The sequence below is a fragment of the Variovorax sp. KK3 genome, assembly GCF_001984055.1.
GTDB lineage: Bacteria > Pseudomonadota > Gammaproteobacteria > Burkholderiales > Burkholderiaceae_C > Variovorax.
The window spans coordinates 1-54,328 of sequence record NZ_LYVO01000025.1 but is presented as its reverse complement, the minus strand read 5'-3'; the positions used below and the strand labels follow the sequence as shown (position 1 = coordinate 54,328).

55 protein-coding genes (1 of these 55 cut by a window edge) are annotated in these 54,328 nt (G+C 69.4%); 33 read left to right on the top strand and 22 right to left on the bottom strand.

The genetic code is table 11. From position 1 onward, the window contains the following. The 7 genes in view from B0W80_RS14350 to B0W80_RS14320 are tightly spaced (at most 52 nt apart) and all read left to right on the top strand, a layout consistent with a single transcriptional unit that may run on beyond the window. Window positions 1-293 carry the final stretch of an ABC transporter ATP-binding protein gene (locus B0W80_RS14350; protein ID WP_076999826.1) on the top strand. 421 nt of this gene lie to the left of the window's left edge, so the window shows 293 of its 714 coding nt (coding positions 422-714); its start codon lies beyond the left edge, outside the window; its stop codon occupies window positions 291-293. Beyond that, a complete protein-coding gene (locus B0W80_RS14345; protein ID WP_076999825.1) occupies window positions 293-1,222 on the top strand; it encodes an SMP-30/gluconolactonase/LRE family protein in 930 nt (309 codons plus the stop codon). Before B0W80_RS14350 ends, B0W80_RS14345 begins: the two co-directional genes overlap by 1 nt. After that, entirely contained in the window at window positions 1,212-2,414 is a 1,203-nt protein-coding gene (locus tag B0W80_RS14340) for an acyl-CoA dehydrogenase family protein (protein WP_076999824.1), read from the top strand. The genes B0W80_RS14345 and B0W80_RS14340 overlap by 11 nt, the downstream gene beginning before the upstream one ends. An 11-nt stretch (window positions 2,415-2,425) precedes the next feature. Continuing rightward, a complete protein-coding gene (locus B0W80_RS14335) occupies window positions 2,426-3,472 on the top strand; it encodes a hypothetical protein (protein ID WP_076999823.1) in 1,047 nt (348 codons plus the stop codon). Window positions 3,473-3,524: 52 nt separating this feature from the next. Then, window positions 3,525-4,727: a CaiB/BaiF CoA-transferase family protein gene (locus B0W80_RS14330; RefSeq protein WP_076999822.1), complete on the top strand. Its 1,203-nt coding sequence runs from the start codon at window positions 3,525-3,527 to the stop codon at window positions 4,725-4,727. Then, window positions 4,724-5,497, top strand: a complete 774-nt coding sequence (locus B0W80_RS14325) for an enoyl-CoA hydratase-related protein (RefSeq protein ID WP_076999821.1) — start codon at window positions 4,724-4,726, stop codon at window positions 5,495-5,497. The genes B0W80_RS14330 and B0W80_RS14325 overlap by 4 nt, the downstream gene beginning before the upstream one ends. Before the next feature lie 13 nt (window positions 5,498-5,510). Then, window positions 5,511-6,485: an SMP-30/gluconolactonase/LRE family protein gene (locus B0W80_RS14320; protein WP_076999820.1), complete on the top strand. Its 975-nt coding sequence runs from the start codon at window positions 5,511-5,513 to the stop codon at window positions 6,483-6,485. Here B0W80_RS14320 and B0W80_RS14315 read toward each other — a convergent pair. The 9 genes from B0W80_RS14315 to B0W80_RS14275 are packed head-to-tail and all read right to left on the bottom strand — an operon-like array spanning window position 6,472 to window position 15,630. Further along, complete coding sequence (locus tag B0W80_RS14315) at window positions 6,472-7,455, bottom strand: tripartite tricarboxylate transporter substrate binding protein (protein WP_076999819.1); 984 nt, start codon at window positions 7,453-7,455, stop codon at window positions 6,472-6,474. The two genes, B0W80_RS14320 and B0W80_RS14315, sit on opposite strands and share 14 nt — an antisense overlap. A 34-nt stretch (window positions 7,456-7,489) precedes the next feature. After that, entirely contained in the window at window positions 7,490-7,855 is a 366-nt protein-coding gene (locus B0W80_RS14310; RefSeq protein WP_076999818.1) for a DUF6285 domain-containing protein, read from the bottom strand. 12 nt (window positions 7,856-7,867) lie between these two features. Further along, window positions 7,868-8,878 (bottom strand): phosphotransferase family protein, encoded by a 1,011-nt coding sequence (locus tag B0W80_RS14305; RefSeq protein ID WP_076999854.1) that lies wholly within the window; start codon window positions 8,876-8,878, stop codon window positions 7,868-7,870. Continuing rightward, window positions 8,875-9,849 carry a nitronate monooxygenase family protein gene (locus tag B0W80_RS14300; RefSeq protein ID WP_076999817.1) on the bottom strand — a complete coding sequence of 325 codons (975 nt, stop codon included), beginning with the start codon at window positions 9,847-9,849 and terminating at the stop codon, window positions 8,875-8,877. Before B0W80_RS14300 ends, B0W80_RS14305 begins: the two co-directional genes overlap by 4 nt. Before the next feature lie 15 nt (window positions 9,850-9,864). Next, window positions 9,865-10,848, bottom strand: coding sequence for a tripartite tricarboxylate transporter substrate binding protein (locus B0W80_RS14295; protein ID WP_083745392.1), 984 nt, complete (start codon window positions 10,846-10,848; stop codon window positions 9,865-9,867). Between the two features lie 41 nt (window positions 10,849-10,889). After that, entirely contained in the window at window positions 10,890-11,768 is an 879-nt protein-coding gene (locus B0W80_RS14290; RefSeq protein ID WP_076999816.1) for a crotonase/enoyl-CoA hydratase family protein, read from the bottom strand. A 10-nt stretch (window positions 11,769-11,778) separates the two neighbouring features. After that, the gene (locus B0W80_RS14285; protein ID WP_076999815.1) at window positions 11,779-13,311 is read right to left on the bottom strand and encodes an acyl-CoA synthetase; all 1,533 of its coding nucleotides are present in this window, start codon (window positions 13,309-13,311) and stop codon (window positions 11,779-11,781) included. 10 nt (window positions 13,312-13,321) lie between these two features. Next, window positions 13,322-14,461, bottom strand: coding sequence for an acyl-CoA dehydrogenase family protein (locus B0W80_RS14280; RefSeq protein WP_076999814.1), 1,140 nt, complete (start codon window positions 14,459-14,461; stop codon window positions 13,322-13,324). Between the two features lie 8 nt (window positions 14,462-14,469). Next, window positions 14,470-15,630, bottom strand: coding sequence for an acyl-CoA dehydrogenase family protein (locus B0W80_RS14275; protein WP_076999852.1), 1,161 nt, complete (start codon window positions 15,628-15,630; stop codon window positions 14,470-14,472). A 66-nt stretch (window positions 15,631-15,696) separates the two neighbouring features. Here B0W80_RS14275 and B0W80_RS14270 point away from each other — a divergent pair, with 66 nt between their 5' ends. Continuing rightward, window positions 15,697-16,446 (top strand): FadR/GntR family transcriptional regulator, encoded by a 750-nt coding sequence (locus B0W80_RS14270; RefSeq protein WP_076999813.1) that lies wholly within the window; start codon window positions 15,697-15,699, stop codon window positions 16,444-16,446. 4 nt (window positions 16,447-16,450) lie between these two features. Here the strand turns inward: B0W80_RS14270 and B0W80_RS14265 are convergent, their stop codons facing one another. Beyond that, a complete protein-coding gene (locus B0W80_RS14265; RefSeq protein ID WP_076999812.1) occupies window positions 16,451-17,434 on the bottom strand; it encodes an NADPH:quinone oxidoreductase family protein in 984 nt (327 codons plus the stop codon). Between the two features lie 83 nt (window positions 17,435-17,517). Between B0W80_RS14265 and B0W80_RS14260 the strand changes: the two genes are divergently transcribed. Together B0W80_RS14260 and B0W80_RS14255 are read left to right on the top strand one after the other, a co-directional pair. Continuing rightward, entirely contained in the window at window positions 17,518-18,198 is a 681-nt protein-coding gene (locus B0W80_RS14260) for an EthD domain-containing protein (RefSeq protein ID WP_179106919.1), read from the top strand. After that, window positions 18,195-19,964 carry an FAD-dependent oxidoreductase gene (locus tag B0W80_RS14255; RefSeq protein WP_076999810.1) on the top strand — a complete coding sequence of 590 codons (1,770 nt, stop codon included), beginning with the start codon at window positions 18,195-18,197 and terminating at the stop codon, window positions 19,962-19,964. Before B0W80_RS14260 ends, B0W80_RS14255 begins: the two co-directional genes overlap by 4 nt. Here the strand turns inward: B0W80_RS14255 and B0W80_RS14250 are convergent. Further along, on the bottom strand, window positions 19,951-20,922 hold the full coding sequence (locus B0W80_RS14250; RefSeq protein ID WP_076999809.1) for a tripartite tricarboxylate transporter substrate binding protein: 972 nt from the start codon (window positions 20,920-20,922) through the stop codon (window positions 19,951-19,953). The two genes, B0W80_RS14255 and B0W80_RS14250, sit on opposite strands and share 14 nt — an antisense overlap. Before the next feature lie 94 nt (window positions 20,923-21,016). Here B0W80_RS14250 and B0W80_RS14245 point away from each other — a divergent pair, with 94 nt between their 5' ends. Both B0W80_RS14245 and B0W80_RS14240 read left to right on the top strand, forming a co-directional pair. Beyond that, the gene (locus B0W80_RS14245; protein WP_076999808.1) at window positions 21,017-21,319 is read left to right on the top strand and encodes a hypothetical protein; all 303 of its coding nucleotides are present in this window, start codon (window positions 21,017-21,019) and stop codon (window positions 21,317-21,319) included. Next, entirely contained in the window at window positions 21,319-22,470 is a 1,152-nt protein-coding gene (locus tag B0W80_RS14240; RefSeq protein WP_076999807.1) for a CaiB/BaiF CoA-transferase family protein, read from the top strand. Before B0W80_RS14245 ends, B0W80_RS14240 begins: the two co-directional genes overlap by 1 nt. Before the next feature lie 7 nt (window positions 22,471-22,477). Here B0W80_RS14240 and B0W80_RS14235 read toward each other — a convergent pair whose 3' ends face one another. Further along, window positions 22,478-22,999 carry a nuclear transport factor 2 family protein gene (locus tag B0W80_RS14235; protein WP_076999806.1) on the bottom strand — a complete coding sequence of 174 codons (522 nt, stop codon included), beginning with the start codon at window positions 22,997-22,999 and terminating at the stop codon, window positions 22,478-22,480. 108 nt (window positions 23,000-23,107) lie between these two features. Between B0W80_RS14235 and B0W80_RS14230 the strand changes: the two genes are divergently transcribed. Both B0W80_RS14230 and B0W80_RS14225 read left to right on the top strand, forming a co-directional pair. Further along, a complete protein-coding gene (locus B0W80_RS14230) occupies window positions 23,108-24,418 on the top strand; it encodes a CaiB/BaiF CoA-transferase family protein (protein ID WP_076999805.1) in 1,311 nt (436 codons plus the stop codon). Next, window positions 24,415-24,978: a DUF2889 domain-containing protein gene (locus B0W80_RS14225; RefSeq protein WP_076999804.1), complete on the top strand. Its 564-nt coding sequence runs from the start codon at window positions 24,415-24,417 to the stop codon at window positions 24,976-24,978. The genes B0W80_RS14230 and B0W80_RS14225 overlap by 4 nt, the downstream gene beginning before the upstream one ends. Before the next feature lie 123 nt (window positions 24,979-25,101). Here B0W80_RS14225 and B0W80_RS14220 read toward each other — a convergent pair whose 3' ends face one another. Then, window positions 25,102-26,082: a tripartite tricarboxylate transporter substrate binding protein gene (locus B0W80_RS14220; RefSeq protein WP_076999803.1), complete on the bottom strand. Its 981-nt coding sequence runs from the start codon at window positions 26,080-26,082 to the stop codon at window positions 25,102-25,104. 132 nt (window positions 26,083-26,214) lie between these two features. Between B0W80_RS14220 and B0W80_RS14215 the strand changes: the two genes are divergently transcribed. Genes B0W80_RS14215 through B0W80_RS14190 form a run of 6 tightly spaced genes read left to right on the top strand, consistent with a single transcriptional unit; the run spans window position 26,215 to window position 31,054 of the window. Beyond that, window positions 26,215-26,898, top strand: a complete 684-nt coding sequence (locus tag B0W80_RS14215) for a nitroreductase (protein ID WP_076999802.1) — start codon at window positions 26,215-26,217, stop codon at window positions 26,896-26,898. A gap of 13 nt (window positions 26,899-26,911) precedes the next feature. Then, on the top strand, window positions 26,912-28,093 hold the full coding sequence (locus B0W80_RS14210; RefSeq protein WP_076999801.1) for a thiolase family protein: 1,182 nt from the start codon (window positions 26,912-26,914) through the stop codon (window positions 28,091-28,093). Then, complete coding sequence (locus tag B0W80_RS14205) at window positions 28,090-28,476, top strand: Zn-ribbon domain-containing OB-fold protein (protein ID WP_076999800.1); 387 nt, start codon at window positions 28,090-28,092, stop codon at window positions 28,474-28,476. The genes B0W80_RS14210 and B0W80_RS14205 overlap by 4 nt, the downstream gene beginning before the upstream one ends. 48 nt (window positions 28,477-28,524) lie before the next feature. Beyond that, on the top strand, window positions 28,525-29,499 hold the full coding sequence (locus B0W80_RS14200; protein ID WP_076999799.1) for a tripartite tricarboxylate transporter substrate binding protein: 975 nt from the start codon (window positions 28,525-28,527) through the stop codon (window positions 29,497-29,499). Window positions 29,500-29,501: 2 nt separating this feature from the next. Continuing rightward, window positions 29,502-30,086 (top strand): nuclear transport factor 2 family protein, encoded by a 585-nt coding sequence (locus B0W80_RS14195; RefSeq protein ID WP_076999798.1) that lies wholly within the window; start codon window positions 29,502-29,504, stop codon window positions 30,084-30,086. Further along, window positions 30,083-31,054: a tripartite tricarboxylate transporter substrate binding protein gene (locus tag B0W80_RS14190; RefSeq protein ID WP_076999797.1), complete on the top strand. Its 972-nt coding sequence runs from the start codon at window positions 30,083-30,085 to the stop codon at window positions 31,052-31,054. Before B0W80_RS14195 ends, B0W80_RS14190 begins: the two co-directional genes overlap by 4 nt. A gap of 87 nt (window positions 31,055-31,141) precedes the next feature. Here the strand turns inward: B0W80_RS14190 and B0W80_RS14185 are convergent, their stop codons facing one another. Then, window positions 31,142-33,685 carry a CoA transferase gene (locus B0W80_RS14185; protein ID WP_179106918.1) on the bottom strand — a complete coding sequence of 848 codons (2,544 nt, stop codon included), beginning with the start codon at window positions 33,683-33,685 and terminating at the stop codon, window positions 31,142-31,144. A gap of 54 nt (window positions 33,686-33,739) precedes the next feature. Between B0W80_RS14185 and B0W80_RS14180 the strand changes: the two genes are divergently transcribed. Together B0W80_RS14180 and B0W80_RS14175 are read left to right on the top strand one after the other, a co-directional pair. After that, entirely contained in the window at window positions 33,740-34,714 is a 975-nt protein-coding gene (locus tag B0W80_RS14180; protein ID WP_076999796.1) for a tripartite tricarboxylate transporter substrate binding protein, read from the top strand. Then, complete coding sequence (locus tag B0W80_RS14175) at window positions 34,711-36,393, top strand: AMP-binding protein (protein WP_076999795.1); 1,683 nt, start codon at window positions 34,711-34,713, stop codon at window positions 36,391-36,393. Before B0W80_RS14180 ends, B0W80_RS14175 begins: the two co-directional genes overlap by 4 nt. Here B0W80_RS14175 and B0W80_RS14170 read toward each other — a convergent pair. Then, window positions 36,314-37,141, bottom strand: a complete 828-nt coding sequence (locus B0W80_RS14170) for a FadR/GntR family transcriptional regulator (RefSeq protein ID WP_076999794.1) — start codon at window positions 37,139-37,141, stop codon at window positions 36,314-36,316. The two genes, B0W80_RS14175 and B0W80_RS14170, sit on opposite strands and share 80 nt — an antisense overlap. Window positions 37,142-37,258: 117 nt before the next feature. Here B0W80_RS14170 and B0W80_RS14165 point away from each other — a divergent pair, with 117 nt between their 5' ends. Continuing rightward, entirely contained in the window at window positions 37,259-38,071 is an 813-nt protein-coding gene (locus B0W80_RS14165) for an SDR family NAD(P)-dependent oxidoreductase (RefSeq protein WP_076999793.1), read from the top strand. A 5-nt stretch (window positions 38,072-38,076) separates the two neighbouring features. Here the strand turns inward: B0W80_RS14165 and B0W80_RS14160 are convergent, their stop codons facing one another. Then, entirely contained in the window at window positions 38,077-38,832 is a 756-nt protein-coding gene (locus B0W80_RS14160; RefSeq protein ID WP_076999792.1) for an SDR family NAD(P)-dependent oxidoreductase, read from the bottom strand. Window positions 38,833-38,932: 100 nt separating this feature from the next. Here B0W80_RS14160 and B0W80_RS14155 point away from each other — a divergent pair, with 100 nt between their 5' ends. Genes B0W80_RS14155 through B0W80_RS14145 form a run of 3 tightly spaced genes read left to right on the top strand, consistent with a single transcriptional unit; the run spans window position 38,933 to window position 41,708 of the window. Further along, the gene (locus tag B0W80_RS14155) at window positions 38,933-40,114 is read left to right on the top strand and encodes an acetyl-CoA acetyltransferase (RefSeq protein WP_076999791.1); all 1,182 of its coding nucleotides are present in this window, start codon (window positions 38,933-38,935) and stop codon (window positions 40,112-40,114) included. Then, window positions 40,111-40,560 carry a Zn-ribbon domain-containing OB-fold protein gene (locus tag B0W80_RS14150; RefSeq protein WP_083745387.1) on the top strand — a complete coding sequence of 150 codons (450 nt, stop codon included), beginning with the start codon at window positions 40,111-40,113 and terminating at the stop codon, window positions 40,558-40,560. Before B0W80_RS14155 ends, B0W80_RS14150 begins: the two co-directional genes overlap by 4 nt. Beyond that, window positions 40,539-41,708 (top strand): MFS transporter, encoded by a 1,170-nt coding sequence (locus B0W80_RS14145; RefSeq protein ID WP_076999790.1) that lies wholly within the window; start codon window positions 40,539-40,541, stop codon window positions 41,706-41,708. The genes B0W80_RS14150 and B0W80_RS14145 overlap by 22 nt, the downstream gene beginning before the upstream one ends. 14 nt (window positions 41,709-41,722) lie before the next feature. Here the strand turns inward: B0W80_RS14145 and B0W80_RS14140 are convergent, their stop codons facing one another. Together B0W80_RS14140 and B0W80_RS14135 are read right to left on the bottom strand one after the other, a co-directional pair. Further along, window positions 41,723-42,889: an MFS transporter gene (locus B0W80_RS14140; protein ID WP_076999789.1), complete on the bottom strand. Its 1,167-nt coding sequence runs from the start codon at window positions 42,887-42,889 to the stop codon at window positions 41,723-41,725. After that, entirely contained in the window at window positions 42,886-44,001 is a 1,116-nt protein-coding gene (locus tag B0W80_RS14135) for a CaiB/BaiF CoA-transferase family protein (RefSeq protein ID WP_076999788.1), read from the bottom strand. The genes B0W80_RS14140 and B0W80_RS14135 overlap by 4 nt, the downstream gene beginning before the upstream one ends. Before the next feature lie 159 nt (window positions 44,002-44,160). On the opposite strand from B0W80_RS14135, the gene B0W80_RS14130 reads away from it, so the two are divergent. The 3 genes from B0W80_RS14130 (at window position 44,161) to B0W80_RS14120 (ending at window position 47,804) form a co-directional block, all read left to right on the top strand. After that, window positions 44,161-44,922: a FadR/GntR family transcriptional regulator gene (locus tag B0W80_RS14130; protein WP_179106917.1), complete on the top strand. Its 762-nt coding sequence runs from the start codon at window positions 44,161-44,163 to the stop codon at window positions 44,920-44,922. Between the two features lie 174 nt (window positions 44,923-45,096). Beyond that, window positions 45,097-46,329 (top strand): amidohydrolase family protein, encoded by a 1,233-nt coding sequence (locus B0W80_RS14125; RefSeq protein WP_076999786.1) that lies wholly within the window; start codon window positions 45,097-45,099, stop codon window positions 46,327-46,329. Window positions 46,330-46,340: 11 nt separating this feature from the next. Continuing rightward, window positions 46,341-47,804: an FAD-dependent oxidoreductase gene (locus tag B0W80_RS14120; protein ID WP_306171860.1), complete on the top strand. Its 1,464-nt coding sequence runs from the start codon at window positions 46,341-46,343 to the stop codon at window positions 47,802-47,804. Window positions 47,805-47,841: 37 nt separating this feature from the next. Here B0W80_RS14120 and B0W80_RS14115 read toward each other — a convergent pair whose 3' ends face one another. From B0W80_RS14115 to B0W80_RS14100, 4 genes are read right to left on the bottom strand one after another with little or no spacing between them, the layout of a single operon-like run. After that, complete coding sequence (locus B0W80_RS14115; RefSeq protein ID WP_076999785.1) at window positions 47,842-48,600, bottom strand: FadR/GntR family transcriptional regulator; 759 nt, start codon at window positions 48,598-48,600, stop codon at window positions 47,842-47,844. A gap of 42 nt (window positions 48,601-48,642) precedes the next feature. Further along, complete coding sequence (locus tag B0W80_RS14110; protein ID WP_076999784.1) at window positions 48,643-48,966, bottom strand: NIPSNAP family protein; 324 nt, start codon at window positions 48,964-48,966, stop codon at window positions 48,643-48,645. Between the two features lie 20 nt (window positions 48,967-48,986). Further along, window positions 48,987-49,409 (bottom strand): Zn-ribbon domain-containing OB-fold protein, encoded by a 423-nt coding sequence (locus B0W80_RS14105; RefSeq protein ID WP_076999783.1) that lies wholly within the window; start codon window positions 49,407-49,409, stop codon window positions 48,987-48,989. After that, on the bottom strand, window positions 49,406-50,599 hold the full coding sequence (locus tag B0W80_RS14100) for a thiolase family protein (protein ID WP_076999782.1): 1,194 nt from the start codon (window positions 50,597-50,599) through the stop codon (window positions 49,406-49,408). The genes B0W80_RS14105 and B0W80_RS14100 overlap by 4 nt, the downstream gene beginning before the upstream one ends. 84 nt (window positions 50,600-50,683) lie before the next feature. Here B0W80_RS14100 and B0W80_RS14095 point away from each other — a divergent pair, with 84 nt between their 5' ends. From B0W80_RS14095 to B0W80_RS14080, 4 genes are all read left to right on the top strand, one after another. Continuing rightward, window positions 50,684-51,670, top strand: coding sequence for a flavin reductase (locus B0W80_RS14095; RefSeq protein WP_083745386.1), 987 nt, complete (start codon window positions 50,684-50,686; stop codon window positions 51,668-51,670). Further along, complete coding sequence (locus B0W80_RS14090; protein WP_076999781.1) at window positions 51,667-53,436, top strand: FAD-dependent oxidoreductase; 1,770 nt, start codon at window positions 51,667-51,669, stop codon at window positions 53,434-53,436. Before B0W80_RS14095 ends, B0W80_RS14090 begins: the two co-directional genes overlap by 4 nt. Beyond that, complete coding sequence (locus B0W80_RS14085) at window positions 53,420-53,755, top strand: NIPSNAP family protein (protein ID WP_076999780.1); 336 nt, start codon at window positions 53,420-53,422, stop codon at window positions 53,753-53,755. Before B0W80_RS14090 ends, B0W80_RS14085 begins: the two co-directional genes overlap by 17 nt. Window positions 53,756-53,819: 64 nt before the next feature. After that, window positions 53,820-54,209, top strand: coding sequence for a nuclear transport factor 2 family protein (locus tag B0W80_RS14080; protein WP_076999779.1), 390 nt, complete (start codon window positions 53,820-53,822; stop codon window positions 54,207-54,209). Window positions 54,210-54,328 lie beyond the last annotated feature (119 nt).

Genomic DNA, 54,328 nt, shown 5'->3' with positions numbered 1-54,328 from the left:
GCGAGCAGCAGATGCTGGCGATCGGCCGCGCGCTCATGGCGCAGCCGCGCGTGCTGATGCTCGACGAACCCACGCTGGGCCTCGCGCCGCTGATCGTGCAGGAGATCGCCGCCTTCATCCGCCACATCCGCTCCACCGGCGTCTCGGTGCTGCTGGCCGAGCAGAACGCCGAGATGGCCTTGGCCGTCGCCGACCGCGCCTACGTGCTGCAGAACGGCGAAGTCGTGATGAGCGGCAGCGCCCGCGAGCTGGCCGCGCATCCCGACGTGCGCGCCGCGTACCTGGGGTTGTGATGAACATCGTCGCCGACGCGCTGGACTTTCCCGAAGGCCCCGTGGTGCTGGCCGACGGCTCGCTGCTGGTGGTGGAGATCGCGGCGGCACGCCTGACGCGCGTGCACCTCGATGGCCGCCGCGAAGTCGTCGCGCAGACCGGCGGCGGCCCGAACGGCGCCGCCATCGGCCCGGACGGCGCCTGCTACGTCTGCGACGGCGGCGGCTACGAATGGCACGCCCATGCCGACGGCACACGGACCCCTGGCCTGCAGCCCGCCGACTACGCCGGCGGCCGGATCCAGCGCGTGAACCTGCGCACGGGACAGGTCGACGTGCTCTACACCCGCAGCGACAAGGCTCCGCTCAAGGGCCCCAACGACATCGTGTTCGGCGCCGACGGCGGCTTCTGGTTCAGCGACCTGGGCAAACGCCGCCCGCGCGACATGGACCACGGCGCCATCTGCTGGGCGCGACCCGACGGCAGCGAATGCCGCGAGGTCGTGTTCCCGATGAACACGCCCAACGGCGTGGGCCTGTCGCCCGACGGCAAGCGCCTGTACGTGGCCGAAACCGCACCGGGCCGCCTGTGGGCGTTCGACGTGACGGGGCCGGGGCAGGTCGCGCGAGCGCCCGGCTCGCTGGCGCCGCACGGCGGCACGCTGGTCGCGGGCCTGCCCGGCTACCAGCTCTTCGATTCGCTGGCGGTGGAGGAGGACGGTCGCATCTGCGTGGCGACGCTCTTCAACGGCGGCATCACGGTCATCGCGCCCGACGGCGGCGCGGTCGAGCACGTGCCGTTGCCCGACCGCTTCACCACCAACCTGTGCTTCGGCGGGCCGGACATGGGGACGGCGTTCGTCACGCTGTCGTCCACCGGCCGGCTCGCCGCGCTCGACTGGCCGCGTCCCGGCCTCCGCCCCCACTTCTTCGCCAACGATGGACTTTGAACACAGCCCCCACACCCGCGCGCTGCGCGAGCAGCTCACCGCCTTCATGGACGCGCACGTCTACCCGGCCGAGCGCATCGTGCACGAGCAGGCCGCGGCCTCCGGCCACACCGCGGTCGCGCCCGTCATCGAGGAACTGAAGGCACGCGCGAAAGCCGAAGGCCTCTGGAATCTCTTCCTGCCCGACAGCGAGCACGGCGCCGGCCTGAACAACAGCGACTACGCGCCGCTGGCCGAACTGATGGGCCGCTCGCCCATCGGCCCCGAGGTGTTCAACTGCTCGGCGCCCGACAGCGGCAACATGGAGATCCTGGCGCGCTACGGCACTGTGGCGCAGCAGGACCGATGGCTCACGCCGCTGCTGGAAGGCCGCATCCGCTCCTGCTTCTCGATGACGGAGCCCGGCGTTGCGTCCTCCGACGCCACCAACATCGAGGCCGAGATCCGGCGCGACGGCGATCACTACGTGGTCAATGGCCGCAAGTGGTGGACCTCGGGCATCACCGACCCGCGTTGCGAACTCATCATCTTCATGGGCAAGACCAACGCGGCCACCGAGGACAAGTACCGGCAGCAGTCCATGCTGCTGATCCCGCGCGACGCACCGGGCGTGCGCATCGTGCGCAACCTGCAGGTTTTCGGATGGGACGATGCGCCGCACGGCCACAGCGAGGTCGTGTACGAGGATGTTCGCGTGCCCGTCGAGAACATCCTGCTCGGCGAAGACCGCGGCTTCGAGATCGCCCAGGGCCGGCTGGGGCCGGGACGCATCCACCACTGCATGCGCCTGGTGGGCCGTGCCGAGCGCTGCCTGGAGCTGATGTGCGCGCGCTCGAAGGAGCGCGTCGCGTTCGGCAAGCCGATCGCCAACCAGACCGTGACCATGGAGCGCATCGCGCAGGCCCGTGTGCTGATCGACCAGTGCCGGCTGCTCACGCTGCATGCGGCCTGGAAGATGGACACGGTCGGCATCAAGGGCGCGCGCAAGGAGATCGCCATGATCAAGGTCGCCGCGCCGAGCATGGCCTGCCAGGTGATCGACTGGGCGATCCAGGCCCACGGCGCCGCCGGGCTGTCGCAGGATTTCATCCTCGCGCGCTCCTATGCGCAGGCGAGGGGCCTGCGCATTGCCGACGGACCCGACGAAGTACACCGCAACCAGATCGCCCGCCTCGAGCTGGCGGATCACTGAAAGGACACCTCATGTACATGCCGCCCGACAGCCGGCTCAAGCTGGACCCGCGCGACGAATACACCCATCCGCCCGAGCCCGTGGGCCACTACAACGAGAGCATGTATTTCAATGCCTTCGATTCGGCGCGCCGCATCGGCGCCTGGGTCCGCATCGGCAACCGGCCCAACGAGGGGCATGCGGAGATGAGCTGCTGCGTCTACCTGCCCGACGGGCGCGTGGGCTTCATGTTCGGCCGCCCGGCGATCACCGGCAACGAGCGCATGGCCGCGGCCGGCATGTCCTTCGAGGTGGTCGAGCCCTTCAAGCGGCACCGCGTGCGCTACGAAGGCGAGCTGTTGATCATGGACGACCCGCTGGCCATGGCCGACCCGAGCGCGGCCTTCAAGCGCTATCCGAAGCGGCCGGCGACCATCGACCTCGACTTCGAAGGCGTGTCGCCGATGCATGGCGGCGAGATCGTCGACCTGCAGGGCCGGCCGATCGTGCTCGACCCCGAGCACGCGGTGTACCGCGGCCACACCGAGCAGAACATGGCGGTGAATGGCCACATCACGGTCGACGGCGAGCGGCACGCGTTCTCGAACGGCACGGGCTACCGCGACAAGTCGTGGGGGCCGCGGCACTGGCACAGCTTCTTTTGGTACAAGTGGCTGCCCGTCACCTTCTCGCGCGACTTCGGCATCCTGCTGTCGATCAAGGGCCGGCCCGAGGGCGGGCCGAACCGCATCAGCGGCAACGTGCTGCGCGACGGCGTGTACGAGCCCGTGATCGACGGGCGCATCGACACTGAGTACGACGATGCCTGGATTCCACGCTCGCTGACCGCGCATGTCACGACCGAACGGCAGACCTATGTGATGAAGGGGCGCATCCTGACGACCGTGCCGTTGCGGCACAAAAAAGTGGGGGCGAGCGACTTCAGCACCTACACGCGCATCACCGAGAGCATCAGCGAATACAGCTGCGAAGGGCACACGGTGCTGGGGATGACGGAGTACTGCGACGTGATGAACGACGGGGTGCCGATTTCCGAGCGCGCGGCGGCGACGGCATGATTTCGGTCTTGCTCCCTCTCCCAGAGGGAGAGGGAGAAAAGCAGGTGACCCCATGACCATCTTCCAAGGCCTCAAGGTCCTCGACGTGGCCAGCTACATCGCCGCCCCCGCGTCCGCGACCATCCTCGCCGACTTCGGCGCCGACGTGATCAAGGTCGAGGTGCCCGAAGGCGACGGCTTCCGCAAGACGGTGCTGAACCCCAACCTCGCCTACTCCGAGCACAACTACCTGTGGATGCAGGGCGCCCGCAGCCGCCGCGGCATCGCGCTCGACCTGAAGAAGCCGGAAGGGCAGGCCGTGCTGCACCGGCTGGCGCGCGATGCCGACGTGCTGATCACCAACTACCCGCTGCCGGTGCGGCCGCGCCTGGGCCTCGCCTGGGACACGATCCGCGCTCTGAACCCGCGGCTCGTCTATGCCTCGCTCACGGGCTACGGCGAAGAAGGCCCCGAAGCCGGCAAGCCCGGCTTCGACGCCACCACCTACTGGGCCCGCAGCGGCCTCGCGGACCTCACGCGTCCCGACGCCGACGGGCCGCCGGCCAATCCGGCCAACGGACTCGGCGACCAGCCGACGGCCGTCACGCTGTTCGCCGCCATCGTCACGGCGCTCTACCAGCGCGAGCGCACGGGACAGGGCGGCATGGTCAGCACTTCGCTGCTGGCCAACGGCGCCTGGGCCAACGCGATGGCGATCCAGGGCATGCTGGTCGGCGGCCACCTCGTGTACCGCCAGCCGCGCAGCCGGCCGCGCAATGCGCTGACGAACTTCTACCGTTGCCGCGACGGGCGCTGGTTCATCCTGAGCCTCGTCACCGAAGAGCGCGACTGGCAGGGCTTCCTGCGCGTCATCGACCAGCCCGCGCTGGCCGATGACCCGCGCTTTGCCGCACTGCCGGAGCGCCGCCGGAACGCGTTGACGCTCGCGGCGCTGCTCGACGAGGTTTTCCTGGAGCGCGACAGCGCAGAGTGGACCGCGCGCTTCGACGCGGACGGACTCACCGTCGGCGTGGTCGCACGCAGCGAAGATGCGCTGCACGACGAACAGATGCGCCTGTGCGGCGCGCTGGTGCCCGGCGAAGGCATCCCGGGCACCGGCCTCACGGTGAGCAGCCCGTTCCAGGTCGAGGGTGCGGCCAAGTCCCACCCGCGCCATGCACCTGCCATCGGCGAGCACAGCGACGAGGTGCTGCGCGAGGCCGGCTATGCGGACGACGAGATCGCGCACTTGCGCGCGCAAGGAGCGCTGCGATGAGCAAGGTGCGGCGTGAGGACCAGGCCGGCGTGGCCCTGATCACGCTCGACCGGCCCGAGGCGCGCAACGCGATCGACACCGAAGCCGCCCATGCACTGGCGGCGCTGGTCCACGAGGTCGAGCGCGACCCGGCCGTGCTGGCCGTGGTGCTGACCGGTGCCGGTGACAAGGCCTTCTGCGCCGGCGCCGACCTGAAGGAACTGGCCGGCGGCTCCGCGGCCGGTGGACGTTCCACGTCCGAGGGCGGCTTCGCCGGCGTCACCCACGCACCGCGCGACAAACTGTGGATCGCGGCGGTCAACGGCGCGGCGATGGCCGGCGGCTTCGAACTCGTGCTGGCCTGCGACTTCGCCATCGCGGCGCCGCACGCCGTCTTCGCCCTGCCTGAGGTGAAGCGCGGCCTGGCAGCGGTCGCGGGCGGCGTGTGGCGCCTGCCGCGCGCCGTAGCGCGCGGCGTGGCGCTGGAGATGATCGCGACCGGCGAGCCCATCGATGCCGCCGAGGCGCTGCGGCTAGGCCTGGTCAATCGCGTGGTGCCGGCGGATCGGCTTCTGCCCGAGGCCTTGGCTATCGCGGCGCGGGTGGCGGCCAATGCGCCGCTGGCGGTGCGCGCCAGCCTCGCGCTCGCGCGGCGCGCACACGACCTGGACGACGCCGCACTGCGCGTCGAGGCCGACGCCATCGGGCGCCGCGTCATGGCCAGCGCCGATGCCCGCGAGGGGCCGCGCGCCTTCGCCGAGCGGCGCGAGCCGCGTTGGACCGGTCGATGAAGGGAGACGCACGATGAGCGACGCCGACAAGCACACCAACGCAACCGACGCGAACGACGCGAACGACGCCGTCACGTTCCTCGCCACCGGCCTGCAATTCCCCGAAGGCCCGGTGGCGTTCGAAGACGGCTCTGTGCTGTTCGTGGAGATCGCCGCGGGCCGGTTGAGCCGCTGGCGACCCGACGGCCGGGTGGACACGGTCGCCACGCCGGGCGGCGGCCCCAACGGTGCGGCGATCGGGCCCGATGGGGCGTGCTATGTCTGCAACAACGGCGGCATGCAGTGGCACACCGACCCCAACGGCGGCCGGTACCCGCATGGCCGCGCAGCCGACTACGGCGGTGGCCGCATCGAACGCATCGACATCGCGAGCGGCCGCGTCGAGCGGCTGTACGACCGCACCGAACGCGGGCCGCTGCAAAGCCCCAACGACCTGGTGTTCGACGCGCACGGTGGCTTCTGGTTCACCGACCTCGGGTCGATGGGCGTCGACGCGCTCGAGCGCGGCCGCATCTGCTACGCACGGGCCGACGGATCGGCCATTCGCGAGGTGGTGTTCCCGATGCTCACGCCCAACGGCATCGGCCTGTCGCCCGGTGGGCGCTGGCTGTACGTGGCCGAGACCGTCACGGCGCGCGTGTGGCGCTTCGAAGTCAGCGCGCCGGGCGAACTGGCCTTGCACGGCTGGCCCGCGTTGACGCCGGGCGACATGCTGTTCGCATCGCCCGTGTACTGCATGTTCGATTCGCTGGCGGTGGAGGCCGACGGCAAGGTCTGCGTGGCGACCATCGGCGCGCCCGGCATCGCGGGCGTGACGGTCATCGACCCGGCCGGTGCGCTGGTCGAGCGCGTGCCGATGCCGGATCGCTCGGTCACCAACATCTGCTTCGGCGGCGCCGACCGGCGCGATGCGTTCGTCACGCTCTCGCGCTCGGGTCGGCTCGCGATGACGCGATGGAGCCGCCCCGGACTCCTCAGTCCATCGTGATGCCGGTGGCCTTGATGGCCGTGTTCCAGCGCGTCGTCTCGTCCTGCACGAAGCGGCGCGCCGCATCGGAGCTGCCGCCTTCCGGCTGAAACCCATAGGCGAAGATGCGCGCCGACACCTCGGGTGTCTGCACGATGCGCGTGATATCGGCCGACAGCCGGTCGACGATGGGCTTCGGCGTGGCCGAGGGCATGGCCATCACCGACCAGCCCGAGAGGCTGACGGCCGGGAAGCCCAGTTCGCTGAAAGTGGGTACGTCGGGGAAGTCCTTAAGCCGGTTGCCCAGCGCGACGGCCAGCAGCTTCATCTGGCCCGCCTGGGCCTGCGCGGCCAGCGTGCCGGCCGCGCCGATCACGCCGGCGATCTGCCCGCCCAATGCGGCCTGCACCGCAGGGGCTTCGCCCTTGAAGGGGACGTGGACGAAGTCGATGCCCGCCTGCTGCGCGAACATGCTGCCCAGGATGTTGGCCGAGCTGCCCGGGCCGCTGGTGCCGTAGTCCACGCCTTCCTTGCGCTGGCGCGCCCAGGCGATGAACTCCTGCAGCGTGTTGGCCGGCACGTGCCTGGCCACCGCGAAGCTGTTGGGCAGCATCGCGACCACCGAGATCGGCGTCAGCTCCTGCAGCGTGTAGCCCGGCGACTTGGCCATGAGGCTGGTGAGCACCAGGCTGCTGAGCGACAGCACCATCGTGTAGCCATCAGGCGGTGCCTTGGCGACCAGGCCGTAGGCGATGGCGCCGTTGGCACCGGCACGGTTGTCGACCACCACCGGCTGCCCCAGCGCGGCCGCCAGGCGTTCGGCGATCAGGCGCGCGGTGCCGTCGAGCGCGCCGCCCGGCGGCGTGGGGATCACGATTCGCAGCGGCTTGTCGGGCCAGCGGCCGGTGTCCTGCGCGAAGGCGCTGGCGGCCAGGGCGAAAGATGCGGCCGCGAGGGTGCGCAGGGCCTGGCGCCGGTTGGTGTTCTGCATGGGTTGTCTCCGTCGTTCGTTCTACAAAGAAGGTTCAGCCGTGCTCGCCGGTCCAGCCCGGGTGGTCGATCGCGAGCGCGTCGCGCAGGGTCTCGCGCAGGTGCTGCACCAGGGCATCGTCGGCCAGGTCGATCGCGCCGGACTCGAGGCGGTGCGCCAGTTCCGCGCGCAACGCGGGGAGGTCGTCCGCGTCGGCGTCGAGCAGTGCCTGCAGTCGTGCCCGCTCGGCCGCATCGGCGGCAGCGCCGAGTGCCAGTTCGCGGGTCAACAGGCGCAGCAAGTTGACGATGACCCGCGTGCGAAAGCGTGGGAAGCCGGCCAGTGCCGGCAGCACGTCGCGTTCGAGATCGGTGGCTGCGGCCTGCAGCAGCGTGGTGGCGGAAGGGACGAAGGCGGGCATCGGCGTATCTCCTCAGTCCTTGGCGGTGGCCAGGGTCATGAAGTCCCACAACGGTTCTTCGAGCCGCCTGCCGACGGCGGCGAGTTCGCTGCTCGCGGGCTGTCCGTCGGCGCCGCGGGCGAGGCCGCGGCGCACGCAGGAGATGGCCCATTTGAGGTTGGACATCGCTTCCCAGAAGCGCACGCGGTGCGGGTCGACGCGGATGCCGCTGGCGTGCTCGTAGGCCGCGTACAGGTCTTCGCGCGTGCCGAATCCGCCCGCCTCGCCGCGGCCGCCGAAGCGCCAGCTGCGCATGCAGAGCACGCCCAGGTCGTGCATGGGGTCGCCGATGCGCGCGATCTCCCAGTCGAGCACGCAGCGCACGCCTTCCTTCGGATCGACGATCAGGTTGCCGGTGCGAAAGTCGGAATGCACCACCGTCGATGGGGCGTCGGGCGGCAGGCGATCGCCGATCCAGCGCAGCGCATAGGACAAGGCCGGGTGGACGAAGGCGTGTTCCCTGAGCAGGCCTCCGTAGATGGCGAGTTCGTCCGCGGCATCGAGCCTGGCGAGGAAGGGCAGGCCCGTGGTGGGCATGCGATGGACGGCGGCAAGGATCTCGCCGCACTGGGCCGCGAGGCGTGGCCGCACGGTGTCGAAGGCGGCATCGGAGACGATGCGCTTGCCGAGCGTTTCGCCGTCGATGCGTTCGGTGATGTAGCCGCTGCCGAGCGCGTCCGACGGTTCGAGAACATGCACGACGCGCGGTGCGGGCACGTCCGCGGCACGGGCCTCGATCATCAGCGCCGCATCTTCTTCGGCCGTGAGCTTGGGCGGGCGACGTGCTGCGCCGCCGACGTCCTGCGCACGCGATGGCGTCTGCTGCAGGATCAGCGGATGCCGGCCTTCATCGTCGAGCCAGTCGAAGGACCACGTGGTCTTGGTGGCGCCGCCGGTCAGGCGGGCCAGGGATTGCACCGCGCCGCGTGCGCCGGCGCCGGCGAGCACGGTCGCCAGCGCCTCTCGCGTCGCGTCGATGGTCATGCGGCGGCCAGCGCCGCTGCCGCCGACAGCCGCTTGCGGCACTGCGCGACCATGCGCTCGATCAACTCGGCACACGTCGGAATGTCGTCGATCAGCCCGGCCACCATGCCGGCCCAGATCACGCCGTTGGTCACGTCGCCGCTCTCCAGCGCCGCACGCCCGCGCTGCCCATTGACCAGCGGCCGCAGCACCTCGAACGCCGCACCGCCGGGCCGGTGCTCGAGTTCGAGCACTTCCTCCGACACCGGATTGAGCAGAACACGCGAGCTGTTGCGCAGCGTGCGCATGATGAGCCGCGTGTCGTTCTCGCGTGCCTTCAACAGGGCGTGCTTGACGTTCGCATGCACCGGCGCCTCCTGCGTGGCGACGAAACGCGTGCCCATGTTCACGCCTTCCGCACCGAGCGCCAACGCCGCCGCCATGCCGCGCCCGTCCGCAATACCACCCGAGGCGATCACGGGAATGCTCAGCGCCGACACCGCAGCCGGGATCAGCACCAGGCCCGGCACGTCTTCCTCGCCCGGATGCCCCGCGCATTCGAAGCCGTCGATGCTCACCACGTGCACGCCGCGCTTCTCGGCGGCCAGCGCATGCCGCACCGACGTGCACTTGTGCAGGATCACGATGCCCGCATCACGCAGCCTCTGGAACACCTCGACAGGCACGTTCCCCGCCGTCTCCACGATGCGGATGCCGTGCTCCACGATCACGTCGAGGATGCGCTCGTAGGGCGGTGGGCTGACCGTCGGCAGCATGGTCACGTTCACGCCGAAGGGCTTGTCGGTCATCGCGCGGCAGCGCTCGATCTCGCGGCCCAGGTCGTCGGGTGTGGGCTGGGTCAGCGCGCCCAGCGTGCCCAGGCCGCCGGCGTTGGAGACGGCGGCGCACAGCTCGGCGCGGCCCACCCATTGCATGCCGCCCTGGACGATGGGGTAGCGGATGCCGAGCAACTCGGTGATGCGATTCTTCATGGCAGCGTTCAGCTTTCAGTCCAGGCGTATGTCGTTCTCGCGCGCGATCTTGGTCCAGCGCTTCAGGTCGTCCTGCAGGAACTGCGCGAACTCGGTGTTCGTGTTGGCCACCGGCTCGTATCCCAGCTGATGGATCTTGGCCGCCACGTCGGGCATGGCGGTGATGCGTCGAATCTCGGTGACGTATTTCTCGACGATCGGTGCCGGCGTGCCAGCGGGCAGGAACATCGCGCCCCAGCCCGGCAGGTTGATGTCGGCATAGCCGAGCTCGGCGAAGGTGGGCAGGTCCGGAAAGGTCTTGAGCCGATGCGGCGCGGCCACGGCGATCAGCTTGACCTTGCCGGTCGAGATCTGGTTGGCGTAGAAGCCGACCGAGCCGTAGGCCAGTGCGATGTCGCCGCTGGCCACGTCGGTGAACGATGCGGCTTCGCCCTTGTAGGCGGCATGCTTGATGCGAATGCTCGCGGCCTTGTTGAGGCCCTCGCCGATCAGGTGGGCGCCCGAGCCCACGCCGTAGCTGCCGAAGGTGTACTTCTCCGGGTCCTGCTTCGCGAGCCGCACCACGCCCGGCAGGTCGTTGGCCGGCAGCGCGGCATTGGCCGCGAGCGCGATCGGGAAGCTGGCCACTAGCGACACCGGCGCGAGGTCGCTCATCTTGTACTGCGGGCTCGATTGCAGCACGACGTTCTGTATGAAGCCGCTGATGGTGAAGAGCGCGGTGTAGCCGTCGGCCGGCGATTTGGCGACCGCGGTGGTCGCGAGGATGGTGTTGGCGCCCGGTTTCGATTCGACGATGACCTGCTGCCCCCAGGCCTCGGTGAGCTTGGCGGCATAGAGGCGCGCGAGCACGTCCATGTTGCCGCCGGGCGCGGTCGGGATCACGATGCGGATCGGCTTGGCGGGGAAGGGCGCGTTCTGCGCCGCGGCGGGAAGAGCCGCACCCAGCACGAGGGTGGCGGCAAGAAGCGCGCGGCGTGCGCGCGTGAAATGCATCGGCATGCTTGTCTCCTTCTATTCAGGTCAGGCAGGGCAGGATTCGGTCACCAACTCGGCCGCACGACGCCGTCGCCGAAAGGCTCGTCGCGCTTGCGCACCGCGGCCTTGAAGCCGTGTGCGGCCACGTCGGCGTCGAACTCCTTCTTGGCGTGCGAGAGATGCGCGCGCGCGTCCATCTCGGCCGCCAGGCGGGGCAGCGTGCCGGCGCCCGCCAGCTCCAGCGCGAGGTTGACGATGCGCTTGTTGGTGGCCAGCAGATCGGGGTCGACGGTGGCGAGGCGACCTGCGAGCGCCATCACTTCCTCTTCGAGCTGCGCGGCCGGCGCGCTGGCCACCACGAGCCCGATGCGCGCCGCATCGGCGCCGCTCACCACGTCGCCGCTGAGCAGCAGGCGCTTGGCCCACTGCGGCCCGACGTTGTAGAACCACATGTGGTTGGGCGGCGAGCCCATGGCGCGCGTGGCCGGGAAGCCGATGCGCGCGTCGTCGGCCGCGATCACCATGTCGCAATACAGCGCGAGGTCGGTGCCGCCGGCCACGCAATGGCCGTGCACCTTGGCGATCACCGGCTTGTGCAGCACGAAGGCGGTGCGCAGCAGCTCCTGGAAGCGCTCGAGCTTCCACGCGTCGTCGTCGAAGGAGCCGCTGCCGCTGCGGTAGTCGAGGGCGGCATCGCCCTCGGCGGCGTAGCGTGCATAGGCCGACTTCATGTCGTAGCCCGCGCAGAAGTCGGGACCCGCGCCGTCGAGCACGATCACGCTCACGGCGCGCAGGTCGTCGGCTTCGAGCAGCGCGGCGCGCAGCTCGGTCAGCATCTCCCATGAGAGCGCGTTTCGCCGGTCGGGCCGGTTCAGCGTGATGCGCGCGACGCGCTCGCGCACCTCGAAGCGGATGTGCTCGGTGGATCGAAGCCACTTGCCCATGGAGCGGTCCTCAAATTTGCCGGCCGGCGTTCTGCCAGAACGGGTCGCGCAAACGGCGCTTGAAGATCTTGCCGCTGTCCTCGCGCGGCAGCGTGTCGTGGAAGTCGATGCGCTTGGGCACCTTGAACTTGGCGAGCCTCGGCAACAGGTAGGCCCGGATCTCGTCGACGCCGACCTGCGCACCGGGCATCAGCTCCACCGCAGCGGCCAGCGATTCGCCGAAGTCCTCGTCGGGAATGCCGAACACGGCGCAGTCCTTCACGCCGGGGCACTGGGTCAGCACCATCTCGATCTCGGCCGGGTAGATGTTGGTGCCGCCGAAGATCACCATGTCGGAGCGGCGGTCGCACAGGTAAAGGCGGCCGTCCTTCATGTAGCCCACGTCGCCCAGGCTGATCAGGCCATCGCGTTCCACGCTGCGGCGCTTCTCTTCATGGTTGAGGTAGGTGAAGTCGGCGTACGCGGGCACGCGCGCGAAGATCTCGCCGGTCTCGCCTTCGGGCAGGCGCTTGCCTTCTTCGTCGTAGAAGGCCATGCGCGTGCCCGGCGTGGGCATGCCCACGCAGCCGGGGTGCTCGAGCCAGTCCTGCGGCGTGGCGAGCGTGGCGGTGCCGACTTCGGTGCCGCCGTAGGTCTCGTAGACCACCGGGCCCCACCAGTCCATCAGGTCCTTCTTGACCTCGCGCGGGCAGGGCGCGCCGGTGTGCGTGACCCAGCGCAGCGAGCGCACGTCGTAGCGCGCTCGCACCTCGGCTGGCAGCTTGAGCATGCGGATGAACATGGTCGGCACCATCACCGCGTTGTCGATGCGGTGCTTCTCGATCAGCGCCAGCGTTTCCTCGGGGTCGAACTTCGACTGCAGCACCAGCACGTCGGCCGTCATCAGCGCCTGGCGGCCGTAGGCGTTGGGGGATGCGTGGTACAGCGGGCCGCTCACGAGCGCGCGCACGCCGGGCTTCAGGCCGTAGACGCTCGCGAACAGTTCGACGTAGGCTTTGCTCTCTTCGGGCGTGGCGGGCTGACGCTTCACGCCCTTGGGGTGGCCCGTGGTGCCGGAGGTGTAGATCATGGTCGCGCGGGCGCGGCGCGGCAGCGCCTGCAGCGGCTCGAAGCGTCCGGCCCAGTCGCGCCACACCGTGTCGCCGGACAGCGGCCGCGATGCCTCGGCCGTGACGCCGTAGCGTTGCTGGATCTCCGGCGGCGTCGGCACGACGAAGACCTGGATGCCCGGTGGAATCAGCGCACGGATCGGCGCGAGCAGGTCGGCATGCGCCACGAGCACCTTGGGCTTCGAATCCTCCAGCACGTAGATGACTTCTTCCGTGCGGCCGTGCCAATTGAGCGGCACTCCGTAGGCGCCGACCGCGGCGGCGGCCTGCTGCACCTCGAAGAAGGCGAAGTCGTTGCGCAGCAGCAGCGCGATGGTGTCGCCTTCGTGCACGCCGAGCTGCTCGAAGCCTGCGGCGGCCTGCTGCGCAACGCGCAGCACCTCGTCGCGCGTCATGCCGCGGTCGTCGAGGTAGATCATGGGAGTGGTGCTCATGGGGCGGGTCTCAAGGGAGGGCGGCCGCGAGGCGCGCGGCGTGGGCATCGGCATCGCCGAACAGCTGGTCCATCACATGGATGCGGCGCAGGCAATGGCCGACCGCGTATTCCTCGGTCATGCCGATGCCGCCGTGCAGCTGGATCGCGCCGTGCGCCACCAGCCGTGCATTGCGCGCCACCGAGAGCTTGGCCCGATGCAGGTCGAGGGCGCCGTCTTCATCGGCATCGGGCTCGTCCGCCGCAACGGCCGCGGCCATGGCCATGCTGCGGGTCATCTCCAGCGCGACCAGCATCTCGGCAGCGCGGTGGCGCAGGGCCTGGTTCTCGCCGATCAATCGGCCGAATTGCTTGCGCACGCGCAGGTAGTCCATCGCGAGATCGAAGGCGGCTTCGGCGGCGCCGCTCATGTCGGCGCAGGCGGCGGCGATGCCTGCGGCCACCGTGCCTTCGATGGCGCGGCGGGCCTGCGGGCCGTCGTGCGGATCGGCGAGCGGCTCTGCGGCGGCGGCGTCCAGCGCGAGTTCGCCGGCCGCGGTCTCGTCGACCAGGCGGAACTCGCGCAGCGCCACGCCGGTGCCCTCGGCGTCGACGAGGAAGAGCGCGCAGCCCTGCTCATCGTCCGGCTCGCCGGCGATGCGCGCGCTGACGACGAATTGCCGCGCCGCGCCGGCGGCCAGCACGTTCGACTTGATGCCGTGCAACAGCCAGCGGCCGTCGCGTCGCTCGGCGCGCGTCTCCACCCACAGCGGCGCATGCCGCCCGCCGGGCTCGTCGTGCGCCCAGGCCAGCAGCCGCTCGCCACTGGCCAGGCCCGGCAGCAGGCGCGCCTGCGTGGCTTCGTCGGCGCCCAGCCTGATGGCGGTGCCGGCCAGCACGGTGCTGGCCAGATAGGGCTCCATGGACAGCGCGCGGCCGAAGGCCTGCATCACCGGCATCAGGTCGCGCGCGCCGCCGCCGAAGCCGCCGTGCGCCTCGGGCACGGGCAATGCGGTCAGGCCCAGCTCGGCGAGCGTCGACCATGCGGCTTCGTCATGGGTTGCGCCCGAGGCCACGAGCGCGCGGCGCTTCTCGAAGCTGTAGCGGTCGGCCAGCAGGCGCTTCAGGCTTTCTGCGAGCGCCGACTGGTCCTCGTCGAGTTCGAAATTCATGCGATGTCCTATCCGACGATGGCCTTGGCCAGGATGTCCTTCTGCACTTCGGTCGTGCCGCCGTAGATGGACGCCGCGCGCGAGTAGAAATAGCGCGGCGTGATCGGGCCGTGTTCCACGTCCTCGGCCGAACGGCGCTCCAGCCCGCCGGGCCCGGCGATGCGCGCGAGCAGGGCGTTGATTTCCTGCTGCAACTCGGTGCCCTTGAGCTTGAGCACCGAGGCGAAGGCGGGCAGGCGCTGCTGCTCGCTGTCGGTGAGCAGAAAGCGCCAGTTGGTGATCTCCAATGCGCGCGTCTCGGCTTCCAGCACCGCGATCTCGGTGCGCAGCTTGGGGTCGTCGAGCAGTGGCCGGCCAGCCTGCGTGAAACGCGATGCGAGTTCGCGCGCGTACCCGAGCCGCTCGCGGCACAGGCCGACGTTGGCGATGCCGGTGCGCTCGTTCGACAGCAGGAACTTGGCGCAGTCCCAGCCCCTGTTCTCCTGGCCCACCAGGTTGGCGGCGGGCACGCGCACCTCGTCGAAGAACACCTCGTTGAGGTGATGCTCGCCGTCGATGGACTTGATCGGACGGATCGTGATGCCGGGCGTGCGCAGGTCGATCAACAGGAAGGAGATGCCTTCCTGCTTGCGCGCCTCGGCATCGGTGCGCACCAGCGCGAACACCCAGTCGGCCAGGTGCGCGGTGGTGGTCCAGATCTTCTGGCCGTTGACGATGTAGTGGTCGCCGTCGCGACGCGCGGCGGTGCGCAGCGATGCCAGGTCGGAGCCGCTGCCGGGCTCCGAGAAGCCCTGGCAGAACCAGAGATCGAGGTTGGCCAGCCGCGGCAGGAAGTGGTCGCACTGCGCGGGCGTGCCGAATTTCATCAGCACCGGGCCCAGCATGCCGACGTTGAACACCTGCGGCAGCGGTGCGGGCGCGCGGTAGATCTCGTCGAGCAGGATCAGCCGCTCCATCGCACCCAGGTCGGCGCCGCCGAAGCGCCTGGGCCAGTGCGGCGCGGCCCAGCCGCGTTCGTTGAGGATGCGCTGCCAGGTCACGGTGTCCTGCTTGCGTGGCGGGTGCCCGGCGCGCAGCCTTTGGCGGATGTCCGCTGGCAGGCGCGACCGGATGAAGGAGCGCACTTCGTCTCGAAAGGCGCGCTGCTCTGGGGTCAGGGCGAGGTCCATGTGAATCATCTTATGGTTCAACCAATGAATATGCAATACTGTGGAACCCCGAAAAGGACCCGACCCATGTCGAACGACGATTCGCTCTTTCAACCCGTGCGCACGCGCCGCGGTTTCGAAGCCGTGTGCGACCGCATCCGCGACCAGCTGATGAGCGGCGAGTTGAAGCCGGGCGATCAGCTGCCCGGCGAGCGCGAACTCGCCGAGCGCTTCGGCATCGGCCGCGCAGCCGCGCGCGATGCGCTGCGCAGCCTGGAGGTGTCGGGCGTGGTGGAGGCGCGCAAGGGCATCCAGGGCGGCTTCTTCATCAAGAGCGGCGGCAGCGGCGGCCTCGCGCAGACGGTGCAGGACATGGTGTCGCTCGCGCAGGCCTCGCTCGAGAACGTGATGGAGGCGCGTACCGAGATCATCTGCGTGGCGATCCGCCTGGCCTGCCCGCGCGCGACCGACGAGGAGTTCGACGCGATCCAGCGCGACATCGACCTGCACACCGACCTGTTCCGCCTGGGCCGGGCTTCACGCAACACGCAGTCGGTGATCGAGTTCTATCGGATCATCGCGCTGGCCACGCACAACCCGCTGGTGCTGATGATGGTCGACGCGCTGTCGGAGGTGTACCGCGCCATGCTCGCGAGCGTGGACCCGCGGCCCAACAAGGACATCATGGTGGTGCGCCAGCGCGTGCTGGACCTGATGCGCCAACGCGATGCGCAGGCGGCATCGGATGCGATGGCGGCGCATCTGCGTCGGGTGACGGAATACCTGGTGAGCGAGCGGGACAAGAAGAGCAAGCGCGCCGGCTCGCGCTCCACCTGAGCGCTCAGCCTGTCACCAGCACCACCTTGCCCGTCACGCCGCGCGACGTGATGCTCCGCATCGCCTCCACCGCACGCGGCAGCGGATAGCGCCCCGACACCAGCGGCCGCACGCGGCCCTGCTCGTAGAAGGCCAGCACCTGCTGCAGGTTGGCGCGGGCCTCGGGCCAGCAGCCGTCGCGCCACACGTCGTAGCGCACGCCCAGGATGTCGAAGCCCTTCACGAGCGGGTAGTTCACCTTGATCTCCGGGATGCGGCCCGAGGTGAAGCCGATGACCAGGTAGCGGCCGTCGAAGGCCATGCAGCGAACGGCCTCGTCGAAGGCGTCGCCGCCGACCGGGTCGTAGGCCACGTCGACGCCGCGGCCGGCGGTGAGGGCCTTGACCTCTTCGCGCCAATCGGCGCGTGTGTAGTCGATGGCGTGTTCGGCACCGTGTTCCAGGCACAGTGCGCGCTTCTCGGGCGTACTGGCCGCGGCGATCACGCGTGCGCCCATCGCCTTGCCCAATTGCACCGTGGCCAGGCCCACGCCGCCGGCAGCGCCCAGCACCAGCAACCATTCACCGGCGGCGAGCCGGCCGCGCTGCTTGAGCGCGTAGAGCGTGGTGCCGTAGACCACCGGCGTGGCTGCGGCTTCCTCGAAGCTCATGCCGGAGGGCAGGGCGAGCACGCGGGCGGCATCCAGCACGATCTGCTCGGCGAAGCCACCGCCGCGCGCATCGCCCACACCCATCACGCGATCGCCACGCTTGACCGATCGGACCTCGTCCCCGACGGCCTCGACCACGCCGCCGATCTCACTGCCCGGCACCCAGGGCAGCGGCGGCTTGATCTGGTGCAGGCCTTCGACCTTGAGCGAATCGGGGAAGTTGACGCCGGCGGCATGCACGCGCACGCGCACTTCGTGCGGCAGCAGCGTGCGCTCGGGAAACTCGGCGTAGTCCAGCTGGTCCACGGGGCCGAAGTTGCGGCAGACGATGGCTTTCATGGAGCGGCATTGTGGCGTAAATGGTAAGACCATACAATGATGCGACCAAAAATCGATCACCGCATGTCGCCATGCGGACCGTCATGCAGACCCACATTCTTTGCCTCGCCGGCGATGCCGCGGTGCGTGCCGCGCTTCCCCGCCTGCCGCGCCCGCCGCAGTCGCGCACGCATGTCTACCGCGTGCTGCGCCACATCCCCACCGATTCGGTGAGCGCCGACCAGGCGCGGCGTTCGATCGCACCGGGCGCCGAGCGCTTGCACACGATCGTCGAGTTCGCATTCGCCGACGAGGCGGCGCGTGTCGAGGCGCGCCAGTCGGCCACCTGCCGCGAGTTCGACGCCGCGGTGCAAGCATCGGGCGAGCGCCTGTTCGCCTTCGACACCGCGCCGAACGTGCCCATCGAGCCCGCGCGTGGCGCTGCCCAGGGCGGCTTCCGGCGCTGGATGTTGTTGCAGCGCGCGGCACCCAGCCCGGCCGCCTTCCGCGAGGGCTGGTTCGGCCGCCATGCCGACCTGGTGAAGCGATTGCCGCAGGTGGACGGCTACGTGCAGCACCTGGTCGTGGCGCGCTTCGGGCCCGATGGGCGTGCGGTCGACGAGGACACGCTCGCCGTCGACGGCATCGCCGAACTCTGCTTCGCCGACGAGGCGGCGATGACGGCGTCGTATGCGTCCGATGCCCGCCTGCCGCTGCGCGACGATGGCCGGGCCTTGCTGGGCGGCATCGTGACCCTGCTGGTCCACGGCACGCCGGCGCCATGAAGAGCGGCGATGCCATCGAGGAAGTCGACGTCATCGTGGTCGGCAGCGGTGCGGGCGGCATGGCGGCCGCCGTCGCCGCGAAGAAGCTGGGCCTCGAGGTGCTGGTGGTGGAAAAGGAAGCGTGCTACGGCGGCACCACCGCGCGCTCCGGCGGCGTGCTGTGGATTCCGAACAACCCCATCTCCACGTTCAGGCCGGAGCCCGACACGCCGGAGGCCGCGCGCACCTACCTGCGCCACGAATGCGGCGCGCACTACGACGCTGCGCGCGTCGAGGCCTTTCTCGCCCAGGGCCCGCGCATGGTCGACTTCTTCACGCGACAGACCGACGTGCAGCTGATCCCGCTGCCCGAGTACCCGGACTACCACGCCGAAAGCCCCGGTGGCCGCACGGCGGGCCGCTCGATCATGGCGGCGCCGATGGATGGGCGCGAACTCGGCGAGCACATCCGCCAGTTGCGCCCGCCGCTGCGCGAGATCACCTTCGTCGGGATGATGTTCAACTCGAGCGCGGAGATCTCGCATTTCTTCAACGTCACGCGCTCGCTGCGGTCCGCGGTGTACGTGGCGCGTCGGCTGCTCACCCATGCCCGGGAGATGCTGGTGCATGGCCGCGCGATGCGGCTGACCAATGGCAACGCGCTCGCGGCGCGGCTCGCGAAAAGCGCCTTCGCGCTCGGCATTCCGATGTGGCTCGAGTCGCCGGCCGTGGCGCTGGTGCGTGGTGGCGATGGGGACGGCGGTCGCGTGAGCGGCGTGGTCGTCGCCCGGCCCGGTGGCCGGCGGGTGACGGTGCGTGCGCGCCGCGGCGTGGTGCTGGCGGCGGGTGGATTCCCGCAGGACGTGGCGCGCCGCGGCGAGCTGTTTCCGCATGCACCGACCGGCCATGAGCACCACTCCCCCGCGCCGCCCGGCAACACGGGCGACGGGCTGCGGCTGGCCGAATCGGTGGGCGGCCAGGTGGCGCGCGAGCTACCGAACGCCGGTGCGTGGATTCCTGTCTCGCAGGTGCCGCGCAAGGGTGGCGGCACCGGCGTGTTCCCGCACCTGATCGACCGCTACAAGCCCGGCGTGATCGCGGTCAACCGGCAGGGACTGCGCTTCGCCAACGAGTCCGACTCGTACCACGACGTCGGCGTGCGCATGCAGCAGCACTGCGCCGGCGGGCGCGAGGTCGAGGCATGGCTGATCGCCGACCACCGCACGCTGCGCCGCTACGGCCTGGGCTTCGCCAAGCCCTTTCCGCTGCCGCTGGGCGCGCATCTGCGCAGCGGCTACCTGCTGCGCGGCGCGACGCTGGCCGAACTGGCGCACAAGGCCGGCATCGACGCCCCTTCGCTGCAGAAGACGGTGGACGAATTCAACGTGGGCGCGGTGGACGGAAAGGATCCGCAGTTCCGCCGCGGCTGGCGCGTCTACAACCGCTTCCTGGGCGACCGCACGCACAAGCCCAATCCCTGCGTCGCGCCGGTGGCGCAAGGGCCTTTCTATGCGGTGAAGATCGTGATGGGCGACCTGGGCACCTTCGCCGGCATCCGCACCGACGCGCATGCGCGCGTGCTGGACGCAGAAGGCCGTGCCATCCCCGGCCTGTTCGCCGCGGGCAACGACAACGCCAGCGTGATGGGCGGCGGCTACCCGGGCGGCGGCATCACGCTGGGGCCGGCGATGACCTTCGGTTTCATCGCGGCCGAGTTCATGGCGGCCGACGCCGGCGCTTCGATGGTGGTGGAAGCGCAGCGCGAAGCCGCGCTCAGTCCATCGTGATGTTGTTCGCCTTCACCACCTTGCCCCACAGTTCGTGGTCGGCTCGGATGATGTCGCCCAGTGCCTTGGTGCCGCTCTTCGGCACCACGTAGACGGCGCGGAACTTCTCCTGGATGTCCGGCTGGGCGATGACCTTGGCCACGGCGTCCGCCAGCTTCGCCACCACCTGCGGCGGCGTGCCGGTGCGCGCGACCAGGCCGAACCAAGTCTCGGTGTGATAGCCCGGCACCGCTTCGGAGATGCTCGGCACCTCGGGCAGCAGCGGGCTGCGCTGGCCGGTCGACACGCCGAGGATGCGCATCTTGCCGTCCTTCACGAAGCCGGCCGTCACCGAGGAAGGCGTGGACAGCATGTACTTGGTCTGCCCCGACAGCAGGGCCTGCGCGGCGGGGCCGGCGCCGGGGTAGGGCACCATCACCATGTTCTTGATGCCTGCCGCGTCGTGGAAGGCGACCATGGCGAGCTGCCCCACACCGCCGAGCGCGGAGGCGCCCCATTCGAGCGAACCGGGCTTGGCGCGCGCCTGCTGCACGAACTGCGCGAGCGAGTCGGGCATCGAGGGGTTCGTCATCAGCACCATCGGCGATGTGCCCATCAGCGACACGGGCACGAAGTCCTTCACCGCGTCGTAGCTGGGCTTGCGCTGCACCAGCGGCACGGTCACCAGGCCGCTGCCGTGCAGCAGGAAGGTATACCCGTCGGCTGGCTGCTGTGCCACGTATTGCGAGGCGATGGCGCCGCCCGCGCCGGGCTTGTATTCCATGACCACCGGCTGGCCCAGCAGCTTCTGCAGCGGCTCCTGGATGTAGCGGCCGAGCACGTCGTTCGTGCCGCCGGCCGCGGCGGGCACGATGAACTTGATGGGACGGTCGGGCCAGTTCTCCTGGGCCAGGACCAGGGCCGGGGCGGTGGCGGCGAGCGCCAGCAGGGCGCCCGCGACGAGGGTACGGCGATGCATGTGGGGAGTCTCCTTGGGCTTCGGATGATCGGTTGGAATGGCCTAAATGTCCATAGGTCTTACCAAAAGACCGGCCTCGGCGTATGATGCCCCGATGACCACCACATCCGCCACCCGCACCGTGGCCGAGCGCCAGTTCGACGTCGAGGACGCGCGCGGCCGGACCTACCGCGTCACCCGCTACGTGTGGGAAGAAGAGCACGACGGCGACTGGGTCGAACTCTGGGACATGCTGCTCACCGCCAACGGCGGCCTGGTCGATCCGCTGCCCGACGGCGAAGGCTACTGCGTCGACGGCACCGCCACCTTGGTCCACGAAGTGCCGGGCAGCGTGCGCACCCGGGCGTCGCACGCGTTGGACGCGGTCGTGCCCGCCGGCGCCACCGGGGCACATTGATGGCCGCCGCCGCGCGCCAGGGCCCGCTGGCGGGCCTGCGCGTCGTCGAGATGGCGGGCCTCGCGCCCGGCCCGTTCGCCGCGATGATGCTGGCCGACATGGGCGCCGAGGTGCTGCGCATCGACCGGCCCGATCCGGCGCCCCGTGCGATGCCGCAGCAATTCTGGTTCACCGACCGCAACCGCCGCTCGATCGCGCTGGACCTCAAGAGCAACGACGGCGCGGCGTTGGCGCGGCAACTGATCGGCCGTGCCGATGCGCTGATCGAAGGATTTCGCCCCGGCGTGATGGAGCGCCTGGGCCTGGGGCCCGACGCATGCCTTGCGCTCAATCCGCGCCTGGTCTACGGCCGCATGACGGGCTGGGGCCAGGAAGGCCCGCTCGCGCAGGCGCCGGGCCACGACATCAACTACATCGCACTGGCCGGCGTGCTCGATGCGATCGGGCCGGCCGATGGCCCGCCCGTGGTGCCGCTGAACCTGGTGGGCGACTTCGGCGGCGGCGGCACGTACCTCGCTTTCGGAATCGCCTGCGGCTTGATCGAAGCCGCACGCTCGGGCCGGGGCCAGGTGATCGATGCCGCGATGGTCGACGGCGCCGCCTCGCTCATGACATATTTCTACAGCTACATGGCCGGCGGCAAATGGCAGGGCCGCGGGCGCGGCACGCTGGGCGGTGCGGCGCCGCACTATGGCGTGTACGAGACGAAGGACGGCAAGTACGTGTCGGTCGGTTCGGCCGAGCCCAAGTTCTATGCCGAGCTGCTGCGCGCTACCGGCCTGGACCGCGATGGCGTGCCGGACCGCACGGACCCTGCCAACTGGCCCGCATTGCGCGAGCGGCTGGCGGCGGTGTTCCGCACCCGCACGCGCGACGAGTGGAATGCGCTGCTGGCCTCGTCGGAGATCTGCTTCGCACCCGTGCTGGACCTGCGCGAGGCCGCGGCCCATCCGCACAACGTGGCGCGGCGGACTTTCGTCGAGGTCGACGGCCACGTGCAGCCGGCGCCCGCGCCTCGCTTCTCGCGAACACCGAGCGCGATCCCGCATGCCGGCGTTGCGCCAGGCGTCGACGCGCGAGCCGCGCTCGAGGGCTGGGGCCTGGCGACTGGTGAGATCGACGCGCTGGTGGCGCGCGGCGTGGTCGCCTGACGCCGATTCAGATCGCGTCGGGCCAGCCGGGCGTCGCCTGCCGCTGTCCCGGCAAGGCGGGCGGCTGCGATGCGTCGACGGGATCGATGCGCAGGCGTGTCAGGCGCAGGAAGCAGATCTTCCATTCGCCGTCGTCGGCGGCGCGGTATTCCTCTTCGTAGTGGCCGTAGCCGCGAAAACCCTTGCTGCCGGGCGCTTCCTTGACCGTTCCGCCGTCGGTCCACTCGACGTAGTCCTCCATCGCCCAGACGGCGCGCGCATGGCCCGGCGTGAGGAATCGTATTTCGGGCATGTGGCAGTGGTGCACCGAGATCGTGTCGGCGAGCCGTGTCGAGACGCCCTGCACGAAGGTTGCCACGTCGGCGCCGGCGGGCGCCGAGCCCAGGCCCTCGAAGCGGCAATCGGCCGTGAAGAGGGAGGCGAGGCGTTGCCATTGCTTGGTGTCGATGTAGCGGCAGTAGCGCGCCTTGGTCTCGGCGATGGCCTGGGCGTCGAGCAAACGCTGAAGGGACGGTTCGAAATCGGGCATGCGAGCTCTCCGGGGGATGAACGTGCGTCGATGGCGTCATCGGCGTTGACGGCGTCGAAGCTTGGTAAGTATAATGGTCTTACCAATGATACTTTAGGGCCGCCTTCCATGTTCGAACGCCTCGAAAACGACTTCCCGGTGCACGCGCCGCGCCCCGCCGACGCGCCCGTGGCGCTGGAGGGCATCCGCGTCATCGATTTCAGCCACTTCCTCGCCGGCCCCTTCGCGACCATGATCATGGGCGACATGGGGGCCGACGTGATCAAGGTGGAGACGCCGGGCCGCGGCGACGAGTTCCGCCACTACCCGCCCGTGCCGCCCGAGGCACCCGCGCAGGGCGCGCCCTACGCCTGGGGCAACCGCAACAAGCGCAGCGTGGCGCTCAACTTGAAGAGCCCCGAAGGCGTGGCGGTGGTCAAGGAACTCATCGCCCAGGCCGACGTGCTGTGCGAGAACTTCTCCACCGGCGTGATGGAGCGCTTCGGCCTCGACTACGCGAGCGTGAAGAAGATCAACCCGAAGATCATCTACTGCTCGGTCTCGGCCTACGGGCGCGAGGGCGCCTTCAGCGACCGTCTGGGCTTCGACCCGATCGCGCAAGCCGAGAGCGGCTTCATCTCGATGAACGGCTACAACGACCGCCAGGGCGTGCGCACGCTGTCGCCCGTGGTCGACATCAGCACCGCGATGATGGCCTGCAACGCCATCCTCGGTGCCCTGATCTCGCGCGGCCGCACGGGCCAGGGCCAGCAGATCGAGATCGCGCTCTTCGACAACGCGGTGCTGATGACGGGCTACGCGGCGATGCAGCACATGTACACCGGCGCGCATCCGCAGCGGCACGGCAACACGAGCCCCGACACCTGCCCATCGGGCGTGTTCATGAGCCAGGACAAGCCCTTCTACATCAACTGCGGTAACGACAAGATCTTCCACCGCCTCGCCGGCCAGGTGCTGGAGCGGCCGGACCTGGCGAGCGATCCGGTGTATGCCGACCGCAACGGCCGCATGGCACGGCGCGACGAGATCTTCAAGCTGCTCGAAGACATGTTCGTGCAGCACCCGTGGTCGTACTGGCAGCCGCGCATGCGCGCCGCGCAGATCCCGTGCGGCGAGGTGCGCAGCGTGGGCGACGCGCTGCGCTCGCCCGAGGCGAAGGAGCGCAAGCTGGTCACTCGCATCGAGCATCCGACGCTCGGATGGATTCCGAACGTGCGCCTGCCGATCCTGTACTCCGGCACGCCGCTGGCCGACCCGCAGGCCGCACCGGCCGTGGGCCAGCACACGAACGAGGTGCTGGCGGAGGTGCTGGGCTACGACGGCGCGCGCATCGCTGCGCTGGAGGCCAGTGGTGCACTCGCGCCCGCGGCTGCAGCGCGGCGGCCCGAGCCGGCGGCGGTGGAGGCCGCGGCCGGATGAAAGAGCTTTCGCCCGCTGCCCCGCGCGCCCTGCTGCACACGCGCCGGGTCGAATGCACCGGGTGGGAGCGCGAAGATGGCCTGTTCGACGTCGAGGGCCGCATGTCGGACGTGCGCACGCGCGACCAGGACGGCACGCGCGGCAACGTGCCTCGCCTGGCCGGCGAGCCGGTGCACCTGATGTCGCTGCGCCTCACGCTGGACGAGCACTTCACCATCGTGGCGGCGGAGGCCTGTACGCATCAGGCGCCGTTTGCAGACTGCGGCGACGTCAACGATTTGTACGGGCGGCTCGTAGGGCTGCAGATCAAGGGCGGCCTCGTGAAGGCGGTGAAGGAGCGCTTCTCCGGCCACCTGGGTTGCACGCATCTCACGGAACTGCTCGGGCCGATGGCCACCACGGCCTTCCAGGCGATCGGGCCGGCGATGGAGTTGCGGCGGGCGCAGCGCGGGGAGCCGATGGACGATCCGAAATCTGCGGAGCGCTTGCTCGACAGTTGCCATGGGCTTCGGCGTGGGGGGCATGCGGCGGTGGTTCGCTGGGGTGCGCGCGGGGCTTGACTGCAGGGTTCGCGTGGCCGACGCCTGGGGCGGGCCGAGGGCGGCGGGTGGCCGACTCCGTTCATGTCCCCCGCCGGCCTGAGCCCGCCCCGACCGTTGGCTCCTCAATCTCCGCGCTCCAGTTCACTCCGGCTGAATCCCCTTGGCCTGCAACAACGCCTCGAACCGCGCCCCCTCCTTGTCGACAAGGGCCCGAAACTGCTGCGGCGTGCTGTACTTCGGCTGATTGCCCGACCGCTCCAGCGCCTCGCGCACCGCCGGATCGGCCAGCGCCGTCTTCAGGGTCTCGTTGAGCTTCACCACCACCGCATGCGGCGTACCCGGCGCCGCCACGAGCCCGAAAAATACCTCGGTCGTCATCCCCGGAAAGCCCTGCTCGGCCATCGTCGGCACCTCGGGCAATTCCTTCTCGCGCTGCGGCCCGGTCACCGCCAGCGCCTTGAGCTTGCCCGAGCGCACCAGCGGAATGTTGGAAGACAGCGCGTCGAACAGGAAGTGGATGTTGCCGCCCATGATCGCCGCCGCCGATTCCGCGCCGCCCTTGTAGGGCACGTGCAGCGCATCGAAGCCACCTTCGCTCTTCAGCAACTCCGCCAGCAGGTGCAGGCTGCCGTTCACGCCGTTGGAGCCGAAGCTCAGCTTGCCGGGGTTCGCCTTGCCGTAGGCCACCAGCTCCTTCACGTTGTTCACCCCCAGCGTCGGCGAGGCCACCAGGATGAAGCCCGAGGTCGTGGCCTGGCCGACGGTGATGACCGTCTTCACGTCGTAACCCGGCGCCTTGTAGAGATAGGGCGAGATCGCCATCACGCTGTTGCCCACCCAGACCAGCGTGTAGCCGTCGGCCGGCGCGCGGACGGTCTGCGCGACCGACAGCGTGCCCGATGCCCCGGGCCGGTTCTCGATGACCACCGGTTGGCCGAGCAGCTTGCCCATCTTCTCGCCCACAAGCCGGGCCGTGAGGTCGGTGGTGCCGCCAGCGCCGGCCCCGACAAGGATCTTGATCGGGCGCGACGGGTAGGGCTCCTGCGCCCACAGCGGCGGGGCTGCGATGGCAACTGCGCCGGCGGCAAGCAGGGTGCGGCGCTGGATGCGGCACTCGGTCATGTGTGTCTCCTTCATCGGGTGTGGGAACGATCGGCGGTGTGCGCCCGCAAGCCGCGGGTCGTTTGACATCACGCACGCAGTTTATTATATTGGTCTAACCATTCAACAATGCAACCAATCTAGCATTTCACGATGAACGAAACCCCCGCCCAGGTGCTGGATTCGCTGCTCGCGCAGCGCCACAGTTGTCGTGCTTTCCTCCCGCAGCAGGTGGAGCGCGCCACCATCGAATCGGTGCTGCGCACGGCCCAGCGCGCGGCCTCCTGGTGCAACTCGCAGGCCTGGCAGGTCAACGTGCTGTCGGGCGAAGCGACCGAACGGCTGCGCACGAAGCTGATCGCCGCCGAACGCGCAGGCGAGGGCGGCGCCACCGACTTTCCGTTTCCGCACGACTACCGCGGCGTGTACCTCGACCGCCGGCGCGACTGCGGCTTTCGCCTCTACAGCGCGGTGGGCGTGGAGCGCGGCGACAAGGAAGGCTATGCACGCCAGACGCTCGAGAACTTCCGCTTCTTCGGCGCGCCGCATGTCGCCATCCTGACCAGCGATCCGGGCCTCGGCGTCTACGGCGCGGTCGATGTGGGCGGCTACGTGCAGGTCGTGCTGCTCGCGATGCAGGCCCATGGCCTCGGCGCCATTCCGCAGGCCGCGCTGGCGCATCAGGCGGCACTGATCAAGCAGGAGCTCGGCATCGACGCCGAACGCCCGATGGTGTGCGGCATTTCCTTCGGCTACGAAGACACCGCGCATCCCGCCAACGGCTTCCGCACCACACGCGCACCGCTCGAGCAGGCCGTGCAGTTCGTGGACGCATGAGGGGCGTGGCCGGATGAAGTCCCTCGCAGACCGCAGCATCGCCATCGTCGGCTATGCCGAAACCAAGCTGGTGCGCCGCAGTGGCCGCACTGCGCTGTCGCTGGCCGGCGAGGCCGTCGACCGGCTGCTCGCGCAGACGGGCATCGAGCGCTCGCGCATCGACGGCTTCGCCACCACGCTCGCCATGAGCGAAGGCGGCAACCCGTTCTACAGCAACCTGCTGGCTGAAGGGCTGGGTCTCTCGGTCACCTGGTGCCAGGCCACCGAGATCGGCGGCGCGTCGTCGGGCGGCAACATCGCGCGCGCGGCCGCCGCCATCCAGGCCGGCCTGTGCGACATCGTGCTGTGCCTCGCGTCCGACGCGGTCTCCACCGTCGATCGCTCGGTGCAGTCGGGCCATCGCACCGAATACTGCGACCCGGCCGGCTACGCGGGCCCGCTGTCGGCCTTCGCGCTGCTGTCGAACGTGTACGACCAGCGCCACGGCCTGCCGCACGATGCGCTGGCCAAGCTCGCCGTCACGCAGCGCGAGGGAGCCCTGCTCAACGACAACGCCTGCGAAGTGCTGCGCAAGCCGCTCACCGAGCGCGACTACCTCGAGTCGAAGCTCATCTCCGATCCGCTGCGCATCCTCGATTGCGTGATGCGCTGCGACGGCGCGAGCGCGGTGCTGGTCATGTCGACGCGGCGCGCGCGCGAGATGGGCTTCGAGAAGCTCGTGCATCCGGTCGCCTACGCCGAGCGCATCAACTTCGACCCGGCGGAAGCCAGCGGCGACATGCTCAAGACCGGCTTCACCGACGTGGCGCCGCGCGCTTTCGGCACCGTGGGATGGAAGCCGTCGGACGTGAAGATGCTGCACTGGTACGACGACTTCCTGATCGCGCTGATCCTGCAGCTGGAGCAATGCGGCTTCTGCGGCCCGGGCGAGGGCGGCGCCTTCGTCATGGCGCACGACATGACATGGCATGGCGAGCTGCCGCTCAACACCGGCGGCGGCCAGATCTCGGCCGGCCAGCCCGGCCTGGCCGGCGGTGGCGTCAACCTCGTCGAGTGCCTGCGCCAGATGTTCGGCGAGGCCGGTGCGCGGCAGGTGCGCGACGCCGGCAGCGCCATGCTATCGGGCATCGGCGTGATCCAGTACGCCCGCACCTGGGGCACCAGTACCGTGATGCTGCTGGAGCGGAGCCAATGAGCAAGACCCCCACCTTGCCCGACGTGGGCGCCCCGTTCGTCGAAGGCCTGCGCGACGGCCGGCTGATGCTGCAGTTCGACCGCGGCAACGGCCGCGCCCAGTTCTATCCGCGACCACAGAGCCTGTACAGCGAAGCCGGTGTGATGTGGCGCGAAGCGAGCGGCCGCGGCACGATCTTCGCGCTGACGCTGAGCCGCGTCGGCCCAGCGCATCTGGCCGACAAGGTGCCTTACGCGATGGCGCTGGTGCAACTCGATGAAGGGCCGCGCCTGCTCGCGCGCATCGACGCGCCGTATGACAGCCTGTCCATCGGCCAGGCCGTGGCGGTCGACTGGCAGCACCCCGACTCGCGCGCCTTTCCGGTCTTCAAGCCCGCGGGCTGACCGAGCCGGCGGCACCTTTTTCCTTTCCACGATTCCAGGAGACAAACCATGATGTTCCGACGCCAATGGCTGGCCTTGTCGGCGCTCGCGCTTTCGGCGCTGGCGCTCGGCAGCGCGCAGGCCGACACCTTTCCGAGCCGCCCGATCAAGATCGTCGTGCCCTTCGCCGCGGGCGGCACCGGCGACGTGCTGGTGCGCTCGCTGCAGGAGCCGCTGCAGCGCCACCTGGGCCAGCCCATCGTGGTGGAGAACCGGCTCGGCGCGAGCGGCTCGATGGGCACCGTGTTCGTCAAGAACGCGCCGGCCGACGGCTACACGCTGCTGCAGGTGGGCAACTCGACCGTCACCACGCCGATGCTGCAGAAGACGGCCAACTACGACGCGCAGAAGGACCTCACGCCCGTCGGGCTGATCGCCGCCACGCCGATGGTCTTCCTGGTCAACCCGGTGGTGCCGGCCACCAACATACAGCAGCTGGTGGACTACGCGCGTGCCAATCCGGGCAAGCTGGAGTTCTCGTCGGCCGGGCGCGGGTCGCTCGCGCACCTGGCGACGGAATCGTTCAATCAGGCTGCCGGTTTGAAGATGGTGTTCGTGCCTTACCAGGGCGCGGCGCAGGCGGTCAATGCGGTGCTGGCCGGCGAAGTGAAGGTGGCGCTGACCACGCCTTCGGACGCGATCAACTCCTTCGTGAGCTCGGGCCGCGTGAAGATGCTGGCGGTGTCGAGCGAGAAGCGCAGCCCGCTGCTGCCCGAGGTGCCGGCCATCTCGGAGACGCTGCCCAACTTCGCGGTCAACGCCTTCTTCGGCCTCTCGGCGCCGGCGGGCACGCCGCCCGAGGTGATCGCGAAGCTCAACGACGCGATGAACAAGTCGATCGCCGAGCCGGGCATGCAGGCCAAGCTCAAGGCCTTGGGCATGTTCCCGCGCCCCGCCAGTGCAGCGAGCTTCGGCGACATGATGAAGCGCGATCATGCGCTGTGGACCGGCGTGATCGCCAAGGCCGGCATCGAGGCGGAATGACGATGACGCTCGACGACTATTCGCCCGAGCGCATCGCCGACCGCATGCAGATCCAGGACTGCATGTACCGCTGGTGCCGCGCGGTGGACAGGCTCGACTTCAGCGGCATCCGCGACGTGTTCCATGCCGACGCGATCGACATGCACGGCGCCTACGACGGCCCGGTCGACGGGCTGGTCGACTGGATCAGCAAGCGTCACGCAGCCATTCCGTTTTCGATGCACGCGGTGAGCAACCTGCTGATCGAATTTGCCGGCTCCGACCTCGCGCTGGTCGAGACCTACGTGCGCACCACGCAGCGCTACCCGGCAGAGGCCCGCGCCGCGCTCGACCAGCTCGCCGGCGGCAAGGCCGGCACCGGCGACGGCGGCATGGACCTCATGACCTGCTCGCGCTACGTCGACCGTTTCGAGCGGCGGGACGATCGCCGCTGGAAGATCGCGCATCGCACGCTGGTGGCTGACTGGAAGCAGTTCGTGCCCGTGCCCGCCGACCAGCCGACGCCGCCCGCATCGCAGCAGACCGGGCAGCGCAACCAGGACGACTTCATCTTCCGGCAACGACGCGCATTGGGGATCGAGCCATGAACCGCAAGCAGTTTCTTCGCATCACGATCGGGTCTCTGGCCGCGGGCGCCGCATGGCCGGCGCTGGCCGCCTATCCCGAGAAGCCCATCGTGCTGGTGGTGCCGTATCCGCCTGGCGGCATGGGCACCACCTTCGGCAACATCGTGAGCGAGGCGCTGGGCCCCAAGCTGGGCGAGCGCATCGTGGTCGACTACAAGCCCGGTGCCAACGGCGCGCTCGGCGCGGGCCAGGTCGCCAAGGCGCAGCCGGACGGCTACACGCTGCTGATGGCCGTCAACAGCACGATGGCGATCAACCCGCACCTGTATTCGAAGCTGCCCTTCGACCCGGTCAAGGACTTCGCGCCGGTGTCGATGATCTTCACCAACTCGAACGTGCTGGTGGTCAATGCATCGAGCCCGGTGCATTCGGTGAAGGACCTGATCGCAATGGCCAAGGCGAAGCCCGGGCGCATCAACTACGGCTCGGCCGGCAACGGCTCCACGCCGCACCTGTCGGGCGAGATGTTCCGCCAGCTCACCGGCTCGCCGGTGGTGCACGTGCCCTACCGCGGCAGCGGGCCGGCCATCGTCGACCTGCTGGGCGGCCAGCTCGATTTTCTGTTCGTCGACACCTCGGTGCTGCCGCAGGTGCGTGCGGGCAAGCTGCGGGCATTGGCCGTCACCGGCCCCAAGCGCCTGGGCGCCGCGCCCGAGTTGCCGACCATGGAAGAAGAGGGCGTGAAGGGCTTCGTGGTCGACACCTGGTACAGCATCTGCGCACCGGCCGGCACGCCGCCCGAGGCGGTGAAGCGGCTCAACGAAGAGATCGCGAAGATGCTGGCCGACCCGGCCGTGCGCCAGCGCATGCGCGACATCGGCGTGGACCCGGCGGAAGACACGAGCGCGGCCTATCTGCAAAAGACCATCCAGGCGGACAGCGCGCGGTGGAAGAAGTTCATCCAGTCGACGGATATTCGGTTGGACTGAGGGACTTGCCTCCCTGCCCCGTTGGCGGCAGGCTGGGGCGGGGCATCGCACGATCGTTCAGCCTGTCCTCGATCGTTGCGTACCGGCTCAGATCACCCCTTCGCGCGTCAGCGCGCGAATGTCGGCAGTGCCATAGCCCAGCAGCTCGCCCAGCACGTACTCGTTGTCCTCCCCATACACCGGCGCCCCGCGCTGCGGCAGTCCGCCGACGTCGCTCGGTGTTCTCGACAGCCGCGCCGGCAATTCGGTGATCGGCCAAGTGCCGATGCGCGGCGCCGTCACCTCGGTCATCCATCGTTGCTGCGCCAGTTGGGGGTCGTGTTCGCAACGGTCCTCGGCGGTCTGGCAGACGCCGGCGGCGATCCCCTGCGATTGCAGCAGCGCCATGCAGGCGTAGCGCTCCTGGGTGCAGGTCCAGGCTTCGACGGCCAGGTCGAGCGCGTCCTGGTTCGCGATGCGCGCACAGAGCGTGGCGAAGCGCGGATCGCGCAGCGCGGCCGGATCGCCCGCGGCGCGCACCAGCGCCTGCCAGTCGGCGTCGTCGAAGCAGGCGATCGCGATCCAGTGGTCGTCGCCGGCGCAGCGGTAGGCGCCGTGCGGAGCGGCCGGCACGTAAGGCGAGCGGTTGCCCGTGCGTGCGAAGGGCTTGCGGTGGAGCGCCCATTCGAGGCACTGCACGCCGGTCAGCATCAGGCCCGACTCGCACTGCGAGGCGTCGATCCACTGGCCCTGGCCGGTACGCTCGCGATGCAGCAGGCCGGCGAGGATGGCCTGCGCGAAGCCGTAAGCGCCCATCCAGTCCAGGTACGAATAACCCCAGCCGGCCGGCGGCGCGGGCTCGGGCAGGCCGGACATCTCGCTGATGCCGGTGAAGGCCGCCGCAATCGGACCGACCGTGCGCATGCGGCCGTAGCGGCCGTGCGCGCCCATGCCGGACTGCTGCACGTAGACGATGTCCGGTCGGAGCGCCTTCATCGCCTCGTAGCCCAGCCCCCAGCGGTCCATCACGCCCGGCGAGAAGCCTTCGGCCACCACGTCGCTGATGGCCACCAGCCTGCGCGCGATTTCCAGGCCGCGCGGGTCGCGGATGTTCAGCGACAGCCCGCGCTTGCCGGCGTTCTTGTGGTTGTAGTGGCCGCCCATGGCCGGGTCGTCGATGCCGGGCAGCGGGTCGGTCGTGGCGCGGCGCGCATCGCGGCCCCCCACCGGCGCCATCGCGCCTAGGCGGCTGTCGAGGTTGTCCTTCCATTCGACCTTGATGCACTCCGCACCGAGGGCAGTGACCATGCGCGTGCCGCCGGCGGAGGCGAGGAACCACGAGAAGTCGAGGATGCGGATGCCTTGCAAAGCGAAGGGCTTGCCGAGCCGCGAAGAAGCCAGCCTGGCCGGTGTCGATGTGCGCGGCGTGCCGGCGCCGGCACCGGCGTGCTGCGTTGGCTGGCGCTCGCCCGGCGCGGGCGCAGGCCGTGCAGCCACCCAGGAGGTGCCCGATCCGATCCACTTGCTGCGCGGGTAGGGCAGTCCATCGATCCACGCGTAGCTGCCGCGCGCGGCCCAGTGCGCATCGTCGAGGTTCTCGTGCGGCTTGCGCAGCGGCGCCCACATGAGGCCTTGCGCCTGCGCTTGCTGCCACGGCAGGTCGTCGAAGCGGAAGCTGCGCACGAGCCGCTGCACCACCTCGAAGACATGGGCCTTGTGCGGATCGAAGGGCGTGGCCCCGGGCACGTCGCGGCGCTTGGGATCGCGCTTCGGGTCCGGGCCGGTGAGGTCGGCCGCCATGCCCCAGGCCGACAGGAATTCGACCACCTTCTTCTCGTCCGCCGCGGTCACCATCCAGCCTAGGTTCCAGCGCCCGTCCTTCGTCTGCGCCATCGGCGTGGCGGGATTGAGCAGCTCGGCCGAATGCCGGCAGGTCTGGCGGTGCTGGTGCGCAGCGCGCATCACCCATGACATCAGGTCCATCTCGGTCGAGACCGCCACCGCCGTGTGGATGGCGCAGCTCACGTCCTGGCCCTCCCCGGTGCGTGCGCGGTGCAGCAGCGCGCCGAGGATGCCGATCAGCGCTTGTTCGCATGCGATGTGGCTCGCGTGGAAGGCCTGCGGCGCGATCGGCGGCAGGTCGTAGCGGCCGCGGGGGTCGGGATCGTAGCCGGTGTTCATCATCACGCCGCCGAGTGCCAGGTGGACCAGGTCGCTGCCGCGATAGTCCTTCCATGGCCCGTCGTCGCCGAAAGGTGTGATGCGCGCGGTGACCAGGCCCGGGAAGCGTCGCGCGAGCTCCGGCAGTGCGAGTCCCGTGGCGGCCTCGAGCTGCGCGAGGCCGCCGCACAGGAACACGTCGGCTTCTTCCAGCAGCGCCAGCAGGGCAGCACGGCCGGCGGGGTCTGCCAGGTCCAGCAATGCCGACGATTTGTCGCGGTCGTAGGCCAGGAAAAAGAGCGAGCGGCCGTCGTCGGCGAAGGGCGCGAGCCGACGCGATGCCGCGCCCTCCGGGGGCTCCACCTTGGTGACGTGCGAGCCGAGCCCGGCGAGGAGCAGGCCGCAGTACTCGGCTTCGGGCTCGCACAACTCCACCACGCGCAGCCCCTGCAGCAGGCCTGGATTGGCAGAATGATTGAATGGTTGGACCATTTGGATTATTATAGGTGCACCCACGACATTCATGGAAACCCAGGAGACCTCCCGATGAAGCCCGCCCGCCTTCTTGCCGCTGCAGCGATGCTCGTGGCCGCCGCGACCTCGTTCGCGCAGGGCCCCGACGCGTACCCCTCGAAGCCCGTGACGATCGTGGTGCCCTTCTCCGCGGGCGGCGCGACCGACCTGTCTGCACGCATGATCGCGGCGCTTCTGTCGAAGCAGCTGGGCCAGCCCTTCGTGGTGGAGAACCGCGCCGGCGCCGGCGGCATGATCGGCATGGGCGCGGTGGCCCGCGCGCAGCCCGACGGTTATACGCTGGGCTGGGGCGGAAACAGCCCGATGAGCGTCACGCCCCACATTACGAAGAGCCCTCCTTACGATCCGCGCAAGGCCTTCGCGTCCGTCAGCCTCGCAGCGATCTCGTCATGGACATTGACCTCGAAGGCCGATCTGCCCGCCAAGGACTTCGGCGAGCTGATGAAGCTGGCCAAGGCCTCGCCGGGCAAGATCAGCATCGCGTCGTCCGGCAACGGCAGCGCGCCGCACCTGCTGGCCGAGTTGCTCAAGCAGTCGGCCGGCATCGACCTGCTGCACGTGCCCTACAAGGGTGAGATCGACGGCGTCAACGCGCAGCTCGGCGGCCAGGTCGACGTGATGTTCACCTCCACGTCGGCCGCCACGCCGCTGGTGAAGGCGGGCAAGCTCAAGGCCTATGCCGTGACCACCCCCAAGCGCGAACCGGCGCTGCCCCAATACCCGACCGTGGCCGAGGTGGGCCAGCCCGACCTGACGACCGAGATCTTCTTCGGCCTCGTCGCACCGGCCGGTACGCCCAAACCCGTGGTGGACAAGCTCGCCGCCGCGATGAAGACCGCCGTGGCCGATGCCAACTATCGGGAGAGCATGGAGAAGGCCGGCGTCACCGCCACCAGCAGCACGCCGGAAGACTTCGCCGCGCTGCTCAAGCGCCACAACGACCGCTGGGTGGCCGTGATCCAACGCAACAACATCACCTCCGAATGACCACCCCTGCCGCGATCGCCGCCGACATGGAGCTCAACGCCGTCACCGCCGACACCTACGCGCTCGCCGAGCTGACCTTTCCGAAGGTGCTCGCGCGCTTCGCCGAGCGAACGCCCGACAAGGTGTTCCTGACCGAGACGGCCACCGGCCGCCGCTTCACCTACGGCGAACTCGACGCCTGGACCGATCGCGTCGCACACGCGCTGCACGGCATCGGCGTCGCGCGGGGCGGCCATACCGGCCTGCTGATGGGCAACTCGCCCGAGCACCTGGCCGTGTTCCTGGCCATCGCGAAGATCGGCGCGGTGTCGGTGCCGGTCAACACCGCCGCGCGCGGCGAGCTGTTGCGCTACTACCTGGGCCAGTCCGATTGCGAGACGGTGGTGGTCGATGCGTCGCTCGCATCGCGCCTGCAGGACGTATTGGCGGAGCTGCCGCTGCTCAAGCGCGTGATCGTGGTTCGCACCGGTGACGACGGCGAAGGCACGGTCGATCCGGTCGGCACGATCGCGGTCGCCGACTTTCATGCGCTGGTGGAGCGTGCGCCCGAGGCGCCCTTCGTGCCGCCCGTCGCGCCGCGCTTCTGCGACCTCGTGCTGATCGCCTACACGTCCGGCACCACGGGCCCGTCGAAGGGCAGCATGCTGTCGCAAGCGGCTGCGCTCACCTACGGCACCAGCGCGGCCGAGGCGCAGGGCTACCGCGCATCGGACATCTTCTACGTCTGCCTGCCGCTCTTCCACAACAATGCGCTGCTGGCCGCCACGGGCGCGGCGCTGGTGTGCGGCGCCTCGGTCGTGATGTCGCGGCGCTTCTCGGTGTCGAAGTTCTGGGGCGAGATCCGGGAGTCGAAGGCCACCATCACCAACTTTCTCGGCGCGATGTCGAGCTTTCTGTGGAGCCAGCCGCCTTCGCCCGCCGACGCAGACAACTGCCTGCGTCTCGTGAGCATGGCGCCCACGCCCAAGTACGCGGCCGAGTTCGAGAAGCGCTTCGGCCTGTGCGCGATGAACAACTACGGCCTGTCGGACTACGGCATGGTCACGTCCTTCACGCAGTGGGACGCGCGCAGCAAGCTCGGCTCCATCGGCCGGCCGCGGCGCGGCGTGCAGGTCCGCATCGTCGACGACGACGATCTCGAGCTGCCGCCCGGCGAGGTCGGCGAGATGGTGCTGCGCTTCGACGAGCCCTGGCGCGGCACCATGGGCTACTACAAGATGCCCGAAGCCACGCTGAACTCGCGCCGCAACCTGTGGTTCCACACCGGCGACCGCGGCATGAGCGATGCCGACGGCTACCTGTACTTCGTCGACCGCAAGAAGGACTGCATCCGCCGGCGCGGCGAGAACATCTCGGCCTTCGAGGTCGAGCAGATCATCGCCACGCATCCGGGCGTGGCCGACGCGGCCGTGTTCCCGGTGGCGACGGCTGCCAACGACGAGGAAGTGGCCGCGGTGGTCGTGGCCAAGCCGGGATCGGGACTCGACGCGCTGCAACTCGTCGAGCATTGCCAGCGCAACATGGCCTACTTCATGGTGCCGCGCTACATCCAGTTCCGCGATGCGATGCCCACCACGATGAGCCAGAAGGTCGAGAAATTCAAGCTGCGCCAGGAACTCGAGGCCGGCCTTTCGCAGGCCTGGGACCGGGAGGCGGCGGGGGTGGTGCTGGCGCGCTAGGCGCATTGCCCGGGGCTTCGGCCTTCACCATGTAGGCGCGGTGCAGCTTGGTCAGCGCCGCGCTCATCTCGGCTACCGCCTTCTCGGTGTCCCGCGCGCGCAGGTGCTTGAGCAGCCGCTTGCGCGAGGGATGCGTGTAGTGGTTCTGCTCGTCGGTCGGGCCGATGGCCTTCACGAACTGGCGGGTGATCTCCATGATCCCCTCCGTCGTCGCGATCAGCACGGGGTTGTGCGTGCTGCACGCCAGCATCACGTGAAAGGCCTGGTGGTGCCGCGTGCGCTCCTCGAAGTCGCCGGCCTGTCGGGCACGTTCGGCGGCTGCCACGTTGGCTTCCAAGGCATCGATCTCCTCGTCGGTGATGCGCGCGCAAGCCACACGGATGACGGCCGCGCTGACGGCGATGCGTGCCTCCGTCAGATGTTGCGGCGTGATCGCGCCCAGGAAGTAGAGGTCGCGCATGCCGGCGACCACCGCGTTGGAACTGCCCGGGAGCACGAAGGCGCCGCCGGTCGCGCCGAGGCGCAGCTCGATCAGACCGCTCAGCTCCAGCGCGCGCAGCGCCTCGCGCATGGTGTTGCGGCTCACGCCGAAGCGTTTGGCCAGTTCGCGCTCGGGCGGCAGCTTGTCGCCGGGGCGCAGCTTGCCTTCGGAGATCAGCCGGCGCAACTGGTTGGCCACTTCCTGGAAGATGCGCTGCGGGTTGATGGGGACGACGTCGAAGCCGTCGGGGTCGAGGGAGCTGGGCATGCGCGGGATCGTAGCGCCGGTGAGGCGTTGATTGACCTAATGGTTGGACCAATGATATTCTGAGTTCATGCAGAACACCATCCTCGCGGACTTCTCGCGGTCCGCCAACCCGGCCGCATGACGCGACCTCTTCAAGGCCAGGTGGCGATCGTCACCGGCGCGGCACGCGGGCTCGGACGCGGCTATGCGCTCAGGCTCGCGACGCTCGGCGCCGACGTGGTGGTCGCCGATGTCGACCTGTCATCGGCACGCGAGTTTGGAGAGGTGCTCACGGCAGAGGGCGTGCCCGAAGAGATCCGCGCCCTGGGCTGCCGCGGCCTCGGCGTGCAGGCCGACCTGCGCCGCCGCGAAGGCGCGCGCGCCGTCGTCGAGCGGACGCTGGCTGAGTTCGGCCGCATCGACATCCTGGTCAACAACGCCGGCGGCGCCTTCACGCCGATGGAGCGCAGCACGGCCTCGCGCATGCCCGACGAAGACACCGACGCGATGCTCGACGTGAACTACCGCAGCGCCTTGTTCTGCAGCCAGGAAGTGGTGCCGGCGATGCGGGCCCGAGGTTCAGGCGTGATCGTGAACGTCGCGACGCTGGCGGCGCTGGACCCGTCGCGTGCCATGGGGCGGCTCGCGCCGTACGCCGTCGCCAAGGGAGCGGTGCTCACGCTGACGCGCTATCTCGCCGCCGAGCTGGGGCCCGATGGCATTCGCGTCAACTGCATCGCGCCGGGTTCGATGCTGACCGAGCGCATCCGCAAGCAGGCGGCCGAGCGCGGCATGCAGAACGAGAAGGAACTCAAGCGCATTCCGTTGCGGCGCTTCGGGGAGGTCGACGATTGTGCGAACGTGCTGGAGTTTCTGGTGACGCCGCTCTCGGGCTATGTGACGGGGCAGTGCATCTCGGTGTGCGGGGGGCAGGTGCTGACGCCTTCGTGAGCTGCTCAGGTCATGAACACGCCGCCGTTGACGTCCAGGCAGGCGCCCGTGATGTACGAAGCATCGTCGCTCGCCAGGAAGAGCACGGCCGCGGCCACCTCGTCGGTGTTTCCGAGGCGCCCCACGGGAATGGCCTTCGCCGCGGCCGCGATGACTTCCGGTGCCGACAACGACGACAGCGCCGTCTCGATGCGCCCCGGCGCCACGCAGTTGACGGTGATGCCGTCCGGCGCGCAGGTGCCCGCCAGGTGCCGCGTGAGTCCGATCAGGCCGGCCTTCGATGCCGCATAGTCCACGCCCGCCGGTGCGACATAAGTTCGCCCCGCGCGCGAGGCGATGTTGACGATGCGGCCGAAGCCGCGCTGCCGCATGCCGGGGATCAACTCGCGCGACAGCAGGAAGGGCGCACTGAGGTTGACGCGCAGCACGCGGTCCCAGTCGGCCGTCGTCACATCCGTGGGCGGGGTGGGCAGGCCGTTGCGCTTGCTGGAGATGCCGGCGCAGTTGACCAGGATGTCGCAGCCGCCGAACAGCGCCTTGGCGCGCTCGACGATGCGCAGCAATTGCGCCTCATCGCCTACGTCGACGCGCTCCGCATGCACAGGCGCGTGGGGCGTGGACAAGCGCTCCGCAACGGCATGAACGCTCTCGCTGAGGTCGGCCAGCAGCACCCGATGCCCCAGCCCCGCGAAACCGCGCGCGATGGCCAGGCCGATGCCGGCGGCGCCGCCGGTGACGAGAACGGATCTCTGCGTAGGCATGGCGGCGCGGCTCCTTCGTGAATCGGTTGAAACCAGAGCGCGCGAGTATAGGCGCTGTGCTAGCATTGGTCCAACCATTTAAAAATTGGACGTTTTGAGCATGGACACCCGAACACTGCGCGGCCGCGTGGCGATCGTCGGCATCGGCGAGACGAGCTACTACCGCCACGGCCAGTCGCCCGATGCCGAATTCAAGCTGGCGCTCAAGGCCATCCTCTCCGCCTGCCACGATGCCGGCATGGACCCGCGCCGCATCGACGGCTTCGCTTCGTACAGCAACGACCGCAACGATCCCTCCCGCCTCGCCGCCGCGCTGGGCCTGGAGCAGCTGCGCTCCACCACGATGCAGTGGGGCGGAGGCGGCGGCGGCAACTGCGCGGCCATTGCCAACGGCGCGGCGGCCGTGGCCGCGGGCCTGTCGGATTGCGTCGTGGCCTTTCGTGCGCTGGCGCAGGGGCAGTTCGGCCGCTTCGGCCAGGCGCCCACCGCGCCCACCATCTCGGGCGACATGGCCTGGCAGGCGCCCTACGGCGTGCTTTCGCCGGGCCAGAAGTTCGCGATGAAGGCGCGTCGCTTCATGCACGACCATGGCGTGAAGCAGGAGGCGCTGCGCGCCATCGCCATGGCCTCGTATGCCCACGCGCAGCGCAACCCGCGCGCGGTGATGCACGGCAAGCCGCTCACCGAGGCCCAGTACGACGACTCGCGCTGGATCGTCGAGCCCTTCCACCTGTTCGACTGCTGCATGGAGAACGACGGCGCCGCCGCGGTGATCATGGTGCCGGCCGAGCGCGCCAAGGACTTCCCGAACCGGCCCGTGTACGTGCTCGGCGCTGCCACCGGCTCGGACGAGCGCGTGGCCGCGGTGCCGCACAACACACCCAACTACGCGAGCTCCAGCTTCGCCACCGTCGCGCCCAATCTCTACAGGATGGCGGGCGTGACGCCCAAGGACGTGGGTGTGGTGCAGAGCTACGAGAACTTCACCGGCGGCGTGCTGATGGCGCTGGCGGAGCACGGGCTCTTCCATCCCGACGAGGCCAATGAATTCCTGCAACTCGACAACCTGCTGGCGCCCCACGGCAAGCTGCCGCTCAACACCAGCGGCGGCAATCTGGCCGAGTGCTACATGCACGGCTTCGAGCTGGTGCTGGAGGCGGTGCGCCAGGTGCGCGGCACCTCCACCGCGCAGGCGCCGCGCAACGACGTGGCGCTGGTCATCGGCGGGCCGATGGTCACGCCCGTGAGCAACCTGATGCTGGGATCGGAGGCGGTACTGTGAGCACGCAAACCTATCTGCCGCCCGGCTTGCCGATCCCGGTGCCCGAGGGCGACGGCCTGTCGAAGCCCTACTGGACCGGCCTGCGCGAGAACCGCTTGCAGGTGCAGCGCTGCGGCGGCTGCGGCACCTGGCAGTTCGGCCCGGAATGGCTCTGCCACCGCTGCCATCGATTCGATCCGGAGTGGGTCGAGGTGGCGCCGCGCGGCCGCATCTACAGCTGGGAGCGGGTATGGCATCCGGTGCATGCCTGCCTGAAAGGGCACGGACCGTACCTCGTGGTGCTCGTCGAGTTGCCGGCTGCCGGCGGCGTGCGCATGCTGGGCAACCTGCTCGGCGATCCGATGCAGGACGTGGCGATCGGTGCCGAAGTGGAAGGCGTGTTCGAGCACCACGCGGAGGCCGAGCCACCCTTCACGCTGATGCAGTGGCGCTGCGTGGGTTCCTGACGCCGGGCCGCGCGGACGGCCTGCCGCTCGGGCTGATCGTCGCCCTCGGCATCGCGCACGCGGCCTTCGCCGGTGAGCGCTTCACGATCACGCTGCATGCCGTGGCGCTGCACGCGTCGCCGCTGGCCATCGGCACGCTGCTGGGCCTGGTGATGATCGTGCCGATGCTGGCGGCGGTGCGCATCGGCCGCTGGTCCGACCGTCTGGGGTACCAGCCCTTCGCCATCGGCGGCTTCCTGTTGCTCTTGGCCAGCGGCCTGGTGGTCGCCGCCTGGCCCGCGATGCCATCGCTCTATGCGGCGAGCGTGCTGAGCGGCACGGGCTACATGTCGGCGCACGTGGCCGTCAACCTCGCCATCGGCCGCGCAAGTGCGCCCGGGCGCCGCACCGACGCATTCTCGGCCATGGCCATCGCGTTCTCGCTGTCGGGCCTCGCCGGGCCGATGCTGGCCGGCGTGACGATCGATGGTGCCGGGCATCGCTGGGCCTACCTGGCGCTCAGTGTGTTCGCGCTGGCGAGCATCTTCCTGCTGCGCCGCGCGGCAGTGCGCTATCCGGTGGCGCCCTCGGGCAACGGTGCGCAGGCGAGGCCGCGCGTCGCCGACCTGTTGGCGCACGGGCCGCTGCGTGCGGTGTTCCTGGTCAGCGGCCTGTTGTCGATGGGCTGGGATCTTTTCACCTTCCTCGCGCCGCTGCAGGGTGTGCGCGCCGGGTTGAGCGCCACCCGCACGGGCCTGGTGATGGGCGCCTTCAGCGTCGGCACCTTCGCGATTCGTCTGCTGCTGCCGCGCATTTCGCGCGGCGCGGGCGAGTGGGCCACGATGGGCGGCGCGCTGCTCGTCACGGCGCTGGGCTACCTGGCCTTTCCGCTGCTGCACGACTTCGGGCCGCTGATGCTGGCGGCCTTCCTGCTGGGCATGAGCCTGGGCTGCGGCCAGCCGGTGTCGATGGCGCTGGTGCACAGCCACTCGCCCGAAGACCGCGCCGGCGAGGCGGTGGGCGTGCGCTCCACCATCACCAGTGCGAGCCAGACCTTCCTGCCGATGCTGTTCGGCGCGCTGGGCTCGGCCGTCGGCATGGCGGCCGTGTTCTGGGCGGTGTCGGCGTTGCTGGCGGCGGGCGGCGCCTTCGCCATGCGACGGCGCTGAAGCCGTCGCCTTCGCTATCCCGTGGCGCTGACGCGCCTGCGCAGCAAGGCGGCGAACACCGCGCCCGCCAGGGCGAGGGCGGCGGCGGGCAGCAGGAGCAGGGCCGCATAGGCATGCAGGTCGACCGTGCCGCCGAAAGCCACCACGCCGAGCGCCTGGCCCGCGAAAAGGCAGAAGGAGAAGAGCGAGACGGCGCTGCCGCGCGCCTGCGGCGCCATCTGCGTGGCGTGCGTCTGCAGGGTGTTGTGGTACAGGTAGGTGCCGAAGCCGAGCAGCACCGCCAGGGGCGCGGCCGCGGCCCAGTGCGGCAGCAGCCACAGGCCGGCCAGCGCCGCAGCCATCAGCAGGCCGCCCGCAGCGGCCATGCGCATTTCGCCGAAGGCGGCGACCACGCGCGGAGCGCAGACGGCGTAGACCAGCCCGCCGACGGCGTAGAGCGCCGACACGGCCGAGGCGGCCGCGAGGCTCAGGCCTTCGCGCACGTGCAGGTAGGTCGGCAGGTAGCTCAGCGCACCCAGCAGGAAGACACCTTCGACGAACACGGCGACCAGCACGACGCGAGACCAGGGTTGCGCGAGAACGGTGCCCAGGCCGCCGCCGCTTGCAGGCAGCGGCAACGCCGTCGTTCGCGCGGCGTCCCGCCACAGCAGCGCGCCCACCACGCAGTAGCCCACGCTGAGCACCGCGAACGCGCCGCGCCAGCCGAGCGCCGTCTCGGCGAACAGGCCACCGAGCAACTGGCCCACCACCATGCCCGACAGCGTGCCGAGCAGCAGGCGCGCCAGCGTGGCCTGCCGCACCTCGTAGGCGACGGCATCGCCGATCCAGGCCATGGCGAGCGGCACCACGCCGGCGGCCGCCATGCCCCACAGCGCGCGCCATGCAAGCAGCGTGTCGAAAGAACCGGAAAGCGCCGCGGCGGCCGAGCCCAGGCCGCAGCCGGCCAGGGCGCAGATCATCAGCCGCTGCTTGCCGAAGCGGTCCGCGAGCGGTCCGGACAGCAGCTGCATCAGGCCGTAGGCCACGGCGAACACGACGATGAGGCGGGCTGCGTCGCCCGCGCTGCGGTTGAATTCGAACGCGAAGCGCGGCAGCAGCGAATCGCACACCCGCAAGGCCGCGGCGCTGAAGAAGGCGGCCGACGCCAGCAGGCGGACCGGCGCTCCGCCCGCGGCGTTCATCGCCAGCGGTCGATCACGTCGGCCGCCGGCGTGGGCAGCTTCGGCGCCGGCCCCTGGATGCGCGACGGCGTGTGCGAGAAGCGCGGCGCCGGCGCAGGCTGGCGCACGCCGTCCACCTCGACGAAGGTGCCCCGCGCCTGGTTGTGCGGATGTGCATGCGCCCGAGACAACGGCAGCACGGGCGCGAAGCACACGTCGGTGCCCTCGAGCACGGCGATCCATTCCTTCTGCGTCTTCTGCTCGAAGATGCGCGCGAACTCGTCGTGCAGCCGCGGCCACTGCGCGCGGTCGTTCTGCGCGCGGTGCAGGTCGGGCGGCACGCCCACGCGCTCGCAGAACTCGGCGAAGAACTGCGGCTCGATCGCGCCCAGCGTGACGTGCTCGCCGTCCGCCGTCTCGTACACGCGGTAGTAGGGGGCGCCGCCATCCAGCATGTTGCTGCCGCGCTCCTCGCCGAACACGCCGCGCATCTGCTGGCTCACGAAGTTGGTCATCAGCGACGCGGCGCCGTCGCTCATCGCTGCATCGACCACCTGGCCGCGGCCCGACAGGCCCGCCTCGCGCAGCGCCGCCAGCACGCCGACGATCAGGTAGAGGCTGCCGCCGCCGTAGTCGCCGACCAGGTTGAGCGGCGGCAACGGCGCGCCGTCCTTCGGGCCGATGGCGTGGAGCGCGCCGCTGATGGCGATGTAGTTGAGGTCGTGGCCCGCGGCCTGTGCGAGCGGGCCTTCCTGGCCCCAGCCCGTCATGCGGCCATAGACGATGCGCGGGTTGCGCGCGAGCACGGCATCGGGGCCGAAGCCCAGGCGCTCCATCACGCCGGGGCGGTAGCCCTCGATCAGCACGTCGGCCTTCTCGAGCAACTGGAAGACCTGCTCTCGTGCGGCGGCATCCTTCAGGTCGGCCAGCACCACGCTGCGGCCGCGGCCCGTGATGTTGTGCGGCTCGCCCAGCTTCTTGCCCGGGCGGTCGATGGTGACGACGTCGGCGCCCATGTCGGACAGCAGCATGCAGGCGAAGGGGCCGGGGCCGATGCCGGCGAACTCGATGACGCGCAGGCCGCGGAGCGGGCCGGTGGGGCCGGTGGCGCCGGTTGAGGATCGGGAATTCATCTTGGTTTCCAGAAAGAAGTCAGGCCGGAACAAGCGGCGAGGCCTCGCGAGCCGGCTGGCCCGCGCGCACGCTTGAAGTGTAATGGTCAGTCCATTACAAGTCTATGCGGTTTGGATGTCCGACCGTTCGAGCCCTGGGCTATGCTCCCGCAACACCACATGTCCACCGATCCAATGTCCACCACGCCCGCTTTGTCGTTCCAGGAGGTCAAGACGCGCCGCGTCTTCGAGGAAATCTGCGAGCAGATCCGCAAGCGCCTCGCTTCCGGCGTGCTGAAGCCGGGCGACAAACTGCCGGCCGAGCGCGACCTGGCCGTGGAGTTCAAAGTGAGCCGGCCCGCGGTGCGCGAGGCGCTGCGCACGCTCGAGATATCGGGCGTGGTCTCGCTGCAGAAGGGCGTGAAGGGCGGCGCCTTCATCCGTGACGGCAACCCGGCCATGCTCACCCAGTCGCTGCAGGACCTGATGATCCTGGGTCGCGTGACGCTGGCCGGCCTGGCCGAGGCGCGGCACCTCATCAACGGCGCGGTGATCGAACTGGCCTGCGAGCGTGCGACGGAGGAAGACTTCGCCGCCATCGAGCGCAACATGGAGGAGATCGACACCGCCGCAGACCTGGTGCGGCGCGCCGATGCTGGCGTGCGCTTCTTCGGCCTGATCGCCCGCGCCACGCGCAACGAGGTGCTGGCGATGCTGGTCGATTCGCTGTCGGACATCATCCGCTATGTGATCGACACCTCCGGGCGCAAGGCCCGGCCCGAACTGGTGCCCGTGCGCCGCCGCATCCTGAAGGCCTTGCGTGCACGCGACGCCAAGGCGGCGGTCAAGAGCATGGACGAGTACCTGACGATCGTGCAGGAAGGCATGGACGCCGTGCCGGCAGCAGCCACGCCCGCACCGGCGCGCAAGTCCGTGCGCTGATCCGCCCGCTGGTCCACCCACCCCTGATCCGCCTCGCCCGCGTCATGCGGTGACCCCTCCGCACTGCGCGGGGGTTGACAGCTATCGCTTGCCGTTTAGAATGGTCAAACCATTCAAATGCAGCCGAGCAAGCGGTTCAACCTTCCAAACACTCCCCACCCGAGGACCCCTGTCATGAGCGAGATCGTCGTCAACGAAGCCAACCAATGGCGCCTGAACACACCCGGCTCGGCCGGCTGGGAGAAGTCGCCGCAGCCCCATGCCGACAACAAGTACCTGATGATTTCGGCCGACACCCACGCCAACGAGCCGGGCAACCTGTGGGCCGAGCGCATCGACGCCAAATATCGAGACCGCCTGCCGAAGGTGTGGATCGACGAGAAGGGCGTGCAGTGGCGCAAGATGGAAGCGTCGGAGCAGCCCGACCGCCTTATCCTGGCCAAGCTCGAAGGCGAAGACCTGGCCCGCTCCAAGGCCGGCGCCACCGCATCCGAGCGCGGCCCGAGCGTCGAGCAGCGCCTGCATGACCTGGAGATCGACGGCATCGACGGCGAAATCATCTTCCCGGGCAAGGGCCTGGGCATGTGGTACACGTTCGACCCCGATTTCGCCCACGCGCAGATCGAGGTCTACAACACCTGGGCCTGGGAGAACTTCGGCCCGCACGTGGAGCGCCTGTCGCCTGCCGCGGCGCTGGCCACCGGCAACATCGAAGCCACGCTCAAGGAAATCGACCGCTGCCTGAAGCTGGGCTTTCGGCATTTCACGCTGCCGTGCAAGCCGCTCTTCGGGCCGCCCAAGACCAACGAGCTCAACTACAACAAGGTGGAGTTCGACCCGATGTGGGCGCGCTTCGTCGAGGCCGGCGTGCCCTGCACCTTCCACGTCTCCACCGGCAAGGACCCGCGCACCACGCGCGGCAACGGCGGCGCGGTGGTCAACTACGTGGTGCATTCGCTGTCGCCCACGCTCGAGCCGTTGGTGAACATCTGCGCGGCCGGTGTGGCCGAGCGCTTCCCCGAGCTGCGCTTCGGCAGCGTCGAGGCCGGTATCGGCTGGGTGCCATGGATGCTCGATGCGATGGATGAGGCTTACCTCAAGCATCACTTCTGGGTGCGCCCGAAGCTCAAGATGCTGCCGTCGGACTACTTCAAGGCGCGCGGCTTCGCGACCTTCGGCGAAGACCGTGCCGGCCTGGGCCTGATGGAAGAACACGGCTTGCAGGACTGCTTCATGTGGGCCAACGACTATCCGCACCACGAAGGCACCTGGCCGCACTCGGCCCAGGCCATCGAGCGTCAGATGGGCCACCTGAGCGAGGTGTCGCGCCGCAAGGTGCTGGGCGAGAACGCGGCGCGCGTGTTCGGCTTCAAGGAAGTCGCGTCGAAATACGGCTACCAGTTCTGAGCGCTTAGATCTTGAGCCCGCACGTTGGCATCGACGCCGCCGACGTGGTGGTGGTCGGCGGTGGCGCCTCCGGGCTCGCCGCGGCGATCGAGGCCGCCGCCGCGGGCGCCAGCGTGCTGGTGCTCGAAAAGAACACAGCGCCGGGCGGCAGCAGCCGCCTGTCCGTCGGCTCCATCAACGCCGCCGGCTCGCGCCTGCAGCAGCGCGCCGGCATCGTCGACACGCCCGACGAGCACTTCGAGGACATGGATCATTTCATGGGCGCCTTCGCCTCGAAGGACAACCTCGCACTGCGCCGTGTGCTCGTGGACAACGCGGCCGACACGCTGCATTGGCTCATGTCGCTGGGCCTGAGCTTCTACGGGCCCACGGCCGATCCGCCACACCGCCACCCACGCATGCACAACGTGCTGCCGAACTCGCGGGCCTATCCCTACTACCTGTCGAAGGAGGCGAAGCGGCGTGGCGTGCGCCTGGTGTGCGGCGCCGAGGTGCTCGAACTGCTGCGTGCCGACGACGGCGGCGTGCGCGGCGTGGCGGCGCGCGTCGACGGCCGGCGCGTCGAGATCGTCGCGCGGCGCGGCGTGGTGCTCTGCGCGGGGGACTACAGCAACGGCACGGAGATGAAGTCGCGCTTCCGGCCCGAGCTGGCGGCGATCCGGGGCGTCAACCCGACGGCCACCGGCGACGGCCATCGGATGGCAGAGGCGATCGGCGCACGCATCGTCAACGGCGAGGTGGTTTACGGCCCCGGCCTGCGCTTCGGCGCGCCGGACAGGCCCAGCCTGGTGCAGCGGCTGCCGCCTTCGTGGGCGCTGGGCAAGCTGATGTCGTTGGCGCTCGCGACGCTGCCGGCGGCACTCTTCAGGCCTTTCGTGATGTCCTTCATGACCGCATCGCTGGGGCCAGAAGCGGCCCTGCTGAAGAGTGGCGCGGTGCTGGTCAATCGGGACGGCCGTCGCTTCGTGGACGAGCAGCAGCCGCCGGGCCTGGCCATCGCCGCGCAGCCGGGCGGGCAGGCCTGGCTGGTGTTCGACGATGCGGTGGCGCGGCGCTTCTCGGCGCCGCCGCACGCTGTCTCGACCGCGCCGGGCGTGGCCTTCGCCTACCTGCCTGACTATCGGCGGCATCGCAAGGACTTGTACGGAACGGGTGAGACGGCGGAGGCTTTGGCCCACGCCGTGGGGCTGCCCGCCGAAGCGCTGGAAGACGCATTGAAAGATCGCGCATGGCGCTCGCCGCTGCATGCGCTCGGCCCGCTGGAGGCCCGCATCGTCATCACCGACGGCGGTCTGGCGGTGAACGTTTCGCACCAGGTGCTGCGGGCCGACGACAGCGTGATCCCGAGGCTTTATGCGGCCGGGGCCGTGGGGCAGGGCGGGGCGCTGTTGGCCGGCAACGGCCATCACATCTGCTGGGCGGTGACGTCGGGGCGGCGGGCCGGGCGGCTGGCGGCGAACGGCGCCGCTGCGTAATGCGCATTCGGCGCATTCGGCGCGTTCGGGCAGCGCCCTATTGCTTGCGCGAGTTCCAGAGCTCCATGTAGTTCGCCTGCAGGCGCTCCAGGAACTTGCTCATCTCGGCCACCGCCGCATCGGCATCGCGTGCGCGCAGGTGCTTGAGCAGCCGGCGGCGCGAGGGCAGGGTGTAGGCGTTGACGCTCGGGCCGATGGCCTTGACGAACTCGCGCATCACTTCCATCACGCCTTCCATCGTGATCTGGACGATTGGGTTGTGGGTGGCAGCGGCCAGCAGGTTGTGGAATTCGCGGTGCAGGTCGGCGCGTTCCTGGAAGTTGCCTGCCTTGTCCGCCTTGGTGGCGGCCGCGACGTTGGCCTCGAGCGCGGCCAGCTCTTCCTCGGTGATGCGCTCGCAGACCACGCGCACGACCATCTCGCTGAGCCAGACGCGGGCCTCTGTGAGGTGCCCGGGCGTGATGGCGCCCAAGTGGTAGAGGTCGCGCAGGCCGTTGACCACCACGCCCGAGCTGCCAGGCAGCACGAAGGCGCCGCCGGCGGCGCCCTTGCGCAGTTCGATCATGCCGCTCAGCTCGAGCGCGCGAAGCGCTTCTCGCAATGTGTTGCGGCTGACCTTGAATTTGGCGGAGAGGTCTCGCTCGGCGGGGAGCCGGTCGCCCGGCTTGAGGCGGCCGGTGGCCACGAGTTCGCGGATCTGCGCCGCGATTTCCTCGAAGGCGCGCGAGGGCGCGATGGGCTCGAACCCCAGGGCGGATTCGGAGGCTTCTTTCGGGCGGAAGTCGGCGTGGATCATGGCGCGGATTCTAGGACCATGACTTCGCCACCCGAGCCGCCGTCAAACCGAGAACGGCGCGGCGGCGAGCAGTTCGTTCGCGATCTTCACCACGATCGCGCCGTCCTTGTCGTATTCGGCCAAGGCCTTCTGCCAATCGGGATCGGCACGGAAGGCGCCCCACGCGCGGTCGCGCTGCTCGTGCGAGTCCCATTGCAGGATGTACTTGAGCTGCGTGTTGTCGGTGCCCACCGCCACGGTGAAGACGGGCGTGATGCGGCGGATGCCGTGTTTCTCGAAGAGCGGCACGGTGACGGTCTCGAAGCGCTTGAGCACCGAGGGCAGCTTGCCCGGGGCGGCAGTGTAGGTGCGGAATTCGTAGAACATGAAGATCTCCTGGGCGGGGTTCAAAGGGGGCGCGAGGCGAGCATGGGCCCGTCTTCGTACTGCAGCACGACCAGTTCGACCGGCATGCCGCACTCGAAGGCCTTGTCCTCGCGCTCGACCAGGCGGGTGGCGATGCGCAGGCCGATGTCCAGATCGACCACGCAGACCGCATAGGGCGCCTCGTCGACGAAGACCTTGGGTGCCGCGTGGATGCGGGTCCACGAATACAGCGTGCCGCGTGGGCCCAGTTCCTTCCATGCCATCTGCTGCGACCAGCAGTGCGGGCACACGGGCTTGGGCGGAAAAGTGAATTTGCCGCAGGCTTCGCAGCAGGTGCTCTGCCAGCGGCCGTCGCGCAGGCCTTCCCAGAAGGTCTGCGTGAAGGCCGACACGCGCGGCGGGTAGGCGCGCGGGCGCGCGACGAGGATCATCTCGAGGGTCATCGTTGGGCCTCCATCACATGGACGAGCGCGGCGTTGTAGTTGCCGAGTTCACCGGTCGTCATGCCCAGGCGCGCATCCGCGACCTGGCGCTCGCCCGCGCGCCCGCGCAACTGGTCGGCCATCTCGCAGTAGTTGTAGAGCGAGGTGACGTAGGCGGGGTGGCCGCGCGAAGTCAGTCCGCCCGAGGTCGAGATCGGGATGTCTCCGCCGAGCTTGGTGCGGCCCTCGGCCGCAGCCGGGGCGCCTTCACCACGGCCGAAGAAGCCGACCGCCTCGCTCACCAGCACTTCGACGACGGTGCAGGGCGCGTAGAACTCGGCCACGTCGATGTCCTTGGCCGCGATGCCGGCCTGCGCATACGCGGTGGCCGAGGCCTGCTTTGCGGCGATCAGCTCGGTCATGTCGTTGGGCACTTCGTTGATCTGATGCGAGCCGTCGTGGCAGAAGCCGCGGCCGCGCACCAGCGCATAGGGGCGGCCGAGCGACTTGGCCACCTCTTCGGAGGCCAGCACCAGGCAGGCGGCGCCGTCGCTGCGGCCCGGCACGTCGTAGAGGCCGAGCGGCTCGACGATCGGTCGCTGGTCCAGCACTTCCTGCAGCGTCATCGGCTTGCGGTACTGCGCCAGCGGATTCATCGAGGCGTGCCAGCGGTTCTTGACCGCCACCGCGCCGAAGTGCTCGCGCGAGGCGCCGTACTCGTGCATGTAGCGCATGGCGTCCATGGCGTACCAGCTGATCGGGATGAAGCCGCTGGAGGCATGGAAGTCCACGTCGCCGGTGGTGCGCATGCTGCTCATCGCATGTTCCGACGCCGGCGTGGCCGCCTCCATGTTGATGCCGAGCGCGAGCGCGACGTTGGTGCGGCCGAGCAGGATCTCGTCGCAGGCCCGGTCGAAGCAGACCGCGGCGGTCATGCCGTTGCCCATCACTTCGAGCACGCTGCCGGTGCACTGCAGCCGCAGGTGGCTCACGAGGAAGGTGGAGAAGTACTTCTGCAGCGTGTAGGGCCGGGGCAGCGTCAGCACCAGGCTGCCGATGTCCTTCTTCTCGACGCCGGCGTCCGCGACCGCTTCGACCACCAGCCTGGTCATGATCTCCTGCTCCAGCACCTGAAGCGGCTCTTCAGCCTTGGTCTGGTGGCGTCCGACCGGAATCGCGCTGGTGCCGATGATGGCAACTCGACGAGTCATGGGTGGGGTTCCCTTGGTTTGCTTGGTTGAAATGGCAGACCAGTATATCTATAATGGTCAAACCATTCAACGTTTGGAGTGCCTGTGACGACCCCGACCCTTCCGCCGACCGAGCAGTCCGCAGCGCCGCCCCTCGACTTCGACCTGCGCGCGTTTCGCAACGCGCTCGGCAGCTTTCCGACCGGCGTGGCCATCATCACCACCACCGGCGCAGACGGAAAGCCGGTGGGCCTGACCTGCAATTCGTTCAGCTCGGTGTCTCTGGAGCCACCGCTGGTTTCGTGGGGCCTGCGCGTGGCCAGCAAGAGCCTGGATGTCTTCCGGCAGGCCGGCGCCTTCGCCATCAACATCCTGGCCGAGGACCAGAAGGAGCTGTCGGCGCGATTCGCCAGCGGCGCGATCGCCGACAAGTTCGAAGGCGTGGCGTGGACGCCAGGCCACCGTGGCCTGCCGGTGATCGCGAACAGCGTGGCCACCTTCGAATGCGACAAGTTCGCCGAGCACCTGGCGGGCGACCACGTGCTCTTTCTGGGCCAGGTGGCGCGCTTCGACCACGGAAGGCAAGAGGCCTCGCTGGTGTTCTACAAGGGCGCCTACATGATGCTCACGCAGTCGCTGCGCGAACTGGCGGCCAGCGGCCAGCTCGACTCGGCGCACCTGGACCAGGCCCGCCGCCTCATCAATTGCATGCTGCTGCGCCTGGCCTGCCAGAACGGCTCTCCGGAAGACTTCGATGCGATCGAACGCAACATCGGCGAGATCGAGAACTACGCCGACGCGGCGCAGCGCGCCGAGGCCAGCATCGAGTTCTTCCGCCTCGTCACCAGGGCGGCGCACAACGACGTGATGGTGGTGGTGGCCGAGACGCTGACCACGCTGCTGCGCCACGTGCTGCAGACCGACGCCACGCTGCGCGCCCGGCCCGAGCTGGTGCCGGTGCGCAGGAAGATCCTCACGCACATGCGCGAGCGAGACCCCGATGCGGCCGAAGCCGAGATGAGCCACTATTTCGACGAGCTGCGCCGCGGGGCGGCAGCATCGGTCGACGCATCGCAGGAGGTGCACGCATGACCAGGACAACCGACCTTCCGACCATCGAATGCGACGTGCTGGTCGTCGGCTCCGGCGCCGGCGGCTTGTCGACGGCCATTACCGCGCGAAAGAGCGGGCTCGACGTGGTCGTCGTCGAAAAGGAGCCGGTGTTCGGCGGCACCACGGCCTTCTCGGGCGGGGTGCTGTGGATTCCGCTGTCGCCGCATGCGAAGAAGGCAGGCCATGCGGACACGCGCGACGAGGTCATCCGCTACATGAAGGCCGAGACCGGGCGCTGGTACGACGGCCCTGCCGTGGAGGCCTTCGTCGACAAGGGCCCGGAGATGGTGGACTTCTTCGAGCGCGAGACCGAGGTGCGCTTCATTCCCACGCTCTATCCCGACTACCACCCCGACGCGCCGGGCGGCGTGGACATCGGCCGGTCGATCCTGGCCGCGCCCTACGACATCCGCGGGCTGGGGCCGGACATGGCGCGCCTGCGCCGGCCGCTGGCGACCATCACCTTCATCGGGATGATGTTCAACTCGTCGAACGCGGACCTGAAGCATTTCTTCCGGTTCACCAGGTCCTTCGACTCGTTCAAGTACGTGGTGAAGCGGCTGATCAATCACGTGAAGGAGCTGGTGCTCTACCGCCGCGGCATCAACGTGACCAGCGGCAACGCGCTGGCGGCGCGGCTGGCGAAGACGGCGCTGGACCTGAAGATTCCGATTCGCACGAACACGCCGGCGCAGGAACTCATCGTCGACCACGGCCGCGTGGTCGGTGCCGTGGCGAAGGGGCCCGAGGGCCTGCAGCGCATCGTGGCGCGCAAGGGCGTGGTGCTGGCGGGCGGCGGCTTCTCGCACGACCGCGAGCGCATCGCGAAGGCCTATCCGCACGTGCGCGCGGGCGGCGAACATTTCTCGCCGGTGCCGAAGGGCAACACGGGCGACGGCGCGCGCATGGCCGAGAAGGTGGGCGGGAGCGTCGAGATCCGCTTCAGCTCGCCGGCGGCCTGGATGCCAACCTCGAAGGTGCCGCTGGGCAAGGGCGAGTTCGGCGCCTTCCCGCACCTGCTGGACCGCTACAAGCCCGGCATCATCGGCGTGCTGAAGAACGGCACGCGCTTCACCAACGAATCGAATTCGTACCACGACGTGGGTGCGGCGATGGTCGCGGCAGGGCAGGGCAAGGACACCGGCATGTGGCTGGTGTGCGACCAGGCCACGATCAGCAAATACGGCCTGGGCTACGCCAAGCCGGCGCCGATGCCGCTGGGCCCCTTCGTGCGCAACGGCTACCTGGCCAAGGGCGCGACGCTGCGCGAGCTGGCGCAGAACGCCGGCATCGACCCGGCCGGGCTGGAGCAGGCGGTGCGCGAGTACAACGAAGGCGCGGCGCAGGGCGAAGACCGCCAGTTCGGCCGCGGCCGCACCTCGTTCAACCGGTACCTGGCCGACCCGGACCACAAGCCGAACCCCTGCGTGGCGCCGATCGGCAACGGCCCCTACTACGCGCTGCGCATCGTGATGGGCGACCTGGGCACCTTCGACGGCATCGGCACCGACGTGGTGGGCCGTGTGCTCGACGCGCAGCGTCAGCCCATCGAAGGGCTGTACGCTGTGGGCAACGACCGCGCCAGCGTGATGGGCGGCAACTACCCGGGCGCCGGCATCACGCTGGGCCCGATCATGACCTTCGGCTACATCACCGGCCGCCATCTGGCCGGGCTGGAGCCGTCGCTTTCTTCCACCGCTGTTCCCACCCTTTCCACGAGGCAAGCCGATGCCGTTCCCGCCTAAGGCCCTGGTCGATCACCGCATCTACACCATCCGGCTGCGCAAGATGCCGGAGTTTCTGGACGTGTTCAATCGCTTGGCGATGCCGATCCTGATGGAGACGCTGGGCACGCCGCTGGGCTTCTACGTGAGCCACGTCGGGCCGCTGAACCAGTTCGTGCATCTGTGGGGCTACGACGACCTGGTCGACTACGAACGGCGCTGCAAGGCACGCGACTCGCACCCGGACTTCGCGGCATACATGAGTGCATCGGAGCATCTGATCACGGCGCAGGAGACGCGGCTGATCAAATCGGTCGCCATGCCGGGTTGGAAGACCTGAGCACCGCGCTTGGCGAATGCGAGGCCGGCGACCACAATGCCGGACCTGTCCACGGAGACACCGCATGACCCAAGACACGCTCGCCACCTGGCACGAACTGGTACGCACCCGCAACGCGCGCGGGCTCGACGCGTTGCTGTCGGACCAGGTCGTCTTTCATTCGCCGGTGGTGCATACGCCGCAGCGTGGGAAGGCGGTGACGACGCAGTACCTGTCCGCTGCGTTCGCGGTCTTCTTCAATCCCTCGTTCCGCTATGTGCGCGAGGTCGTTGGGGCGCGTGACGCGGTGCTGGAGTTTCAGGTCGAGATCGAGGGCATCGTCGTCAACGGGGTCGACATGATTCAGTGGGACGAGACGGGGCACGTCGTCGATTTCAAGGTGATGATCCGGCCGTTGAAAGCGATCAACCTGATTCATCAGAAGATGGCTGCGATGTTGCAGGCCAATCAGTAGGCTGCGTTTTTTTGCTTCTGGTTTTTGGGTGTGCGCGCTGCAAAGGCGGCTGCGGGTGTGCCGGCGTCGCTTCACTGTGGCGGCCTCCGCTTCGCTACGGCTTCCCTGCGGTGCTCGCG

Bases quoted from the DNA above. Each gene is read 5' to 3' on its own strand.
- B0W80_RS14185 (WP_179106918.1), bottom strand. From the start codon at position 33,685: ATGGTCCAACCATTCAATCATTCTGCCAATCCAGGCCTGCTGCAGGGG.
- B0W80_RS14135 (WP_076999788.1), bottom strand. From the start codon at position 44,001: ATGAATTCCCGATCCTCAACCGGCGCCACCGGCCCCACCGGCCCGCTC.
- B0W80_RS14165 (WP_076999793.1), top strand. From the start codon at position 37,259: ATGACGCGACCTCTTCAAGGCCAGGTGGCGATCGTCACCGGCGCGGCA.
- B0W80_RS14310 (WP_076999818.1), bottom strand. From the start codon at position 7,855: ATGCCCGCCTTCGTCCCTTCCGCCACCACGCTGCTGCAGGCCGCAGCC.
- B0W80_RS14125 (WP_076999786.1), top strand. From the start codon at position 45,097: ATGAGCGAGATCGTCGTCAACGAAGCCAACCAATGGCGCCTGAACACA.
- B0W80_RS14260 (WP_179106919.1), top strand. From the start codon at position 17,518: ATGCAGACCCACATTCTTTGCCTCGCCGGCGATGCCGCGGTGCGTGCC.
- B0W80_RS14325 (WP_076999821.1), top strand. From the start codon at position 4,724: ATGAGCAAGGTGCGGCGTGAGGACCAGGCCGGCGTGGCCCTGATCACG.
- B0W80_RS14320 (WP_076999820.1), top strand. From the start codon at position 5,511: ATGAGCGACGCCGACAAGCACACCAACGCAACCGACGCGAACGACGCG.
- B0W80_RS14110 (WP_076999784.1), bottom strand. From the start codon at position 48,966: ATGTTCTACGAATTCCGCACCTACACTGCCGCCCCGGGCAAGCTGCCC.
- B0W80_RS14285 (WP_076999815.1), bottom strand. From the start codon at position 13,311: ATGAGCACCACTCCCATGATCTACCTCGACGACCGCGGCATGACGCGC.
- B0W80_RS14090 (WP_076999781.1), top strand. From the start codon at position 51,667: ATGACCAGGACAACCGACCTTCCGACCATCGAATGCGACGTGCTGGTC.
- B0W80_RS14170 (WP_076999794.1), bottom strand. From the start codon at position 37,141: ATGCCCAGCTCCCTCGACCCCGACGGCTTCGACGTCGTCCCCATCAAC.
- B0W80_RS14215 (WP_076999802.1), top strand. From the start codon at position 26,215: ATGAACGAAACCCCCGCCCAGGTGCTGGATTCGCTGCTCGCGCAGCGC.
- B0W80_RS14295 (WP_083745392.1), bottom strand. From the start codon at position 10,848: ATGCCGATGCATTTCACGCGCGCACGCCGCGCGCTTCTTGCCGCCACC.
- B0W80_RS14195 (WP_076999798.1), top strand. From the start codon at position 29,502: ATGACGCTCGACGACTATTCGCCCGAGCGCATCGCCGACCGCATGCAG.
- B0W80_RS14180 (WP_076999796.1), top strand. From the start codon at position 33,740: ATGAAGCCCGCCCGCCTTCTTGCCGCTGCAGCGATGCTCGTGGCCGCC.
- B0W80_RS14115 (WP_076999785.1), bottom strand. From the start codon at position 48,600: ATGATCCACGCCGACTTCCGCCCGAAAGAAGCCTCCGAATCCGCCCTG.
- B0W80_RS14340 (WP_076999824.1), top strand. From the start codon at position 1,212: ATGGACTTTGAACACAGCCCCCACACCCGCGCGCTGCGCGAGCAGCTC.
- B0W80_RS14200 (WP_076999799.1), top strand. From the start codon at position 28,525: ATGATGTTCCGACGCCAATGGCTGGCCTTGTCGGCGCTCGCGCTTTCG.
- B0W80_RS14300 (WP_076999817.1), bottom strand. From the start codon at position 9,849: ATGAAGAATCGCATCACCGAGTTGCTCGGCATCCGCTACCCCATCGTC.
- B0W80_RS14130 (WP_179106917.1), top strand. From the start codon at position 44,161: ATGTCCACCGATCCAATGTCCACCACGCCCGCTTTGTCGTTCCAGGAG.
- B0W80_RS14085 (WP_076999780.1), top strand. From the start codon at position 53,420: ATGCCGTTCCCGCCTAAGGCCCTGGTCGATCACCGCATCTACACCATC.
- B0W80_RS14280 (WP_076999814.1), bottom strand. From the start codon at position 14,461: ATGAATTTCGAACTCGACGAGGACCAGTCGGCGCTCGCAGAAAGCCTG.
- B0W80_RS14240 (WP_076999807.1), top strand. From the start codon at position 21,319: ATGGCCGCCGCCGCGCGCCAGGGCCCGCTGGCGGGCCTGCGCGTCGTC.
- B0W80_RS14175 (WP_076999795.1), top strand. From the start codon at position 34,711: ATGACCACCCCTGCCGCGATCGCCGCCGACATGGAGCTCAACGCCGTC.
- B0W80_RS14225 (WP_076999804.1), top strand. From the start codon at position 24,415: ATGAAAGAGCTTTCGCCCGCTGCCCCGCGCGCCCTGCTGCACACGCGC.
- B0W80_RS14100 (WP_076999782.1), bottom strand. From the start codon at position 50,599: ATGACTCGTCGAGTTGCCATCATCGGCACCAGCGCGATTCCGGTCGGA.
- B0W80_RS14105 (WP_076999783.1), bottom strand. From the start codon at position 49,409: ATGACCCTCGAGATGATCCTCGTCGCGCGCCCGCGCGCCTACCCGCCG.
- B0W80_RS14155 (WP_076999791.1), top strand. From the start codon at position 38,933: ATGGACACCCGAACACTGCGCGGCCGCGTGGCGATCGTCGGCATCGGC.
- B0W80_RS14270 (WP_076999813.1), top strand. From the start codon at position 15,697: ATGTCGAACGACGATTCGCTCTTTCAACCCGTGCGCACGCGCCGCGGT.
- B0W80_RS14140 (WP_076999789.1), bottom strand. From the start codon at position 42,889: ATGAACGCCGCGGGCGGAGCGCCGGTCCGCCTGCTGGCGTCGGCCGCC.
- B0W80_RS14210 (WP_076999801.1), top strand. From the start codon at position 26,912: ATGAAGTCCCTCGCAGACCGCAGCATCGCCATCGTCGGCTATGCCGAA.
- B0W80_RS14255 (WP_076999810.1), top strand. From the start codon at position 18,195: ATGAAGAGCGGCGATGCCATCGAGGAAGTCGACGTCATCGTGGTCGGC.
- B0W80_RS14220 (WP_076999803.1), bottom strand. From the start codon at position 26,082: ATGACCGAGTGCCGCATCCAGCGCCGCACCCTGCTTGCCGCCGGCGCA.
- B0W80_RS14290 (WP_076999816.1), bottom strand. From the start codon at position 11,768: ATGGGCAAGTGGCTTCGATCCACCGAGCACATCCGCTTCGAGGTGCGC.
- B0W80_RS14335 (WP_076999823.1), top strand. From the start codon at position 2,426: ATGTACATGCCGCCCGACAGCCGGCTCAAGCTGGACCCGCGCGACGAA.
- B0W80_RS14315 (WP_076999819.1), bottom strand. From the start codon at position 7,455: ATGCAGAACACCAACCGGCGCCAGGCCCTGCGCACCCTCGCGGCCGCA.
- B0W80_RS14230 (WP_076999805.1), top strand. From the start codon at position 23,108: ATGTTCGAACGCCTCGAAAACGACTTCCCGGTGCACGCGCCGCGCCCC.
- B0W80_RS14265 (WP_076999812.1), bottom strand. From the start codon at position 17,434: ATGAAAGCCATCGTCTGCCGCAACTTCGGCCCCGTGGACCAGCTGGAC.
- B0W80_RS14235 (WP_076999806.1), bottom strand. From the start codon at position 22,999: ATGCCCGATTTCGAACCGTCCCTTCAGCGTTTGCTCGACGCCCAGGCC.
- B0W80_RS14305 (WP_076999854.1), bottom strand. From the start codon at position 8,878: ATGACCATCGACGCGACGCGAGAGGCGCTGGCGACCGTGCTCGCCGGC.
- B0W80_RS14080 (WP_076999779.1), top strand. From the start codon at position 53,820: ATGACCCAAGACACGCTCGCCACCTGGCACGAACTGGTACGCACCCGC.
- B0W80_RS14190 (WP_076999797.1), top strand. From the start codon at position 30,083: ATGAACCGCAAGCAGTTTCTTCGCATCACGATCGGGTCTCTGGCCGCG.
- B0W80_RS14205 (WP_076999800.1), top strand. From the start codon at position 28,090: ATGAGCAAGACCCCCACCTTGCCCGACGTGGGCGCCCCGTTCGTCGAA.
- B0W80_RS14275 (WP_076999852.1), bottom strand. From the start codon at position 15,630: ATGGACCTCGCCCTGACCCCAGAGCAGCGCGCCTTTCGAGACGAAGTG.
- B0W80_RS14245 (WP_076999808.1), top strand. From the start codon at position 21,017: ATGACCACCACATCCGCCACCCGCACCGTGGCCGAGCGCCAGTTCGAC.
- B0W80_RS14330 (WP_076999822.1), top strand. From the start codon at position 3,525: ATGACCATCTTCCAAGGCCTCAAGGTCCTCGACGTGGCCAGCTACATC.
- B0W80_RS14250 (WP_076999809.1), bottom strand. From the start codon at position 20,922: ATGCATCGCCGTACCCTCGTCGCGGGCGCCCTGCTGGCGCTCGCCGCC.
- B0W80_RS14160 (WP_076999792.1), bottom strand. From the start codon at position 38,832: ATGCCTACGCAGAGATCCGTTCTCGTCACCGGCGGCGCCGCCGGCATC.
- B0W80_RS14345 (WP_076999825.1), top strand. From the start codon at position 293: ATGAACATCGTCGCCGACGCGCTGGACTTTCCCGAAGGCCCCGTGGTG.